At 62.1% G+C, this 51,658-nt stretch carries 41 protein-coding genes; 24 read left to right on the forward strand and 17 right to left on the reverse strand.

The window, feature by feature from the left end; translation table 11 throughout:
• Positions 1-498 precede the first annotated feature (498 nt).
• Together AC1D06_RS25210 and AC1D06_RS25215 are read right to left on the reverse strand one after the other, a co-directional pair.
• Positions 499-1,782, reverse strand: coding sequence for a hypothetical protein (locus tag AC1D06_RS25210; RefSeq protein ID WP_477988552.1), 1,284 nt, complete (start codon positions 1,780-1,782; stop codon positions 499-501).
• 168 nt (positions 1,783-1,950) lie between these two features.
• A complete protein-coding gene (locus tag AC1D06_RS25215) occupies positions 1,951-2,088 on the reverse strand; it encodes a hypothetical protein (RefSeq protein WP_477988553.1) in 138 nt (45 codons plus the stop codon).
• A gap of 547 nt (positions 2,089-2,635) precedes the next feature.
• Between AC1D06_RS25215 and AC1D06_RS25220 the strand changes: the two genes are divergently transcribed.
• The 4 genes from AC1D06_RS25220 (at position 2,636) to AC1D06_RS25235 (ending at position 7,404) form a co-directional block, all read left to right on the forward strand.
• A complete protein-coding gene (locus AC1D06_RS25220) occupies positions 2,636-3,049 on the forward strand; it encodes a RidA family protein (protein ID WP_477880573.1) in 414 nt (137 codons plus the stop codon).
• A 9-nt stretch (positions 3,050-3,058) separates the two neighbouring features.
• Positions 3,059-3,733 carry a DUF1028 domain-containing protein gene (locus AC1D06_RS25225; RefSeq protein ID WP_477988554.1) on the forward strand — a complete coding sequence of 225 codons (675 nt, stop codon included), beginning with the start codon at positions 3,059-3,061 and terminating at the stop codon, positions 3,731-3,733.
• A 20-nt stretch (positions 3,734-3,753) separates the two neighbouring features.
• A complete protein-coding gene (locus AC1D06_RS25230; RefSeq protein WP_477988556.1) occupies positions 3,754-5,259 on the forward strand; it encodes an aldehyde dehydrogenase in 1,506 nt (501 codons plus the stop codon).
• 75 nt (positions 5,260-5,334) lie between these two features.
• A complete protein-coding gene (locus AC1D06_RS25235) occupies positions 5,335-7,404 on the forward strand; it encodes an oxidoreductase (protein ID WP_477880567.1) in 2,070 nt (689 codons plus the stop codon).
• Positions 7,405-7,541: 137 nt separating this feature from the next.
• Here AC1D06_RS25235 and AC1D06_RS25240 read toward each other — a convergent pair whose 3' ends face one another.
• On the reverse strand, positions 7,542-8,609 hold the full coding sequence (locus AC1D06_RS25240) for an AraC family transcriptional regulator (RefSeq protein ID WP_477988558.1): 1,068 nt from the start codon (positions 8,607-8,609) through the stop codon (positions 7,542-7,544).
• Between the two features lie 188 nt (positions 8,610-8,797).
• On the opposite strand from AC1D06_RS25240, the gene AC1D06_RS25245 reads away from it, so the two are divergent.
• The 5 genes from AC1D06_RS25245 (at position 8,798) to AC1D06_RS25265 (ending at position 15,367) form a co-directional block, all read left to right on the forward strand.
• Positions 8,798-11,164 carry a beta-glucosidase gene (locus AC1D06_RS25245; RefSeq protein ID WP_477880563.1) on the forward strand — a complete coding sequence of 789 codons (2,367 nt, stop codon included), beginning with the start codon at positions 8,798-8,800 and terminating at the stop codon, positions 11,162-11,164.
• A gap of 71 nt (positions 11,165-11,235) precedes the next feature.
• Positions 11,236-12,471: an ABC transporter substrate-binding protein gene (locus tag AC1D06_RS25250; protein ID WP_477988560.1), complete on the forward strand. Its 1,236-nt coding sequence runs from the start codon at positions 11,236-11,238 to the stop codon at positions 12,469-12,471.
• Between the two features lie 72 nt (positions 12,472-12,543).
• Positions 12,544-13,419, forward strand: coding sequence for a carbohydrate ABC transporter permease (locus AC1D06_RS25255; protein ID WP_477880559.1), 876 nt, complete (start codon positions 12,544-12,546; stop codon positions 13,417-13,419).
• Positions 13,419-14,294, forward strand: a complete 876-nt coding sequence (locus AC1D06_RS25260; protein WP_477880558.1) for a carbohydrate ABC transporter permease — start codon at positions 13,419-13,421, stop codon at positions 14,292-14,294. The genes AC1D06_RS25255 and AC1D06_RS25260 overlap by 1 nt, the downstream gene beginning before the upstream one ends.
• 2 nt (positions 14,295-14,296) lie before the next feature.
• The gene (locus tag AC1D06_RS25265) at positions 14,297-15,367 is read left to right on the forward strand and encodes an ABC transporter ATP-binding protein (RefSeq protein ID WP_477880556.1); all 1,071 of its coding nucleotides are present in this window, start codon (positions 14,297-14,299) and stop codon (positions 15,365-15,367) included.
• 172 nt (positions 15,368-15,539) lie between these two features.
• On the opposite strand, the gene AC1D06_RS25270 is transcribed toward AC1D06_RS25265, so the two are convergent.
• The 7 genes from AC1D06_RS25270 to AC1D06_RS25300 form a co-directional block, all read right to left on the reverse strand.
• The gene (locus AC1D06_RS25270; protein WP_477988561.1) at positions 15,540-16,484 is read right to left on the reverse strand and encodes an alkaline phosphatase family protein; all 945 of its coding nucleotides are present in this window, start codon (positions 16,482-16,484) and stop codon (positions 15,540-15,542) included.
• Positions 16,485-16,587: 103 nt separating this feature from the next.
• Entirely contained in the window at positions 16,588-16,746 is a 159-nt protein-coding gene (locus AC1D06_RS25275; RefSeq protein WP_477988562.1) for a hypothetical protein, read from the reverse strand.
• A gap of 120 nt (positions 16,747-16,866) precedes the next feature.
• Positions 16,867-18,780 carry an SWIM zinc finger family protein gene (locus AC1D06_RS25280; protein ID WP_477988564.1) on the reverse strand — a complete coding sequence of 638 codons (1,914 nt, stop codon included), beginning with the start codon at positions 18,778-18,780 and terminating at the stop codon, positions 16,867-16,869.
• A gap of 2 nt (positions 18,781-18,782) precedes the next feature.
• The gene (locus AC1D06_RS25285; protein ID WP_477988565.1) at positions 18,783-19,925 is read right to left on the reverse strand and encodes a VWA domain-containing protein; all 1,143 of its coding nucleotides are present in this window, start codon (positions 19,923-19,925) and stop codon (positions 18,783-18,785) included.
• A complete protein-coding gene (locus tag AC1D06_RS25290) occupies positions 19,922-23,917 on the reverse strand; it encodes a WGR and DUF4132 domain-containing protein (RefSeq protein WP_477988566.1) in 3,996 nt (1,331 codons plus the stop codon). The genes AC1D06_RS25285 and AC1D06_RS25290 overlap by 4 nt, the downstream gene beginning before the upstream one ends.
• Before the next feature lie 39 nt (positions 23,918-23,956).
• On the reverse strand, positions 23,957-26,287 hold the full coding sequence (locus AC1D06_RS25295) for a DUF5682 family protein (RefSeq protein ID WP_477988567.1): 2,331 nt from the start codon (positions 26,285-26,287) through the stop codon (positions 23,957-23,959).
• Positions 26,259-27,350: an ATP-binding protein gene (locus tag AC1D06_RS25300; protein ID WP_477988568.1), complete on the reverse strand. Its 1,092-nt coding sequence runs from the start codon at positions 27,348-27,350 to the stop codon at positions 26,259-26,261. The genes AC1D06_RS25295 and AC1D06_RS25300 overlap by 29 nt, the downstream gene beginning before the upstream one ends.
• Before the next feature lie 439 nt (positions 27,351-27,789).
• Here AC1D06_RS25300 and AC1D06_RS25305 point away from each other — a divergent pair, with 439 nt between their 5' ends.
• Positions 27,790-28,794 carry a Gfo/Idh/MocA family oxidoreductase gene (locus AC1D06_RS25305; RefSeq protein WP_477988569.1) on the forward strand — a complete coding sequence of 335 codons (1,005 nt, stop codon included), beginning with the start codon at positions 27,790-27,792 and terminating at the stop codon, positions 28,792-28,794.
• A 135-nt stretch (positions 28,795-28,929) separates the two neighbouring features.
• Here the strand turns inward: AC1D06_RS25305 and AC1D06_RS25310 are convergent, their stop codons facing one another.
• Positions 28,930-29,538 (reverse strand): J domain-containing protein, encoded by a 609-nt coding sequence (locus tag AC1D06_RS25310; RefSeq protein ID WP_477988571.1) that lies wholly within the window; start codon positions 29,536-29,538, stop codon positions 28,930-28,932.
• A gap of 319 nt (positions 29,539-29,857) precedes the next feature.
• On the opposite strand from AC1D06_RS25310, the gene AC1D06_RS25315 reads away from it, so the two are divergent.
• The 6 genes from AC1D06_RS25315 (at position 29,858) to AC1D06_RS25340 (ending at position 38,027) form a co-directional block, all read left to right on the forward strand.
• Positions 29,858-30,226, forward strand: a complete 369-nt coding sequence (locus AC1D06_RS25315; RefSeq protein WP_477988572.1) for an SPW repeat protein — start codon at positions 29,858-29,860, stop codon at positions 30,224-30,226.
• Positions 30,227-30,354: 128 nt separating this feature from the next.
• Positions 30,355-30,786: a DUF1810 domain-containing protein gene (locus AC1D06_RS25320; RefSeq protein WP_477988574.1), complete on the forward strand. Its 432-nt coding sequence runs from the start codon at positions 30,355-30,357 to the stop codon at positions 30,784-30,786.
• A gap of 249 nt (positions 30,787-31,035) precedes the next feature.
• A complete protein-coding gene (locus AC1D06_RS25325) occupies positions 31,036-36,315 on the forward strand; it encodes a PAS domain-containing protein (protein WP_477988594.1) in 5,280 nt (1,759 codons plus the stop codon).
• On the forward strand, positions 36,312-36,953 hold the full coding sequence (locus tag AC1D06_RS25330) for a response regulator transcription factor (protein WP_477988575.1): 642 nt from the start codon (positions 36,312-36,314) through the stop codon (positions 36,951-36,953). Before AC1D06_RS25325 ends, AC1D06_RS25330 begins: the two co-directional genes overlap by 4 nt.
• Before the next feature lie 2 nt (positions 36,954-36,955).
• Complete coding sequence (locus tag AC1D06_RS25335; RefSeq protein WP_477988577.1) at positions 36,956-37,333, forward strand: response regulator; 378 nt, start codon at positions 36,956-36,958, stop codon at positions 37,331-37,333.
• 1 nt (position 37,334) lies between these two features.
• On the forward strand, positions 37,335-38,027 hold the full coding sequence (locus tag AC1D06_RS25340) for a response regulator transcription factor (protein ID WP_477988578.1): 693 nt from the start codon (positions 37,335-37,337) through the stop codon (positions 38,025-38,027).
• 88 nt (positions 38,028-38,115) lie between these two features.
• Here the strand turns inward: AC1D06_RS25340 and AC1D06_RS25345 are convergent, their stop codons facing one another.
• From AC1D06_RS25345 to AC1D06_RS25360, 4 genes are read right to left on the reverse strand one after another with little or no spacing between them, the layout of a single operon-like run.
• Positions 38,116-38,703: a glutathione binding-like protein gene (locus AC1D06_RS25345; protein WP_477988579.1), complete on the reverse strand. Its 588-nt coding sequence runs from the start codon at positions 38,701-38,703 to the stop codon at positions 38,116-38,118.
• On the reverse strand, positions 38,687-40,366 hold the full coding sequence (locus tag AC1D06_RS25350; protein ID WP_477988580.1) for an MFS transporter: 1,680 nt from the start codon (positions 40,364-40,366) through the stop codon (positions 38,687-38,689). Before AC1D06_RS25350 ends, AC1D06_RS25345 begins: the two co-directional genes overlap by 17 nt.
• The gene (locus AC1D06_RS25355; RefSeq protein WP_477988581.1) at positions 40,366-41,412 is read right to left on the reverse strand and encodes an HlyD family secretion protein; all 1,047 of its coding nucleotides are present in this window, start codon (positions 41,410-41,412) and stop codon (positions 40,366-40,368) included. Before AC1D06_RS25355 ends, AC1D06_RS25350 begins: the two co-directional genes overlap by 1 nt.
• Positions 41,409-42,383, reverse strand: a complete 975-nt coding sequence (locus AC1D06_RS25360) for a pirin family protein (RefSeq protein ID WP_477988583.1) — start codon at positions 42,381-42,383, stop codon at positions 41,409-41,411. Before AC1D06_RS25360 ends, AC1D06_RS25355 begins: the two co-directional genes overlap by 4 nt.
• Before the next feature lie 768 nt (positions 42,384-43,151).
• Here AC1D06_RS25360 and AC1D06_RS25365 point away from each other — a divergent pair.
• The gene (locus AC1D06_RS25365; protein ID WP_477988585.1) at positions 43,152-44,159 is read left to right on the forward strand and encodes an alpha/beta hydrolase; all 1,008 of its coding nucleotides are present in this window, start codon (positions 43,152-43,154) and stop codon (positions 44,157-44,159) included.
• 209 nt (positions 44,160-44,368) lie between these two features.
• On the forward strand, positions 44,369-45,154 hold the full coding sequence (locus AC1D06_RS25370; RefSeq protein ID WP_477988586.1) for a sensor histidine kinase: 786 nt from the start codon (positions 44,369-44,371) through the stop codon (positions 45,152-45,154).
• Positions 45,155-45,220: 66 nt separating this feature from the next.
• On the opposite strand, the gene AC1D06_RS25375 is transcribed toward AC1D06_RS25370, so the two are convergent.
• Positions 45,221-45,679, reverse strand: a complete 459-nt coding sequence (locus AC1D06_RS25375; protein WP_477880517.1) for a carboxymuconolactone decarboxylase family protein — start codon at positions 45,677-45,679, stop codon at positions 45,221-45,223.
• 346 nt (positions 45,680-46,025) lie between these two features.
• Here AC1D06_RS25375 and AC1D06_RS25380 point away from each other — a divergent pair, with 346 nt between their 5' ends.
• The 3 genes from AC1D06_RS25380 (at position 46,026) to AC1D06_RS25390 (ending at position 47,779) form a co-directional block, all read left to right on the forward strand.
• Positions 46,026-46,781: an SDR family oxidoreductase gene (locus AC1D06_RS25380; RefSeq protein WP_477988587.1), complete on the forward strand. Its 756-nt coding sequence runs from the start codon at positions 46,026-46,028 to the stop codon at positions 46,779-46,781.
• Positions 46,782-46,850: 69 nt separating this feature from the next.
• Positions 46,851-47,267 carry a cupin domain-containing protein gene (locus AC1D06_RS25385; RefSeq protein ID WP_477988588.1) on the forward strand — a complete coding sequence of 139 codons (417 nt, stop codon included), beginning with the start codon at positions 46,851-46,853 and terminating at the stop codon, positions 47,265-47,267.
• A 74-nt stretch (positions 47,268-47,341) separates the two neighbouring features.
• Positions 47,342-47,779: a CBS domain-containing protein gene (locus tag AC1D06_RS25390; RefSeq protein WP_477988589.1), complete on the forward strand. Its 438-nt coding sequence runs from the start codon at positions 47,342-47,344 to the stop codon at positions 47,777-47,779.
• A 156-nt stretch (positions 47,780-47,935) separates the two neighbouring features.
• Here AC1D06_RS25390 and AC1D06_RS25395 read toward each other — a convergent pair whose 3' ends face one another.
• Positions 47,936-48,412 (reverse strand): OmpA family protein, encoded by a 477-nt coding sequence (locus AC1D06_RS25395; RefSeq protein WP_477988590.1) that lies wholly within the window; start codon positions 48,410-48,412, stop codon positions 47,936-47,938.
• A gap of 331 nt (positions 48,413-48,743) precedes the next feature.
• Between AC1D06_RS25395 and AC1D06_RS25400 the strand changes: the two genes are divergently transcribed.
• From AC1D06_RS25400 to AC1D06_RS25410, 3 genes are all read left to right on the forward strand, one after another.
• Positions 48,744-49,526 carry a hypothetical protein gene (locus AC1D06_RS25400; RefSeq protein ID WP_477988591.1) on the forward strand — a complete coding sequence of 261 codons (783 nt, stop codon included), beginning with the start codon at positions 48,744-48,746 and terminating at the stop codon, positions 49,524-49,526.
• A 76-nt stretch (positions 49,527-49,602) separates the two neighbouring features.
• Positions 49,603-50,547, forward strand: coding sequence for a glycosyltransferase family 2 protein (locus AC1D06_RS25405; protein ID WP_477988592.1), 945 nt, complete (start codon positions 49,603-49,605; stop codon positions 50,545-50,547).
• Between the two features lie 4 nt (positions 50,548-50,551).
• Positions 50,552-51,658 (forward strand): glycosyltransferase (locus AC1D06_RS25410; protein WP_477988593.1); only part of this gene is annotated, 1,107 nt, incomplete at its 3' end.

Below are 51,658 nucleotides of genomic sequence, written 5' to 3' on the forward strand. Positions count from 1 at the left end.
GCCCCAGCCCGCTGTGCTCGCCTCGGCCGCCGCAAACATCCGACGACCGCGCTCATCAAGCGTGCGCCCAACCGTCTCCCAGCGATATCGGATGCTATCCTCGTCGATCATCTCATCGACATACGTCGATTTGAGCCCGACGGGAATCCCAAACCACATGAGTCAATCAGACGCACCCCAGGAAATTCGCGATTCCGTTATTGTTCGGAGAATCCTAAGTATAATTTTCAACCACTATTCCTTAATAAGACGGGCGTTGGCGCGATCTATGTTCGACGAAATAATTGAGTCTGGACTGCAGTGCTCTTGCGAAGAATTCGTTCTCGCGAAAAAATGCCGATAGCAGACCGGCATGGCCGCAAGTTCTGAGCTGGGCCAGGATCGGCAGAAAGCGCGTCGCATATTTTGGCTGCTGCCGACGCGTTTTTTCTCTTTGCGCCCCGGCAAGTCGGGGGGCTGGTCACGCAACGAAGCGATCGTTCGTATGTCCGCCTCACGTCACGTCGACATGATGTAATAAAACACCCCGCCATGCACAGCGACGATCACCGCATAAAACAACGCCATCACCAATGCCTGCCGGCCCGACATTGCCGGCAGATAGGAGTGCGAGGGCAGGTTCCTCAAGCTCATCAGGCAGAAGATGCCGACATATGTCGCCATTTCGTAGTAGCCGTAACCCAGGAGCACAATGAGGCCGGCGACTGAGAGGCCGGACAGGTGCACCAGAAGCGAGGACGGCAGGAAGGAGCGCAGGAAGCTTTCGGCCGTCTGGCCACCATCGAGCGGATAGATCGGCAAGAGGTTCAGCAGGTTCAGGATCGAGCTGAAAAGCAAGATGTGCCAGAACCACTGATCATAGTCTGGCGCCACGTCATAATACCAGAGCGCGAAACTGCCGAGGCTCAGCGGCGCGCAAAGGCCCGGACCCATGAGGGAGCAGAAGGCTTTCTCGAACTCGCTTTTGTGTGGTGCTCCCGCCACGGCAACGCCGCCGAAGAACGGCACCAGCATCAGCCGGTTGCCGGTCTTGCCCGTCAGCCTGTAGGCGACGAGATGACCAAACTCGTGCCAGAGGATGACGCCTGCCAGCACGATGGCGGACTGCCATTTGTATTGCGTCAACAGGTAGGCAAAGGCGAGCAGCGACATCGCCGCTTCCCGGCCGTAGTGGGAGGGCAGGCGGGCAGGCGTGATCCTGCGCGGCGTTTTCGCCGCAGCATTGCCGTTCGGACCGTTTTCGGCGGCAGGGGTCGGTTGCGCATCGATATCGGCTATGCGCTGGCCGGCTTCCGGCGAGGCTACGATGCCGGCCTGTTTCCAGAGTGCCCGGAGGTTCTTGATCGTGCCGGCAAGGTTTGCGCGAAAACGCGTCTCAAGGATGACACGTGAACCTGCGCCATCGGGTTCGACCCGCCAATGCTCGAAATGCTGGATATCCTTGGCCATCGCCAGACCATAGGTGCTCTCGACCGCAAAGACGATGGAATGCTGCCCGGGCGCGGGCAGCGGCCGCATGATAATCGCGTCAATTTCGGGCGAGCGGCGCGACCTGATCGTGCATGTGCCGTCCTCGGCGACAAGAACATCGCTTGGCGCGAAGGTCAGGCCGGTCTTTTCCCAGGCGTGCTGGAGATTGGCCCAGGTCGTCGCGACATCTGCAGGGGAACGGCGGCTGATCGTGACGATCGCGCGGCCGCTGCCGGCCCGGAGCAGCAGTTGCAGGCAGAGCAGGAGGAGGATGAACAGGGCGGTGTGCAGGAGGAACGGGAGAGAAATCATCAATTGTGCAAATGGTAAGAGAGCCTCAGTCAGTAAAGTACGCATAGATTGAAATGGATATCGTGTGCAAGGGGCATCGACGGCAATCGTGTGAGCGCGCGATGCCCCCGACGCAAGTGGGGCCATCCGGAGTTCAGCGGCGTTGGTTCTGCAAAGACTTCGATATGCTTACAGCACGAAGTCCGAGTCATCGAGTTGGTCGAGCGTGACATCGTCGAGCGTGAGCGTGTCCGTGCCGGACGAAATCACGACATCCGTTCCCGATCGAACGGCGTGATGCTTGATGAGTTCGGCAAAGCGCGTCACCGCGTCGGAGGCGGTAAGGTCGATCTTGTCGTGCCGTTTTCTAAGTCGCTGCTATCGACCCATGCATTGCCATTCGCTTTGCAGCCAATGTGGCTGAGGGGAATCGTGATTTGCCGCGCTTCCAGTTGTGGCATTCTGCACGGGCGGCGGCAGCGACTTCGGATTTCCTGAACTCATGACAAGGGAAATAGTATTTCGCCGGACGCTGCAGGCTCGGCCTCGGCGATAGTGGGTGAATGAAACCGGGTGCATCCGGTTTGTCCATGCTTCAAATCGCCGAATATCTTTTGCCGCAGGCGCGTTGATTAGCCTCAGCCTAAGCCGAGATGAGAAAACTGCGACTTTACCCTTCGCCGCTGCCATGGATAACGTCGGCAGATATTCGCGCCAGCGCGTGCGGCACGAGGGGAGGTTGCACATGTCAGGCTGAACGGCGCTTCTCTTCGGCTTCGGCGAGGGGAGCGAAAATAATTGTCTCCTACATCAATCAACGCCACGATCCCGCAGGCGGGGACGTTTTCCGCCGATCGTGAAATGGAAGGGCAACATGCAGCACCACAGGCATCGCACATTCAACACCAAGGACACCTATCCGGAACAGAAGCTCGACAATGACCTTTGCCAGGCTGTCGTCGCGCGCGGCACGATGATTTTCCTGAGAGGACAGTGCCCTCAGGATCTGGACACGGCCAAGAATATCGACAGCCATGACCCCGTCGAGCAGACGCACAAGGTCATGCAGAATATCAAGCAGCTGATCGAGGAGTGTGGCGGCACCATGGAGCACCTGGTCAAGGTCGTCGTCTACATCACCGACATCAGGCACCGGGAGGCTGTGTATCGCACCATGGGTGAGTATATCAAGGGTGTGTATCCCGTCTCGACGGGCCTCGTCGTCCAGGCGCTCGCCCGGCCGGAATGGCTTGTCGAGATCGACGGCACAGCGGTAATTCCGGATTAGGATGCTTCCATGACCTTTTCGATCGTCGCTCGATGCGCGGATACGGGCATGTTCGGCGTGGCGGTTTCGTCGTCATCGCCGGCAGTGGCGGCACGGTGTGCCTATGCCCAGGCCCATGTCGGCGCCGTCGCCAGCCAGAACGTTACCAATCCCATGTTGGGACCGCAGGCACTGGACCTGCTGGCGCGAGGCGCATCGGCGTCCGAGACCGTGGAGATCCTGCGGCGCGCGGAGCCCTACAGGGACTATCGGCAGCTTCTTGTCGTCGACGCGCAGGGCGCGACGGCGATCCATTCCGGTTCCAAGGCGCTGGGCATCTGGGCAGGGGCACAGGCCGGGGGCGTCGCCTGTGGCGGCAACCTTCTGGCCAATCCGTCCGTGCCGCAGGCCATGGTCGATGCCTTTCTTTCGAGCTCCGGCCATCTCGGGGATCGGCTCATATCCACCATGCGCGCCGCATTGAAAGCGGGTGGCGAGGTAGGTCCCGTCCGCTCGGCCGGGATGCGGCTGGTGCGGGACGTGCAATGGCCGGTCGCCGACCTTCGTTGCGACTGGAGCGAAAACTGCCCGATCGAGGAACTGGCGAAACTCTGGGACATCTACAAGCCGCAGCTCGACGCCTATGTCACGCGGGCGCTCAACCCTTTGGAGGCGCCGAGCTACGGCGTTGCCGGCGACGAATAGTATTGGGAGAGGACGAGGGCATGGCAGAGCTTAGCCATCGGGATTGGACTGAGAAGGCGGCGGCAATCCGCTTCCGCGACAAAGCCTTCATCGACGGCAAATTCGTCGCCGCCCGTTCGGGGCGCACATTTGCCAGCGTAAACCCGGCAACCGGTGCGACATTGGCGGAGATCGCCGCGTGCGACGAAGACGATGTTGATCTTGCTGTCGCTGCCGCGCGGCGCAGCTTCGAAAGCGGTGCCTGGTCGAGAGCTGCCCCGTCGCATCGCAAGGAGGTGTTGCTGCGTCTGGCGAACCTGCTGCGCGAAAACCTGGTCGAGCTTGCGCTGCTTGAATCTCTCGACATGGGCAAGCTGGTGCAGGATGCCGCCACCGTCGACGTGCCGGGATCCGCCGCGATATTTCAATGGTATGCGGAAGCCATAGACAAGCTTTACGGCGAAATCGCCCCCACCGCAGAAGGCGACCTGGTTCTGATCAGCCGAGAGCCGCTCGGGGTCGTCGGGGCGGTCGTGCCGTGGAATTTTCCCCTGGATATGGCGACCTGGAAATGCGCTCCGGCGCTTGCGGCGGGGAATTCGGTCGTGCTGAAACCGGCCGAGCAGTCGCCGCTTTCGGCGCTCAGGCTGGCGGAACTGGCTTTGGAAGCCGGCCTCCCGCCGGGCGTGCTGAACGTGGTGCCGGGTTATGGCGAAACAGCCGGCCAGGCGCTGGGGCGGCATATGGATGTCGACTGCCTGGCATTCACAGGCTCGACAGCCGTCGGCAAGCTCTTTCTCACCTATTCAGGCCAATCCAATATGAAGCAGGTCTGGCTCGAGACGGGTGGTAAAAGCCCCAATCTCGTCTTTGCCGATTGCAGCGATCTGGATGCCGCCGCGGATATGGCCGCCTTCGGCATATTCTTCAATCAAGGTGAGGTGTGTTCGGCCAATTCGCGTCTTCTTGTCGAGAGAAGCATCAAGGATGTGCTGGTCGACAAGCTGGTGGAGCGCGCATCTGCGATGCAGCCGGGCGATCCGCTCGACCCTGCCTCCAGGATGGGCGCCATGGTCGATGCGGGCCACGCGGCCAATGTCATGCGCTTCATCGAGGCCGGCAAGCAAACCGCCCGTCTGGTCACCGGCGGGCAGCAGGTGACGGTAAATGGCCTCGGCAGCTTCGTCGTGCCGACAATCTTCGACGAGGTCTCGCCCGACAATCAGCTCGCACGCGATGAGATTTTTGGTCCGGTGCTGGCGATCGTTGCCTTCGACAGCGAGGAAGGGGCGATCCGAATGGCCAATGACTCGGCTTACGGCCTGGCGGCGTCGGTGTGGACCAGCAATCTGTCGAGAGCCCACCGCGTCTCCAGCCGCCTGCGCGCCGGCACGGTGTCGGTCAACACCGTGGATGCGCTCAGTCCGATGACGCCGTTCGGCGGCATCAAGCAATCGGGCTTCGGCAGGGACTTATCGCTGCATTCGCTGGACAAATACACGGCACTGAAGACGACCTGGATCAAATACCAAGCGACGTTGCCTTGATGGGACCGGAGGGAGCAGCGTACGACAACGCCCTTGCGGTTCCGGCAAGTGTTAAGTCCCGTTGAGGAGAGGCGCATGCGCGATCCGCGCTACGATATCTTGTTCGAGCCGATGAAGATTGGGCCGGTCACGGCAAAGAACCGGTTCTACCAGGTTCCACACTGCAATGGCGGCGGCTATCGCGACCCGTCGGCGGCAGCGGAAATGCGCCGGATGAAATCCGAGGGCGGCTGGGGGGTGATCTTCACCGAGCAGACCGAGATGCACCATACGTCCGAGATCACGCCGTTCATCGAGCTACGGCTCTGGGACGATGCCGACATTCCGATGCTGGCGAAGATGGCGAAGGCCATGCATGAATATGGCGCCCTGGCCGGAATCCAGCTTGCCTATTCGGGCATCAACGGCCCCAATCTCTACACGAAGGAGGTTCCGCGCGGCCCCTCTGCACTGCCCATCCGGACATTCACCAATGATCCGGTACAGGCGAGGGCGATGGACAAGCAGGATATCCGCGACCTCCGTCGCTGGCACAGAAACGCCTATAAGCGGGCAAAACAGGCCGGTTTCGATCTTGTCTGCCTCTATGGTGCCCATGGCTTCGGCATCATCCAGCATTTCCTCTCGGCAGCGACAAACCAGCGAACAGATGAATATGGCGGCTCCCTCGAAAACCGCACCCGTCTGATGCGGGAGCTGATCGAGGAGGGGCGCGACGCGATCGGCGATACCTGCGGCTTGACGCTCAGGATTTCTCTCGACGAAATCATCGGCGAACTCGGCTTTTCCAACGCGGAAGTCCGCGACATGGTGGAAATGCATGCCGATCTGCCCGACCTCTGGGATCTTGCGCATGGCGCCTGGGAAGACTGTTCCGGTCCCTCGCGTTTCAAGGAGGAGGCGGCGCAAGAGGCTCTGGTGAAGGGCATCCGGGAGCTGACGACCAAGCCTGTGGTCGGCGTCGGCCGGTTCACGTCGCCGGATGTCATGGTTCGGATGATCAAGTCGGGAATACTTGATTTCATCGGCTGCGCCAGGCCTTCGATCGCGGACCCGTTCCTGCCCAGGAAGATCGAGGAGGGGCGGATTGAAGACATAAGGGAATGCATCGGCTGCAATATCTGCATTACCGGCGACATGACCATGTCGATCTCGCGCTGCACGCAAAACCCGACATTCATGGAAGAATGGCGCAAGGGCTGGCACCCGGAGCGCATGCAGGCGAAAGGGGCGAGCGAGAGCGTGCTGATTGTCGGCGCCGGTCCTGCCGGATTGGAGGCGGCTCGCGCTTTGGGCCTGAGGGGGTATCGGGTGGCGCTGGCCGAGGCCGGTACGGAACTTGGCGGCCGCGTCGCACGCGAATGTCGGCTGCCCGGTTTGTCGGCATGGGGACGCGTGCGCGACTATCGGCAATATCAATTGAGCCAGATGCCGAATGTCGACGTCTATTTCGAGAGCCGGCTGTCGGCGGAAGATATCCTGGCCTTCGGCTTTGACAATGTCGCGATCGCGACGGGTTCGAGCTGGCGGCGGGATGGCGTTGCGCGGGCGCATGTCGTGCCTATGCCGATGGATCCCGCCATGAAGGTCTATACGCCAGATGATCTCATGAATGGAGATATCCCGGCCGGCAAGGTGGTGCTGTTCGATGACGACCATTATTACATGGGTGGTGTGCTGGCCGAACTGATGGCGCGCAACGGCGCCAGCGTGACTTTGATCACACCTGCTGCCTATGTGTCGGACTGGACGCGCAATACGCTGGAGCAAGGCGCCATCCATCGCCGCCTTGCCGAACTCGGCGTCGAGATCGTGCTCAACCAGTCCGTTGCGCGGGTCACGGCGGGAGGCGTCGTCTCTTCTTGCGTCTACACCGGCAGAGCGAGGGAGATTGCGGCCGATGCGGTCGTCCTGGTGACATCGCGCCAGGAGAATGACGGCGTCTGGCGCGATCTTCAGCGGCGTCGAGGCGAGTGGGAGCAGAACGGCATCCGCTCCATCAAGGTCATTGGAGATGCGGAAGCGCCGGGTCCCATCGCCTGGGCGACATATGCCGGCCATCGGTTTGCGCGTGAACTGGATGAACCGGACATCGGTGATGCGCTGCCATTCCGGCGGGAAGTCGCGGCGCTGGCAGCGGAATAGGATGGTGCCGGCGCACGGTCGCGGCAATTGGCGATCCAGTGACCGCTCGCCGCCAGGGCATCGCCAATCGAGCACCCGACGTCCTCGGCCTGCTCCGCGTGATCAAATTTGCCAGGTGGAAAAGATCAAAAAGTGATCTATTTCTGCCTGGCAGCGGCGACGTGTTGCGGTCCAAAGCCATGCGGCGCGCTTATGATCGTCTGGCGCTTTCCCCCATGCGCCAATCCGATTGCAAGGTCGGTGGCTTTGCCAATTCCGGATGCGTGGGTCAGCAACAGGTTCTGCGCTGCCGCGGCGTCTTCGTCGGTGAGCATGCTCTCCAGCTTTTTCAATTGCCGGCCGCGCCGGTACTCGGCGGGGCTGCAGCCGAACCTGGAACGAAATTTATTATAGAAAACGGCTGGGTTGCCGAAGCTCTGTTGCTCCATGATGGTACTGATCGTCCGTTCGGTCGTGCGCAATTCCTCTGCAGCCCGGTCGAGCCTGATATTTTGGGAATAGTCTCTGTAGCCGATGCCGAGATGGCGTTTAAACAGCCGTGAGAGATGACTGAGCGTCAGTCCCTCGGCCTCGGCGATGGCGCCGAGCAGCCGGTTGTCGTCTCTCCCATCGAGCTTGTCCATGATCTTCAGGATCCGCCCGCGGCTGTCCGATCGAAGCTGCGCGTTCGAATGATCGGCATTCTCGTAGGCAATGTGTCGATAGACATAGCAGGCCAGGAGATTGGCAGACGTCAGTCGGACCATGGCCTCTTCCGGATGGTTGGTCTGGTCAAGGATCATTCTGGCCATGAAGGCCTTGATCGGCGCCACGCGGCTCATGAACGAGCGGCTGTGCAGAAAGGTGCGGCAGAGGTAGTGGCGCGTCGCAAAGCCGGGCAGCCCCATGCGCTCGAAATGGCCGACATCGAGGTGAACGCCGCAGATCAGTGCATCACGCGAAATCGATGCCGAATTGTGCGGCACGTCGGCGTTGATGATGATCAAATCCTCCTCGTTCATCTCGCATGTCTGACCATCGACGACCAATCGGAAGCTTCCCCTGAGGACGAAGAGGATCTCCATCTCCCGATGCCAATGATATGGCACATCCGCATATCCGTGGACGAAGGGACGGCAATGGACATCCGCAGACGGTTCATGCGCCTCGAAACCGCAGCTCCGTCCGTCCTGCCAGGGTTCGACCTTCAGAAAAGCGGTGTTCATTGTCGTGCTCCTCACTCAAAATCGATTAAATATCAAAAACTGTCGTAACTCCAGAGCAATTTTCGCGGCTAGATGAGGTGTGTTTCCTATGTCATCAATCCATTCATCATTGAGGCGGCTGGCAATGCCGCACCGGGAACCGGCCGGCAAAGGCCGCCACAATAGCCAAGCATTGGAATGGAATGGCAATGACGTGGGATCTCACCGATAAAGATCTAAGCCAGTTGGTCGATCAGATGACGCTGGAGGAAAAGGTGGCGATGGTCAGCGGCAGTGGCCTCTGGCGCACCGCCGCCAACTATCGCCTGAATATCCCCGAAGTGCTGATGACCGACGGAACATATGGGGTTCGCTATTCGGTCGAACAGATCGACGGCCCGCAGGATCACGACAGCCAGCTCGCATCGTTCCTGAGCGTCGTCAACGCGGATGCGGCCGAAGGGGTCGAGACTGCCTTCGGAACGACGCGTCCGGCGACGTGCTTTCCGAACGGCTCGTCATTTGCCTGTTCCTGGGATGTCGATCTGGCGCATGAACTGGGCGTGGCGCTCGCCCTCGAATGCCAGGCCTTCGGCGTAAACATATTGCTTGGACCCGGCATCAACATCCGCCGCACACCGCTTGCCGGACGGAGCTACGAATATTATTCGGAAGATCCGGTTCTGACGGGCGAGATCGCCGCCGCAGTGATCAATGGCTTGCAGAAGAACGGTGTCGGTGCGGCGCTCAAGCATTTCGCCTGCAACAATTCCGAAGTCCAGCGCACGACGATGAGCTCGGTGGTCGAGGAACGGGCGCTGCGCGAAATCTATCTCGCCGGCTTCGAGCGGGCCATCCGCAAAAGCAATCCGTGGACCGTCATGAGCTCCTACAACAGGCTGAACGACGTGCAGGCGGCGGAGAACCACTGGCTGCTTACGGACGTCCTGCGCGACGAATGGGGCTATGATGGTGTGGTCGTCTCCGACTGGCATGGCATCAAGGACAGGCCGGCGTCGCTGAATGCCGGCAATGATCTCGATATGCCGGAGAGCGGCGCCCGCAAGCAGGAGCTGCTGGAAGCAGTCGAGGCTGGACGCGTGCCGGTCGAGGTCCTCGATCGCTCCTGCCTGCGCCTGCTCAAACTGGTTCGCACGGCCCGCAACAGCATCCAGCCGAATGCCGCGGCAGATTTAAAAGCGCATCACGCGCTTTCACGGCGCATGGCGGCTGAATCGATCGTTCTCCTGAAGAACGAGGGCAACCTGCTGCCGCTCGATGGTAACAAGCTCCGCAAGATTGCCATCGTCGGTGCAGCCGCCAGCGAGCCGGTCATCCAGGGCTCGGGTTGCGCGACGACGCGCCCCACCGAGGTCGATATTCCGCTCAATGAAATCCTCCTTATGGCGCCGGGCGCCGCTGTGAGCTTCCATGCAATTGCCGATTTCGAAGCCGGCAGCGCCATGGAGCGGGCCGCCCTTGCCGATATCGATGCCGCTGACATTGTCCTCTTCTTCGGCAATACCGAAGTCGGTTACGACGGTGAGGGCTCCGACCGCACGCATCTCAATCTGCACGACGGCCAGGATGCGCTCATCGAGCGCTTGTCACGCCGCAACGGCAAGTTCGCAGTGATCCTGGCGACGCCGGATGCGGTCGTCATGCCCTGGATCGACCAGACAGCGGCGGTGCTTGCCGCCTTCTTCGGCGGACAGGGGGCGGGGCATGCCGTTGCCGAAGTGCTGTTCGGCAAGCAGAATCCCTGCGGCAAGCTGACCGTCACTTTCCCGATGCAGCTCGAAGATACGCCCGGCTTCCTCACCTATCCGGGCGAGAACAACCGGCACATCTATAGCGAAGGTATCCATGTCGGCTACCGCTCCTATGACAAGCGCCGGCTCGCGCCGCTCTTTCCTTTCGGTTTCGGCATGAGCTACACGTCGTTCGACTATGCGAACGTCACGGTCGACACCGACAGGATCGGCGCCTCAAGCACGTTCACGGTCTCCTTTGACGTGACGAATACCGGCGGCGTTTCCGGCAAGGAAATTGCCCAGCTCTATGCACGGCCCCATAATCCGCGCCTGATCCGTCCGATCCGCGAGCTCAAGGGCTTCGCCAAGGTGTCGCTGCAGCCGGGTGAAACCAAAAGGGTGGAGATCCAGATCGCGGCGCGCGACCTGCGCTATTACGATCCGGCTTATCGCCAATGGTTGTTGGACGCAGGCAAGCTGGCGATCGAAGTCGGTGCCTCCTCACGCGACATACGCCTCGAAACGGTGCTCGAGGTCCAGGCCGCTGCCTTGCCGTCGAGCCTCCTCGATGTCGAGAGCCAGCCCTTCCTGCTGCTCGAGCAGGAATTTGCCCGCAACCGCTTCGGCGCGTTTCTGCAGGAGCAGCTCGACCTCGACGATGAGGAAAGCGAGAAGATGCTGGACTATTGCGGCGGCTCGTTCCTCGGCATTTACAACACGGTCGCCTGGGTTGCCGGCGACAAGATCTCCAAATCCGACATGGCGGCATTTCTCGACAGCCTTAACAAGGAAATGGGGGGAGCCGTCGGCAGGGCGGCGTGACATCGAGGCGCTCCGGTTAAACCGTCGCGCCCATTCAAATCAAAATGGGAACTCCAAAGGAGGAAATTGACATGAAATTCAAGCGAGTCTCTTCAACTGTCGCGTTTCTGGGGCTGCTCACAGCCTCGACCTCGGCCTTTGCCCAAACCGTCGACGTGTTGCAATACTGGACCAGCGCCAGCGAATCCAAGGCGATGAATGCCATTGCCGATGCCTACAAGGCGCGTGGCGGCAAATGGATCGACAGTCCGGCTGCCGATTTCGATGCGGCGATTGCCGCGGCGACCAGCCGCATTGCCGGCGGGGAGCCGCCCTCCGCTCTGTTGATGACGCCGAACGCCGCGATGAAAGACCTCGCCACGGCGGGCCAGCTTCGCAATTTCGACGATATTGCCTCCACTGGCGCCTGGCAGAAGGTCATGCCGCCGCTCATCTGGGACAAGCTGGTCGTCAACGGCCATCTCGTCGGCCTGCCGGTGGGCATTCATGCCTCGAACTGGGTCTGGTATTCCAAGTCGGCGTTCGACAAGCTGAAGATTGAGGAACCAAAGACCCTCGACGAGATGTTCGCCGCCGCCGACAAGCTCAAGGCGGCTGGATATACCGCCTTTGCCGTGGGCGGAGAGCCCTGGCAGGAAATGTCGGTCTTCACCAACATGGTCATCGCCCTCGGTGGTCCCGACTATTGGAACCAGCTGTTCGTCAAGCGTGACCCCGAGGCCATGAAGTCGCCCATCCTCCCCAAGGCCTTCGACCTGTTCCGCAAGGTTTCGACCTATGCCGACCCTGCCAGCCCGGGCCGCTCGTGGAACGACACGACCAATATGGTGATCACCGGCAAGGCCGGAATGCAGTTCATGGGTGACTGGGCACGCGGCGAGTTTCTCGCGGCGGGCCAGGTCGCAGGCAAGGATTTCGGCTGCTTCCTCGCGCCAAGCGAAAAGCCCGCCTATGCCGTGCTGGTCGATATCTTCGCCTTCCCGGTGAACAAGGATGAGGATCGCATCAAGGGGCAGACTCTGCTGGCGCAAACCATCATGGACCCGGCAGTGGAAGCCAAGATCGCCGCGGTCAAGGGCTCGATTCCGTCGCGGTCCGATGTCGATACCAGTATGCTCGACATCTGCGCGACGAAGGGGGTAAAACTGCTTGCCCAGCCGGGCGCCGTCGTTCCGGCTTCCTATGACGCACTCGCGGGGGATCTGAACGGCCAAGTGACCGATCTTGCGACGCAGTTCTGGACCGATCCGTCGATGACATCGGCAGCCGCCGTCGAAAGCCTGAGCAAAATCCTCCGGAGCGAATGACGAGGGGATGTCGGGGCGGACGGTCTTCTGTCCCGGCGCTCACCTTCCGTGGACCAGGAGGAGGATGGTAAAATGACGACGTGGCTCAATCGTCAGGCCTTCAGACCAGACATGACAGTCGCGGTGTTCTTTGCGATCATTGCGCTGTTCTTCTACGGATCGATCGCCTGGACGTTCTACATGTCGCTGACGCGTTCGACATTGATGCCGACCTATCAGATCGTCGGTTTCGATCAGTACCTGAAGCTGTTCGCAAACCATCGCTGGCTCGTTTCCTGCCTCAACATGGCAATCTTCGGCGTGCTCTACATCCTCGGCACCCTGGCCTTCGGCATGTTGCTCGCGGTGTTCGCCGATCGGCAGATCAAGGCGGAGTCGCTGTTCCGCACTATTTTCCTCTATCCGCTTGCCGTGTCGCTGATCGTCACCGGTCTTTCCTGGCGCTGGCTCCTCGATCCCGTCAACGGATTGCAGGCCTTGGTGCGCGCAAGCGGCTGGGACAGCTTCACCTTCGACTGGCTGATGCGGCCCGACCGCGCCATCTATACGCTGGTCATCGCCGGCATCTGGCATTCGGCAGGTCTGATCATGGTCATCATACTTGCAGGCCTGCGCGGCATCGACAACGATCTCTGGAAGGCGATCCGCATGGAGGGCATTCCGATCTGGCGCGCCTATCTCCAGGTGATCTTTCCCGGCATGCGGCCGGTGATCGCCTCATGCGTCGTGCTGCTGATGTCGGACGTCATTCGCGGTTATGACCTGATCATCTCCATGACAAAGGGCGGTCCTGGCATTTCGACCGAAATGCCAGCCAAGTTCGCAGTCGATTTCTATTTCGCGCGCATCAATCTCGGCCTTGCCTCGGCGGCGTCGATCATGATGCTGGTGCTATCGCTGCTGATGCTGACGCCGTATTTTCTCAGCGAATTCCGGAAGCGGACCTGATGACTGTTGCTCAGAAATCCATATTCGGTCCGCACGTGGCGCGTCTCGGTCTCTACGCCTTCCTCACCGTGTCGGCGATCTTTTTCCTGCTGCCGCTGCTGCTCGTGATCATCAACTCGCTGAAGCCGATGGAGGAAATCAGGCAGGGCAACCTGCTCGCTCTGCCGATCCATCCGAATTTCGATTCCTGGATAGCGGCGTGGAAAACGGCATGTACCGGTCTTGAATGCGAAGGGGTTCGTCCAGGCTTGTGGAACTCGATCAAGATCACCGTTCCGGCTGTGGCGATATCGACTTTGGCCGGGGCGCTCAACGGCTATGCGCTGGCGCAGTGGAGGTCGCGCCATGCCAATGCCATAATGTTCCTGGTCACTGTCGGCCTCTTCATTCCCTACCAGGCCATGCTCTATCCGACGGTCAAGATTCTCAGTAATGTCGGGCTGTTCCGCACCTATGCCGGCATCGTCTCGATACACGTCATCTATGGTCTTCCTTACACGACGCTGCTGTTCCGAAATTTCTATGTCGGCGTGCCTGAAGAAATAAGCCGCGCGGCGCGGATGGAAGGAGCGAGCTTCCTGCGCACCTTCTGGTCGATCATCCTGCCGATCTCGATCAACATCCTGGTCGTCGTGGCGATCCTGCAGTTCACCGGTATCTGGAATGATTACCTCCTGGGTTTCATCTTCGCCGGCAACGACAATCTGCCGATGACGGTGCAGTTGACCAACATCGTCAACAATACGAGAGGTGCGGCCAATCCGAACATCAACATGGCCGCGGCCCTGATCACCGCCATTCCCACGCTTATCGTCTATTTCCTCTCCGGCCGCTATTTCGTCCGCGGCATCGCCGCCGGCGCCGTCAAAGGTTGACCATGTCCAGTATTTCTCTCCGCCAGATCAAGAAATCCTTCGCTGAATCGGTCATTCTGCAGTCGGTCGACATGGAAATCGAAAAGGGTGAGTTCATCGTCATCCTGGGGCCGTCAGGATGCGGCAAGTCGACCTTGCTCAATGTCATCGCCGGGTTGGACGACTGCGATGCCGGCCAGATCATCATCGACGGCCGCGACGTGAGCGGCCTCGAGCCGAGCCAGCGCGGCCTGGCCATGGTGTTCCAGTCCTATGCGCTTTTTCCGGCCATGACGGTGCGCCGCAATCTCTCCTTTGGGATGGAAATTGCCGGAACGCCGAAGCAGACCATCGCCGACAAGGTCGCCTGGGTGGCGAAACTGTTGCAGATCGGGCCTCTGCTCGAACGCAAGCCGGGCCAGCTTTCGGGCGGCCAGCGCCAGCGCGTTGCCATCGGCCGCGCACTCGTGCGTTCATCGAGCATCTGCCTGTTCGACGAACCGCTCTCCAATCTCGACGCCAAGCTGCGCGCGGAAACCCGCGTCGAGTTGAAGCAACTGCACGAGACGCTGAAATCGACGATGATCTATGTGACGCACGATCAGATCGAGGCGATGACCATGGCGGACCGAGTTGCGGTGATGCACAAGGGCAGGGTCGAGCAGTTCGCCCATCCGCAGTCGATCTATGAGAAGCCGGCCAGCCTCTTCGTCGCGGGTTTCGTCGGCTCTCCCACGATGAATTTCCTTGACGGCAAACTTGACGGGGCAGGCCAATTCGTGACGGGTGATGTGTCGATCGACGTCTCGGCCTACGCATTCGAAAAGCAACGAGCACCCGGAGAGGCGGTGCTGGGTGTCCGATGTGAAGATGTTTCCGTCGTCGAGCCTGGGTCAGCCGACAGCATCGCCGCCACATTTGCCCTTTCAGAGCTTCTCGGCGCCGATGCCTTGGGCTGGTTCGACTGCCTCGGCAAACGTTTCAGCGTGCGATTGAGCGTGGACGAGGCGCGGTCGATGCGAAAGGACGTGGGCTTGCGCTTCAACATGGCCAAGGCATCGATTTTCTCTCGGGAAACCGAGCATCGTCTTTGATGCGCTGCCATGACTGCCGCCTTACCCGCCCATGCCAGAGGGGCAAACCCATCGAGATCTGGTCCCAGGAGTGAGGCGGACGAACAAACGATCCCGAAAATCCGTTGCCCGCCAAACGCGGCGCAAAAGATGCGCCCTCCGCTTGCGCTCGAACGCTGTTCTTCCAACGCGGTTATGGAAAGTATCCGGCCTCGAAAAGGTCGCTCAAGTCATTTTTGTGCGCGACGGTCGGCAGCGCTTTCAACCCGAAAATTCGCTCTATACTCAATAGCATCGAGCCGTGGTCATAACGCACCGCGCCGGCATAGTGCGGCTTGACATGCTCGCCGATGGCCAGGAACGGCAGCTTGCCGGTTGCCGAGCCTTCGTCCCATGTAATGAAAATCACCCCTTTATTGGCCTTGGCCCAGGCGATGAGACGCGGCATTTCTGCCTTCAGCCACAGGTTCCCCCCAGTGTTTCGGCCAACATTGTTACAGGTGTTGTGCATGTCGTGACAGAGGTCAGGCGTGATGAACACATAATCCGGCATGTCGTTCCTGGCGAGATCAGCCGCGAATGCGAAATAGGGCCTTATGTGCTGCTCGCAAATGCGGGTGGACTTCTGTGGCGGGGTGCCGGAGACATCCTGGAAAAAAATGAAAGGGTTGTGTTTGGGTGCGTAATCTCCAAGCGAGCGGATCAGGCATGATCCTGCTTGCCTGGTCATCTGCACCTCCTGGTATGTGCGCCAGGAGAGACCGTTCCTGGTCATCTGGGTGACGAGATGGTCCGTGCTTTTGGTGCTGTTGGTCGCCGAAGGCGAACTGTCGCTGGTGAAGGTGTGATCGGGGAAAACATTGGTCCCCGCCTCCATGTAAATGTAATGCGGCTCGCTGGGTACATCGAGGCCATGCACCTTGTCTTCCAATTCGTCGACGAAATTGTCCGCATGGGCGTAGGTCGCGATGAGGTCGGCCAGATAGTCCTTGCCTTGAACGCCCTTATAGACGACGGGGGCGTCGGTGTTTTCCATGGCAATGACGAAGACATGCTTGATTTTTGCAGCCGAGGCGGTCGTCGCCTGAACACACAAAGCCGCCAAACCGACTGCCACGAAGAGAGAAAAACGCATCATCTCTGGTCCTCTTGGGGAATGTGGATGGCGGTGAGATGAGCCTCGGGCATCGAAACGTTCGCCTCATCCGGATAGGTGACATGCAAACTCACCTGGTGGACGGCTATTCTGCCGGGGTGAAGTTTTCAAAGAATTCCACATCGGTGGAGGTTTGTGCCCACAGCAGGACTTCGTCTTCCAGACCTGATCGAACAATGCACAGAAATCTCGAATATGCAACCAGTTGCTGTGTGTTGAACGGATTCCACTGGGTGAGGAACATGATGCATTCCATGGCTCGGGCGATCTTCGCGGCGATCTGCAAGCTCACCCGCTATCGGCGCCGCCTGCACGACTTTGAAGCGCATATCGCAATCCCGTATTGACGTGGCAGCCTCTATTCCTACGTGCCGCGGCTTTCCTTCAGGACCAACAGCCAGACGGCTGCACTACCGAGCGCCGAGACGTCGTTCGCCTCGGCCGGCAGCAGTTGGGACAGGCGCTCGGCCATGGTGCGATATCCAACTGTTTCCAGCCGCGCTACCAGCGATTTGCCCAGGGCGGAGAGCGTGCTGCGGGCGCGGCGACCGCTGTGGAGGAGGCCGCTTAGCATGCGTTCGACCTCGTCGAAGGCATCTAACCTGCCTGAGGCGGCGAGGGGGGATCCGATATCACCCGTGATGTCCGATGTGTCGACGTCGGGGACGATGAAGCGGTCGGCGGAGAGCGACCAGGGTTCGCAGACCAGCACGGCGCCATCGCGTTTGACGGTGCCGGCGATCTGGCGGATCTGGCCCCATTTCCCGTCCATGGCTGCGGTCAGCACGGTGATGGCCGAAGGGGCGCCGGCGTCGTAGCTGCGTTCGACATGCAGCATGCCGCCATCGCCCTTGAGTTTCACCGCGGCTTGCCAGAACTGGTCGCCCGGCGACCAGGATTGGCCGGCGACGTCTTCGACGTCGAAGACATGCACGTCCTCGACCTGCTTTCGCGGCCGGATGAGCGAGATCGGTCGCTCAGCGAAAGCCTGTTTGAGCGCGTCGACGTTCACCGCTGCCAATGGCGGGCGGAAGGCGAAGAGGGCGTCGCGCGGCATGATCTGCGTCCGTCCGCCCGCGCCGCTGCCGAGCGCAAGCAGGCCGTCGGCGCGGCGGCGGGCGACGCTGGTCAACAATTGGCCGCGACCGATGCCGGTGAGCGCGATGGCCGGCGCCATCTGGCGGCGGAGCACGGATGTGTGGAAGGCTTCCTTGTCGTTGGGCTGCGGCGAGAACAGTTTTTCCATCAGCATGGTCGCGCCAGTATCGGTGTCGGCCAATAGGACCGCGGCGCGGATATCCGTCCCCTCCTGTCTGAGCCGCGCGCCGAGCGAGATCAACCGCGCCTTGGCCATCGCCGTTTCGAACGGCTCGCCCAGGCCGAGTGTGGCGGACGCGTCGGCCGCGCGGGTGCGGGCGAAAAGTTCTGCCGCGAGGCGCAGCACGGCGCGTTCGTCATAGCGGGCGCTGCGGGCCTCGTAGGCGTGGATCTGTTCGGCAAGCGCGTCGAGGGTGAGCAGCGCCTGGGCCGCGCCGAGCGCTTCGGCTTGCTTCCGGGCGCGGTCGATGAAGGCGACATGCGCCGAGGGACCGGCGGTCACGCCGACCTCGGCCAGATGGGCGACGAGCGCGTCGCAGGCATTGCGCAGTGTGTCGAGGCCGGCTGCGGCTTCGATCGGGGCAGTGTCGCCGACCACAGCTTCCGCCGCGCCATCGGCGGCTCGGAAGGCTCGGATCGCCAGCGCCACATGGGCGCAGGCGCGTCCCGTGGCGCAATCGCATCTGGCATAGCCGATATCGCCGGGCACCAGGAAGCGGACGGAGGCCATGGCGAGCCGTGCCGATGGCGTCTGGCCGTAATCGAGACGGACGGTCTGGCGGGCAGCGAGCAGGCGCGTGAGCGTGGTCTTTTCGGATGGGGACAGGGCGGCCTCGAAGGCTTCGAGGTCGAGCGTCGCCGGGTTCCACGCCTCCGGTTCAGCGGCTTCAGCCGAGGTTTGCCCAGCCTTTTCCTCGCGATAGGCCATGGCCAGCATGACGCGGTGGCGGCAGACTCCGGAGGAGGGGCAGGTGCAGGTGGCGAGGGCGATTTCGCGGCCGGCGGCCAGCCGCGTCAGCGTGCCGTCGGCAAAGCGGGCCTCGATCGCGCCGTCGTCGAGTTCGGTCAGCGTTGGGCCGGTGCCGGCGGCCAGTTCGCGCTGGGCGCGTTTGACCAGCCCGGCATTGGAGAGCTGGGTCAGTCCGTCATCGGTGAGTGCGAGGAGATCGGCTCTGGGCATGTCTACCGTCCGATCTTCTCGGCCAGCCAGCCGGCGAGTTCGCCGGGTGTCATCGCCCCGATCTCGGCGCCGGCGGCGACCAGTTTGCGGGCCATTTCGCGGTCATAGGCCGGTTCGGCAGCGGAATCGAGCGCGGCGAGGCCGAGCACGAGGGTGCGTTGCGACCTGAGCTCCGCCACCCGCTGCACCAGCATGGCCTGGCTGGCGCCCTCGTAGAAATCGGAAATCAGCACGACCACGGCGCGCTCCGGCGCCTCGATCAGGCTTGCGGCATAGGCGACCGCTTTCTGGATGTCGGTGCCGCCGCCGAGCTGCACCTTCATCAACAGTTCGGCGGGATCGTCGACGTCGCGGGTCAGGTCGACGATATTGGTGTCGAAGGCGACGAGATGCGTCTTGACCCCCGGCAGGCCCCAGAGGCAGGCGGCGGTGACGGCCGAGTGGATCACCGAATCCAGCATCGAGCCGCTCTGGTCGACCAGAAGGATGACCTGCCAGGTCTTCATCTGCCGCTTGTTGCGGGCGAAGAAATGCAGGTGCTCCACCGTCAGCCGGCGGGTTTCGGGGTCGTAGTGTTTGAGATTGTCGCGCAGCACGCGGCGGAAATCGAGGTCGCTGGCGATGCGGAAGCGGCTGTGGCGGCGGCGGTCGACAATGCCGGAAAAGGCCAGCGCCAGGTCGCGCGACAGCTTTTCCATCAATTGCCGCACCACGTCCTGCACCAGCTTGCGGGCCATGATGAGCACGTCGGGCGACATCAGGTGCTTGGTGCGCAGCACGGCCTTCAGCAGCGTCTCGTTGGGCTCGGCGCGCGACAGCACATCCGGATTGGTCACCACGTCGTCGATGGCATAGTGCTCGATCGCATCGCGCTCCAGCCGCTCGATCGTCTCTTTCGGGAAGAGCCGATGGATGTCGTTGATCCATTGCGGCGTGGTCAGCGCCGAGCCTTCGCGCCCGCCCTGGCGGCTGATATTGCGGGCGCCGTCCTCGCCGTCGCGGCCATAGAGCCAGTCGAGCGCCGCATCCATGGCGATCGCGTTGGCCGACAGGCTGCCGCCCGCCGCCCGGCAGGCGCCATCCGCCGCCTCGCCGAGCACGAGGCGCCAGCGCGTCAACTCGTCCAGACCATCGGGCACGGTCATCGCACCGCCGTTTCGGCGAGCAGGGCCAGGCCACGCAGCATTTCACTGGCGGTCACCGGATCGAGTTCGCCGAACTTGCGGCCATTGCCGGCACTGCGGCTATAGGGCTCTTCCAGCGACAGCTTGCCGAGCGTTTGCAGCTTGTCCTCCCAGTCGCCGCCGCCGGTGAAAATGCCGTCTCCGAAATAGAACATGGCATTGCGCATCGAACCATCGAGGAAACGCACCTGCCGCTCCAGCCACCAGATGGCGCCGCCGTCCTGCGGTGAGCCGAGGCTCCAGCCGCGCGAGCCCATGCCGCGCAGGCGCGGCGACTCCACCTTGAGGCCGTCGAAACGGCTGATTTCCCACGTGTCCTTCTCGGCCGCGGTGAGTTCGTGGATTTCGCGGCCGAGCTGCGGGAAGGGCTGGGCGATCTCATAATCGCCGAACAGCGCGCCCCAGGCATCGAGCCCACCGGGCGGCAGGTGCAGCGGATGCACCAGCCCGATCAGGCCGGAGGCATCGGCGGAGAAATCGAGGTCGAGCGTGTCGTCATTGGCATCGGTGACGGAGAGATCGTCGGCGACGCGGAAGATGGTTTTCGGCGGCGTGCGCGGGTCGCTGTCGTCGTAGACGCCCCAGACCAGGCGCTGGGTCAGGTGGCGGATCAGCGGATGGCTGGCGAAGAAGGTCCAGAAGACGTCGGGTGCGGCACGGCGTGAGGTCGAAAGCATGTTTTCCAGCCGGGTGATCTGCAGGCTGGCGACGGCGCGGGCATCCTTCTTTAGCGCCGCCCATTGCTTGACCGCCTCGGCGGACAGTTCGGCATCGTCGGATTTGTTGGGCTTGGGCAGGTCCTTCAGCGGGTTGCCCGTCGCATCCTTCACCCAGGGCTTGAGGAATTCGTCGAAGCCGGCGCGGAAACGCCGTTCGCCGAAGACGAGATCGAGGCCGCCGCGCTCGTCGAGATCGAGGTCGGGGGCGAGCCGGTCGGCCAGTTCTTCCGGGGTGAGGTCGCGGGCCTCGGCAAGGGCTGCGATCTTCTCTCGCGCCTTTTCCTGCAGGCCCTTGAATTTCAGCTTCTCGGCAATGCCGTTGAGGTTCATCAGCGCCACGTCCGTGCCGATATCGGCCAGCACGTCGAGGCCGGTGACGGCGCGGGCATGCGCCGCTTCGCCGGGCCATTTGCGGATCAGGCGGGTCAGGCGGCGGGCACTCTCGTCATCGCCGATCCAGCCGAGCGCACGCATCGCCCAGCCATCCTTGGAGGGCGCCCCTTCCGCCAGCCAGGCGGAGAACAGGTCCCAGGCGAAACCGGCGAGACTGTCCGGTGTCGTCTCCTGCTTGATGATGTCGACGCCGGCATAGATCGCCTCCGGCGTGCTGAAGGAGAGCATTTCGGCCAGCGCCGCCATGGCCGCATCCGAGAGCGCGCCGCCCTGTTTCAGCACAGGCCGGGTCAGGCTCGCCGGCCTGAACCAATCCGGCAGCTTGGCGATGCGCGCCGGATAGCGGTCGAGCGGATTACGGTCGAGAACTTCGGTGACGGCTGTCTCTGCAGTTGGATCCTGCGCGGAATATTGCCTGGCGATGGCTTCGATCGCTGTGCGCCCGTCTTCCTTGGCATTGGCCAGCCAGCGCAGGGCATGTTCGGCAGTGTCGCGTGTCGCACCCTTCTTGCCCACGGCATCCGGGATCAGCCCGGTTATCGCTGTGGTGCGATGCTTGCGCAGCCAGCGCATGGCCGGTGCCCGCGCCTTCTTGAGCTTCAGCAGGGCACGGGCGGCATGCGGTGCGATCTCGGCGGCGTCGACATCGTTGGCATGATCGAGCATGGTGATGGGGTCGGCTTCGATCTGCCGGAGCAGACCCGGCAAAGCCCGTTCGCCGAAACGGGCCATCATCCCGGCATAGATGTTGCCCATGAAATAGGTCTGGATCGGCCCCGGGCAATTCCACAGCGTCAGCGCCAGCGCGTCCGGCTGGCGCTCGACGGCGGCGAACAGGGCATGCCAGCCGCTGTAAGTCACGCCATAGGAGCGAGCGCGATAAATCTCCATCGCGCGGTCAGTGACGAAGTTCAGGACCTTCCTCTCGCTGTCGCCGATTTGAGGCAATGGCTGAGATGCGGGCGGAACCTTGAGCCAGGACGGCAGCTGTTTTGCCTCGAATTCGGCGATCGCCGCCACCAGGTCGTCGGTGCTGGTGATGATGCGGGCTCGGGAAAGCCGCCACCGGTTTTCGTCGGGCGCCGGCCCGGTCGGTTCATAGCGGAAGGGCGTGGCGATCGGTGTCAGCGCGATGACCATGTCCTCGCTCTTCTTCGCCTTCTTGCGCCAGGGTGGATCACGCAACACTAGAGGCAGGCTGTCTTCGGCGGCGAGTGTCACGTTCTGGGTTTCGAGTAGGCGGTCGAGATAGGTGAGGCTGCGGGCGTCGCCGTCAGCCCATTGACGGAGCGTGGCGGCCGGATATTGCTTGAGCATGTCCATGACGCGGGCGCGCAGGATGGGCTCGCTGCGGCCGGCGGCAAGCGCTGCCAGGCATTGGCGGAAGCTGAGCGCCGGATCGGCTTGGCCCATAGTGTCGAGGGCGGCGCGTATCCACTTTTCGTGCAGGCTGGGCAGAAGCGCGGTCACCGCGCCATCCTCGCCGGTGGCCAGCATGATGCTGGCAATCAGCGTGCGGTTTTCCTCGTAGGCGTAATGCAGCATCCAGTCGAGCGCGGCGAGCGGCGACTCGCCATAGCGGCGCGCCGTGGCGATCAGCGTCGCCATGATGACCTTTGGCTCGATGCCGAAATAGCTGAAATAGATGAAATAGGAGCGTTTCGTGCGCCAGCGGTTGCCGGCGGACGGGGGAGCCTCGGCGATCAGCGGCACGAAGGAGACCGAGGCGCCGATATCCTCGCCGGCGGCTTCGGCGGCGGAGAGGACGGCGAGCGGCTTGAGATCATGCTCCGTCGCCCGGTCGTCGGCGAGGATGAAGGCGTAGGAGGCGCGTGTCTGCCACGGTGTCTGGGCATCGCATGCTTTGGTCAGCATGCCAAGGGCGGCCTCGTATTCGTCCTCGGGCGCCCTGACCAGTGCGATGCGCAGGCCAAGGTCGATCGGCGCGCTCCAGGAGGAATTGGTATAGCTGCCTCTCCTGCGGGATTCGGTGCCGATCAGCGGCAGCGCCGCCTCGATGGCGAAGGGGGCACCGGCGCTCGCCACCAGCCAGTGCAGGAAGGCCATCATGCAGATCGTGTCGCCGGTGACCTTGCCGCCGCCGACGAGCGGGCCGCTGATCTGGGTATTGTCCATCGCCGCCAGGATATGCCTGATCCACTCGCGCGCTTCCTCGAGGCCGATGGAAGAAGCCGGCTTGCCGCCGAGCTTCGATTTCAGCCAGCCGACCGCGCCGCCGTCGCCGGATTTCGGGCCGCTGTCGCCGAGATGCTGCATGAGCCAGGTCAGCGATTGCCCCTGCGTCTCGTTGAAATCGGTAAATTCGATCCTCAGCAGCGCGACCAGGAAGGACCAGGCAGCGGCGGCGTCGAGTACGCCTTGCGGCTGGGTGCGGGTGGGCAGCGGCTGACCCAGCAGTTTTTCGAGCTGTTCGGAGGGGCCGCGCGGTGCTGCCGGGGCGGAGATGACGGCCGGTTCTTCTGCGACGGCTGCGGCGGCCACGGGCTCGGCTACAGTGGCTGCGGGCGCAGCAGCGGCCTGTGCTGCCGGTTCCGGTGCGGGTGCCGTTTCCTTCGCCTTCTCTGCGGCGGCCGGCTTGGGCTTAGGGGCGGGGGATGCCGAAGGCGTCGTGCCGGCGCCGGCGAGCACATAGCCCTTGCCGGTCTTTTCCTTGATCAGCTTGTCCTTTTCCTTGGTGGCGGCCTCGGCACTGTCAAAATCCTTGTCCTTGGTCTGGCCGGCAGTGCCGATCCGGCCGTAGGTGACCGTCAGCGTCTTGCCCTCTACCGAGACTTCCCAGAATTTCGATGACGTGCCCTCGACGAGTTCATAGCGTTGCATCCGTCTCTCCTCAGCTTTGTTCGTCACATCCGTTGTTCGTCACATCAGTCCAGCACGCATGAGCCGCTCAGCCACCACCGCTTCCAGCGCGATCGCCGCAGCCTGGTTGGTGATGTCGGCGTGCTGGCGCATCCATTGCAGCGCCTCGATCTCGGCGCGCGCCTCGCTCCGGCCATGGGCGCGCAGGAGGGTGCGCGCCAGCCTCTCCCGCTCGCGCGGAGGGAAGAAGACGAAGGCCTGGCGCAGAGCGGGGAGCGCGCGTAAAAATTCGTCGTCGACCCAGCCGGTGACCAATAGCCTGACGGCCTCGATCAGCTTTTCCTCCGTGGCAATCTCCTCCCGCGCCAGCGCGAACAGGCCGGCGAGGAAATCGCCCAACTGGTCGGGCCGGCTGAACTGGCGCATGCGGCCGGCAATGCCCGATGTGTCGTTTTCGCCGCAGGCGACCAGCGTGCCAAGGGCTGCGCCGGCCAGTGCGGGCGCGGACTGGCGATCGGCCGCCGCGCGGGCGAGGGCCGCGATCAGTGCGGCGCGATCGATAATGAGATCGGGGCAATCGCGGATCATGTCGCGGCAGGCGATCAGTGCGTTGATGCTGCGCAGGCCTTCCTGCTGGTTATGGATGGCTTCGATCAGCCAGAGCACGCGGGCAAACAGGGTTTCGCAGAGCCGACCGAGGCCATCGCGGGTCTGGTCGCCGAACACGTAGCCGAAGCGGTGCAGCCTGACCGAATCCAGCCCCACCGCGCCAATGGCGCCGATCTCGTGCGATTGGGCGATGCCGGCGGCGATCCTGGCCGTCAATTCGCCCTCGACATCGAGCAGGCCGGCGAACAGGCAATCCGCCAGGCAGGCCGAAAGACGGGCGAGATCTCCGCCCGCCTGCGCCACGCGATCGGCAAGCAGGGCGGAGGCCGCCATCGGCAGCGTGCCGCCCCAGCGCGACGCCTCGATCAGCATGCCCTCGGCATTGCGGTGGCGCACGAGGCGAAAAACTTCCTTCGGCGCCCTGGTCTGCGGGCGGGTCGGGCCTTCGATCCGTTCGAGGCCGGGCAGGCCGAGCAAGCGCAGTCCATTGAGCATCTGGGCGCGGGCGCGGCTCTCAGGGTCGCTCCAGTCGAGAGCGATCTGCCGCGGCGTGTGGGTAGGCGTCAGATCGGCATCCGCCAGCCGGGTTTCGACATCGGCGATCAGCGGCGGCCGGCGCGTACCCACGGCCAATTGCCCGGCGCGGTCGCCGGTCAAGGCGCGCAGCATGGCGACGAGGGCAGGGTGGGTGCCGGTGCGGACCGCGCCGGCCTCGGTCCAGGCGGCGGGGGCATCGAGGCCATCCTTCACCAGTGTCGCCAGGGCGGCGTCGAGCAGGTCGGCGCGCAGGATGGCATGGTGGCCGCGCGCCATCGACAGGGCCTGCGCATGCGCCCGCCAGGCGATGCGGTCGGCGGTGGAGACGACTTGTCCGGCGGCGCGGAGTGCCTGGGATATGGCCATCTCCGCCCAATCGGCGGCAGGGCCGAGGCCTTTTGCCCGTACCTGCTCATAATAGGCCGGCGAGGGCATGCCGGAGGCGTAGCCGGTGAAGCGATCGAGCCGCTGGTAATCATAGGGTGCGACATAGCTGCCGACGCGCTCGCCCTCAGATGGCTGAGGGATTTCCGGCCGCGTGCCATCCGCCGCAAGTGTGAGTCGCCGGATCGCCTCGGCATGCCAGCCGCCGCAGACCAGCACGACCTTGCCATTGCCGGCCTCGCGCAATGCCGAGGCCGCATGCGCCGCCATATGGGTTTCGCGCGCCCATTCCCGCGGGTCTTCCACGCCTTCGGGCCGCAGCAGGTCGAAATAGCGGTCGAGCCGTTCGGCAAGTTTGGCAGGTGCCGCTTGCTCGGCCAGCGCATCCCAGACGGCATCGCGTCCATCCTCGCCCAGCGCCTTGCCGAGCGCCGTCTCGGCTGCGGCGGCGCGCGCCGTGTGCGGGTCGGCATAGCGGTTGGCGCGGTCGCCGAAATCGCGGTGCCAGGCCGGCAGGTCGCAGAACAGCGGCGTGGCGCCAATCGCCCAAGCCGCCTTGAGCGCTTCCCATTCGGGGGAATAGTCGCAGAACGGCGTATAGGAAGCGAAGGTGCGTGCGGGTGTCGCATGATAGCTGAAGATCGCCACCGGCAGCTGTTGTTGCAGCCGGAGATCGCCGATATGCGGATTGAAATCCGCCGGCCCCTCGATCAGCACGAAAGCCGGCCTCAGCCGCGCGATGGTGTCGGAGACCATGCGGGCGCAGGCCGGCGAATGATGGCGCACGCCCAGAACTATGAGCCTGCCGTCGCCCTCTCGCGCTTTATCCCCGTCAGGGCGTGAGAAGATGCCGAGCCGCATAGAGCGCCTTCCATGCTTCGCCGGTGCGTTTTGCCGCCTTCTGCTCCAGATAGCGCCTGAGCTTGGTGAGGTCCTCGGCATTGTCTTTGGCGGCGGTGCCGGCCAGGCATTCGACGATATCCTCCGGCCGGCCGCGGTCGCCGCGCAGGAAATGGCCACGCACGCCCACGGCATGGGCCACACTGACCGCTTCGGCCGTGCTCATCACCGAGCTCAGTTTTTCCATGCCGCCCTCGATCGACAGGCCGTCGCGCAGTTCGCGGAAGCAGGTGACCAGCACTTCCAGCACGTCGTCATCCGGCACCGAGGGCACGCCGGAGCGGGCGAGCAGCTTGCCGGCCTCGCGCTTGACCAGGTCGAGTTCCTCCTGCGGGTCGCGGATCGGGAACACGGTCTCGAAATTGAACCGCCGCTTCAGCGCCGCCGACATTTCATTGACGCCGCGGTCGCGGGTATTGGCCGTGGCGATGATGTTGAAGCCTTCGCGGGCAAACACCATGCCATCCTCGCCCGACAATTCGGGCACGGCGAGCACCCGGTCTGACAGCACCGAGAGCAGGCTGTCCTGCACTTCGAGCGGGCAGCGGGTGATCTCCTCGAACCGCACGATCCGGCCGTTCGACATGCCCTGATGCAGCGGCGCCGGCACCAGCGCCCGCCGCGACGGACCCTCGCTGACCAGCAGCGCATAATTCCAACCATATTTGATCTGGTCCTCGGTCAGCGATGCGCCACCCTGGATCGTCAGTGTCGACTCGCCGCTGACGGCAGCCGCCAGAAGTTCGGAGAGCAGGCTCTTGGCGGTGCCGGGCTCGCCGATCAGGAGCAGCGCCCGTGATGTCGCCAGCGTCACCATCGCCCGCTCGACCAGCGAGGGCGAGGCGACCAATTTGGCCGTGGCGCCATTGCCGCCGAGAATGAAGGCTTTCACCGCCTTGAGCGACAGGTTCCAGCCAGGTGGCCGCGGCCCGCTATCGGTGCGCTGGAGGGCGGCAAGTTCATCTTCATAGGCGATTTCTGCGGGCGGGCGTTGGATGGAGGCAGTGCCGGATGGGCCGAGCATGGGGCGTTCGATCCTGACTTTTGCGATTCATAAATTGGGCGTTTTGAATGTGCGGGCGCAGATTACACGCTTGAAAAGAGACGCATATGGGGATGGATTTATTTCCGCCGATTGTGCTTTCCGGATGACAATCTTGTCGCAGCCTGCGCAGGGCAAATCCTGTCCGGCCAGCCCTGCATGGACGCCGGAATGATGAATGCGCCATCGCCGGCGGTGAACCCTTGGCCGATCTCGAAGCGTCGATTGAAAGTCATGTCTTGACCGCATGAGGACATGCACCGCAAATGGCGTCACCAAGTCCTCTTCCCGAGGCTGCCGCGTGGACGGCGGACCAGGGCAGCGGCCCGGAATTTCTCCTCTGGGCCGAGGTGATCACAAAACCAGTGGGCCGTCCGGTCGCATCCGGTCAATCCAACGACAAGGTATCAGGCAGGACGAAATGACAGTGCGAATGGCAATCATCGGCGCGGGGCTCATGGGAGCCGACCATGCCAGGATCGTGGCGGAAGAGCTTCCCGGTGCCCGGCTTCAGGTCGTGTGCGACAGGGACGACGTGCGTGCGCGGCAGGTGGCCGATGCCCATGGTGCCGAGGATGTGGCAACCGATCCCGGCGTGGTGATCGCCCGCGCCGATGTCGACGCGGTGATCGTCGCCAGCCCCGATTTCACCCATGCGCCTCTGTCGATGGCCTGCATCGAGGCGGGCAAGAAAGTGCTTTGCGAAAAGCCGCTATCGCAATCGCCGACGGAATGCCTGGATGTGATGCGGGCGGAGCAGGCGGCCGGCGCAAGGTTCGTCCAACTCGGCTTCATGCGCCGGTTCGACCGCTCTTATTCGGAAATGAAGCAGGCGCTGGCGGATGGCACGCTGGGCCGGGCGCTGATGATGCACAATTTCCACCGCAACGTGGCAACGCCGGCGGCGGATTTCACCGGCGCCATGGCGATCACCAATTCGGCGCCGCATGAATTCGACGTGGTGCGTTTCGTGCTCGGCTGCGACTATGTCTCGATTTCCGCCTTCCAGCCCAGGCGCTCCGACGCGCTGGTCGCGCCCGTGTTCATGGTCCTGGAAACCGCGGATGGGCAGTTGGTCAATATCGAGGTCAACAACAACGCCGCCTATGGCTATGACGTGCGTGCCGAACTGGTCGCGGAAAAGGCTTCCATCGCCATCAACCCGGTCGCCTTTACCAGGCTCGATCGCGAACTCGGGCAGAGCACCGGCTATGACACCGATTGGCGCGGCCGCCATGCCGACGCCTATCGGCGCCAAAACCGGGCGTTCCTGCGCTTCGTCGAGACGGGCGTGTTTCCCGATACCGCCTCGACCAGTTGGGACGGATATTGCGCTGCCGTCGTCGCCGAAGCCGGCGTCAGGGCGCTGAAGGAAGGCCGGAAGATGCCGGTCGAAATGATTGCCAAACCGGAGTTCTACGCATGAAACCGGGTTTTGTCTCGGATAGCCTCGGCGGCCTGCCGTTCGAAGAGATGGGGCAAAATTGCCCCATGTCGTGGCCGAAGTCGTGCCATACGCCGCACTGGGTTCCCCGTCCCAGGGACCTGCCGAGGGAAATTCTCAGCAAAATCCGTTGAGTTTGAGGATCTTATACGCCTCGATCGCCGCGCGAAGCTCGCCCTCGGAGGCTCGCATGCCCTGGTTTGCATCGGGATGATGCATTTTCAGCTTTTCCTTATAGCGGCTCTTAATTTGCTGCGGGGTCGCATCTTGCTGAATACCGAGCGTCTCAAAAGCCTTGGCTTCGAGCACTTTGAGCTTTCGCTTGTGCAAATCGGCGCCATGCGCCTTGCGATCCGATGCGCCTCTTCGGGCATTCAAGGCCTTGGCGGGGCCGGAGCGGGCAGTGGACGGAATAGGTATCTCGGTTGACTGGCTGACAGTGGTTCCCCAGGTCGGCCGGCTGCCGGCTGCCGCTTCCCTCTGGTAGCGGGCGACCTCAGGTGCCGAGAGATCTGGCGAGAAATTGTATCCTCTGTTGTATTCCTTGATGTGTTCGGAACAGAACAACAGGAATAGGCCCTCGGCATCCCGGCCGACAGGGGCGCGGTGCGTCCCGGACTTCGCGCAGCCATCCCACTGGCATTTCGGACCGGTGGGTTGGTTTTCGGGGGATGATTTTTTGCGGGTGGATCTAAGGCCCACGAAAATTTTCGAATCAGACGTCATGGCTTGTGTATGACGGCAGTGCGCCGCCGAGGCAAGAATTGAGGGTTTATTTTTCAGCCGGTGCGGCCGAATTCGCGATGCTGCACCTCAATCCCCCCAAAGCACACAGCTTGCCACGCCAGGTAGGAGTGACCCGGGTCCTCTTGCTATCCCGCGGTCGTCCAAGTGCGCAATGGCTGTAGCCTTTCGTATGATCCAACAGACGCTCACGCAGAATAGTTTCGTGGGCCGGCCTCTCCCATTCTCCTTGCACCGACCGTCCGGAACCCGATCAGGGACGGAGGTACGGTAGATCAACGGATTGCAAAAGGAGATGAAGATGAGAAGCGAAGTGCCAAGCAAGGGATTGGAATGGACCAACCTCATTCTGGGTGCAGGCCTGGCCTGCGCCGCGTTTCTGTTCGTAGGCGCGCCGGCCGCCGCCTGGGATGCCGGTATCGTCGGCACGCTGATTGTGTGCTGTTCTGCCGTGGCTCTCTATCGCTATTCCGCTTGGGCGGAATGGTCCAACCTGACCTTGGGCTGCTGGGCGGTGGTAGCACCTTTCCTGCTCGGATTCGGAGCACCGGGGAACCCGATGTGGACGCATGTCCTGCTCGGGCTTTGCGTCGCGACGATCGCTGCCGTGCAGCTTTACGGCGACCGCACCGAGCATGCGCCTTCGAGCCGCAAATCGAGCGACCTTTGACAATGCGCAGCGGCCGCGACGATCCAGGCTGAACGCGACCGTCGGCGCAGTGCAGTTCCACAAAACGAGGCCCAGGCCGCCCATAGGCCTGGGTCGTGATTGTTGGCTGAAAAGTGATCGAGGATCCTATGAACAACGACTATGACCTGCAGCGGTTCATCGACGGACAAGATCCGGTCTATGACGATGCGCTGTCCATTCTCCGGCGCGGCGGGATGTGCAGCCCGTATATGGATTTCATCTTCCCGCGGCTCGGCGGCAACAGCATCGATCTCACATCGAAACCCTTTGCCATCACTTCGCTCGACGAGGCACGCGCCTATCTGGCGGTTCCGGTGCTGGGTGGCCGATATCGGGAATGCATCGGCGCACTTCAGCATCTGCCGCAACTGAGCGCCCACACCGTTTTCGGTGACGTCGACGCCAAGAAATTGCATGCGTCGATGACGTTGTTTTCCGAAGCGGCCGACGACGAGTTTCTGCTGGAAACCATGCTTGACGTCTGGTTCGACAATTTGCTCGACCCGGACACCATGCGCGACCTCGCAAGAGGGTACTGAGATCCTGCTCATGCCGTATGATGAGGGACGCCGCCAGCCGGCTGCAGCCCATTTTTGCTTTGCTTCCGCCCATTCCAGCCCGCCCCGAAAACTCCGCAACGGCAACGTCTCCTTGCAATGCATGGATTTCCATGAGTTGCGGCTGAAGCGCCGCAGGATTACGCTTGGGACATGAGCTCGCCAGTCCCAACGCCGAAAACACGCAACGCTGACGGTCTTCTGGCTTTCCTTGTCCGGCAGGAGCAGCTGATCATGCGCGTCTGGTCGCACCGCCCCCACGTCCTGCATCTCGGTCTTTTCACCATAGCCTATGTCCTGGGCTGCGGATTTGCCCAGTTGCTGGCCATCGTGCCGGGAACGGGCATTTCCATCTGGCCGCCGAGCGGGCTTTTCATCGCCACGCTTGTGCTCGCTCCACGTCGAAGCTGGCCATGGTGGGTGCTGGCCGGCTGCGTGGCTGAATTGTTCGCCAATGCGCTGTGGTTCCACAGTCCCCTGCCTGCAGCCTTCCTGATTAATGTCGGCAATGCGCTTGAAGCGATGACCGGCGCGTGGCTCGTGGGCCGGACGCTCAAATCACCGGTTCGGCTGGAGACCCTGCCGGAAGTCCTGGCCTTTGTGGTTCTGGGGGCCGGAATTGCGCCGCTGGTCAGCGCGACCGTGGGAAGTGCGACTTTGGCGTGGTTCGGCATCCTGTCGCAAACCTTCACTGCGGCCTGGCCGCTGTGGTGGATCGGGGACGCCACCGGGGTCCTTATCGTGGCGCCGCTGGCGCTGGTCACGTTGCACAGCTGGCGTGGCAAGGCTGAGCTTTCGGCTGCGCAATGGATGGAAGCCGGTGTCCTGGGGCTGATCCTGCTTGGTGTCGCGGCACTTTCGCTGAGCGGTTCTCTGCCATTTGCCTATATCATCATGCCGCCGCTGCTTTGGGCCGCGGTTCGTTTCGAGTTCAAGGGCGCCGCCGTCACCTTGGCTCTGCTAGCGCTGATCACGGCCATTTTCTCCATATCCGGCATCGGCCAGTTTGCCGGCGATCCCGAGTTCCAGAAACACAAGCAGATCATGCTGCAGCTTTTTCTGGCGATCTCGGCCTTTTCGGCCTTGATCGTCGCAGCAATATCCCGGCAGCACCAGCTGGCCTTGCTGACATTGCGCCAAAGCGTAGAAGCTTTGCGTGATCGGGAGCGGGAACTCTCGCAGCTCGTGGACATGGTTCCGATCCCCATCTGGCGTCTGGCATCCGACGGCAAGCCGACATTTTTCAACAAGCGCCTGATCGACTTTCTCGGCCTGGGCGTGGCGGATTACGACAAGCCGGGCATGACGCCACTGGCGGCCGCCATCGCGGCGGTCATTCATCCCGACGATGCAGCCAGAATGGGAGAAGCGCTCAATCACTCCCTTGTCACCGGCGAAGGTTTTTTGCTGAAATATCGCCTGCGTCGTGCGGACGGCGTCTATCGCTGGGTGGAGGGCCGCGCGGAACCGATGCGCGATGAGGACGGACGCATCGTCCAATGGTACGGCCTCGCCAACGACATCGACGACCAGCTGCGGGCCGAAGAGGTGCTGCGGCAAAGCGAGCGGCGGCTTCAGGAACTGATAGACGCCGTGCCGGCCATGATCTGGAGCGTGACGGACGAAGGAAAGCCCGACTACGTCAGCAAGCAGTTCACGGATATGGTGGGCGCCACGCTTGCCGATATGAGAGCGCCCGATGGCGTGGCGTCACTGAATCTGATCCATCCTGACGATAAGCAAAGGGCGGCACAGGCACTGGCCGATTCGCTTGTCAGCAGACAACCCTACAGCCTGAGGCTTCGGCAAATTCGGCACGATGGCGTCTATCGCTGGGTCGAGGCGCGGGTTGCGCCTCTGCATGATGAATCCGGTGCCATCCTGCGATGGTACGGCGTCAACGTCGATGTCGACGACGAGGTCCGCGCACAGCAATTGTTGCGCGACCGTGAGCGGGAGATGTCACAGCTCGTGGACATGGTTCCCAGCCACGTCTGGCGTTTGACCCCCGACGGCGAGCCGACGTTCTTCAACAAGCGCATGGTCGATTTCCTCGGTCTCGACGTGGCGGACATGGACAGGCCGGGCATGAGCCGGCTGGCGGCGATGATCGAGGCCGGCGTGCATCAGGACGATGCCACGGCATTTGGCGATGCGCTTCGCCACAGCCTGGCGACCGGAGAGAGCTTCGCGCTGCGATATCGCATGCGCCGCGCCGATGGAGCCTATCGTTGGATGTCGAGCCGTGCCGAACCGATGCGTGACCAAGCCGGAAGCATCACGCAATGGTATGGGATCTGTCACGATATCGATGACCAGATGCGGGCCGAGAAAGCGCTGCTGCAGCGAGAGCGGCAGCTGCAGCAGATGATCGATGCCGTGCCGGTGCGCATCTGGAGTGCCGTGCCCTCGGGTGGGTCGATCTACTTCAACAAGCGATACCAGGACCATTTCCGGGGCGTGGGCGCCGACGTCGATACTGTCGCGCGACCGCGCATCGAAAGCCTGCTGCAGGAATTGATCCATCCCGAAGATGCCGAGCAGGTGCAAGGCACGTTACGGACCTGTTTCGAAACCGGCGCTGGCTCCACGATGCGGTTTCGCTGGCGCGAGAAGGCCGACAGTTACAGCTGGGCGGAGTGCAGGATCGAGCCTCGGCGTGGGGAAGACGGGTCGATTGCCGAATGGTATGGCGTTTCCCTCGATGTCGACGAGGAAGTGCGCGCGCAGGAGGCGTTGCGTGAGCGGGAGCGGGAGCTGTCGCTGCTTGTCGACATGGTTCCGGTTCACATCGGCCGTATGTCGCCCGACGGCGAGCCGACCTTCTTCAGCAAGCGTACCCTGCAATCCATCGGCATCGACCATGTCGCGGCCTGGGACAAGCCGGAGATGAGCCGCCTGGCGGCCCTGATCGGCGCGACCGTGCATCCCGAGGACGGGCCGCGCATGCGGGAGGTGCTCAATCATGCGCTGGCCACCGGTGAACCTTATTCCATACGCTATCGCCGGCGCCGCGCCGATGGCGTCTATCGCTGGATGGAGGGCCGCGCCGAGCCGTTGCGGGATGAGAAGGGTGTGATCGTGCAGTGGTATGCGGCGGCCCTCGACATCGACGATGAGGTGCGTGCGCAGCAGGCGCTGCGTGATCAAGAGCGGGAACTGCAGCAATTGATCGATGCGGTGCCGGCTCTGATCTGGGCCACGACACCGGAAGGAACGCCTGTTTATGTCAACAAGCGCTTCAGGGATGTGACGGGCGCGACGGTCGAGGATATCACCGCGCCCGATGGTTCGCCGTCGCTCAGCGTCATTCATCCTGATGATCGGGAGACGGCCCGGCTGGACATCAACCAATCGTTCAAGACCGGCGTGCCCTATATTCAGAGATATCGCCAGCTTCGCGCCGATGGCAGCTATCGTTGGACCGAGACCCGCGCGGAACCCTTGCGCAACGATACCGGCGCCATCGTCCACTGGTACGGCGTCAGCGTCGACATCCACGATCTCGTGACCGTGCAGGACGCCTTGCGGCAAAATGAGCGCCGCTACCGCGATCTCTTCCACTACATGCCGATCGGCCTCACACAGGTGGATGCCAGCAAGCTCATCCCCCTGTTCAAGGAGTTGCGGGCGCTAGGGGTCACGGAACTCAGAACCTATATCGACGAGCACCCGGAATTCCTGCCGCGCGCGGTGCAGGCTCTGGAGGTCGAGGAGGTCAACCGGCATATCGTCGAGATGTTCGGCGCAGAGGATGCCGATGAGATGCTCGGGCCGATCAGCCGTTACTGGCAGCCGAGCATCGCCACCATACGGCGCTCCATCGAGGCGCGGTATCGCGGCGAGGAGGTGTTTCAGGAAGAGACCAGGGTGGCGCGGATGGACGGCACCGTCATGGACGTGCTTTTCACCACCGCCCGGCCCGGTGCCGTTGCCGACAAGAGCCTGGTGGGCTTCATCGACATCACCGAGCGCAAGAGGGCCGAGGAGGCATTGCGCAGCCGCGAACGGGAATTCTCGCAACTGGTCGACATGGTGCCGAGCCTGCTCTGGCGGTTGAACCCGGCGGGCGAGCCGGTTTTCTTCAGCAGGCGCATGGTCGAGTTCCTTGGTCTGGATGTCGCCGATTACGATGATCTGGAAACGATCGGGTTGCCCGCAACTATCACGACACTCGTCCATCCCGAGGATGCAGCCCGGCTGACAGAAGCGCTTGACCACTCCTTCGCCACTGGCGAAACCTTCTCCCTGAATTTCCGGCTGCGGCGTGCCGATGGGGTTTATCGCTGGATGTCCAGCCGCGCCGAGCCGTTGCGGGACGAGAGCGGACAAATCGTCCAATGGTACGGCCTGTCGCATGACATCGAGGATCAACTGCGTATCGAGGAGGCCATACGCGAAAGAGAACGTTCGCTCTGGCAACTGGTCGAAACGCTGCCCGCGATGATCGATTGCGCCGCGCCGGATGGCGAGCCTGTCTATCGCAATCCCCAGCTCCGCGACTTCCTCGGCTACAAGCTCGAAGCACTGGATGGAACGGGAAAATCCCGGCTGGAAGGCACGCTCGATGCCGGCGTTCATCCCGACGACGTCGCTGGCGTCAAGGAGGATTATGCCCATTCGCTGGCCACCGGCGAGCCCTATGCACGGAGGCATCGTCTGCGGCGCTTCGATGGCGAATATCGTTGGGTCGAAACACGCGCTGCGCCGATGCGCAACGCAGAAGGCACGATCGTGCAGTGGAATGTCATGTGCCTGGACGTCGATGGCGAGGTCAGGGCAGAGGCAAAGTTGCGTCTGGCGCAGGAGAGCCTGGCGCGCGCCAGCCAGGTCGCGAGCCTTTCCGAGCTTTCCGCTTCCATCGCCCACGAGGTGAACCAGCCCTTGGCGGCCGTCGTGGCAAACTCGCATGCCTGCCAGCGCTGGCTGCTCGCCACGCCACCGAATATGGAGCGGGCGCAGAAGACGGTGGAGCGCATCATCCGCGATGCAAACTCGGCAGCGGATGTGGTCAGCCGCATCCGCGCCCTGTTCAGGCAATCGATCGATACGCGGGCCTGTATGGCGATTTCGCTCGTCGTCAGCGAAGCGCGCAACCTCATGGCCGACGAGGCGGCGCGGCGGCGCGTGCGGATGGATGTGAAAATCCAGGCCGATCTTCCGCTGATTGCCGTGGATCGGGTGCAGATTCAGCAGGTCCTTGTCAACCTGATGCGCAACGGCATGGAGGCGATGGACGCAAGCGATGGCGACAAGGTGCTCGGCATCCGCGTGCGCCACAGGGAGGATGCCATCGAGACCGAGATCAGCGATCGCGGCCCGGGCGTGGAGTTCCCCGAGAGGATGTTCGAGCCGTTCTTCACGACGAAAGAGGACGGCATGGGCATGGGGCTGGCGATCTGCCGCTCGATCGTCGAGTCGCATGGCGGACGGTTGTGGGCGGAGCAGAACGATCCGCATGGTGCGAAGTTCATCTTCACCCTGCCGGTCGAAGACAAGGCGGCGCCATGACCAGCGACGATCACATTGCCTATATCGTCGATGACGATGAACGCATCCGGGAGGCGCTCAGCGAGCTCCTGGATTCGCACGGCATGCGCGCCATCGCCTTCGGATCGGCCGGCGATTATGTGAATGCGGACAAGCCGGATGTCCCCGCCTGCCTCATCCTCGATATCGAATTGCCCGATATCAACGGCCTCGATCTGCAGAGCCAGATCGCCGAAGGCGATCATCCGCCGATCATCTTCATCACCGGGCATGGGGATATTCCATCCTCCGTGCGCGCCATCAAGCATGGCGCCGTGGATTTTCTCACCAAGCCGTTCAGCGATGCCGACCTCATGGGAGCAATCCACGCCGCGATCGCGCAGGATCGGCAGAAGCGGGCGGAACGCGCCGAACTCGGCACTCTGCGGCAACGCTATCTCGATCTGACGCCGCGGGAGCGCGAGGTGCTGCCGCTCGTCATCAGCGGTCTTCTCAACAAACAGGCGGCGGCCGAATTGGGGATCAGCGAAGTCACGCTGCAAATCCACAGGCGAAACGTGATGCAGAAAATGGCGGCGGCATCGCTGGCCGATCTCGTCCGTATCGCCGAGAAACTGGACATACCGATTACCCACTCGCGACGGGTGGGAGGGAATTGATCATGAATGAGACAAGACATGTCGTGGCCATTGTCGACGACGATCCAAGGCTGCTTGAATCGGTGGGCGACCTGTTGGAGTCGGCGGGCTATGTGGCCCGCAGTTTCCCGTCGGCGACATCGCTGCTCGTCAACGGGCTGTCGGACCTGGACCTGCTGATCACCGATATCGGCATGCCCAGCATGGACGGCTTCGAACTGCGCGACCTGGTGAAGAGGTTGCGTCCGGAGCTGCCGGTCTTCTTGATCACGGGCCGGCATGAAATCGCCGATCAGAGCCGTGCCCAGGGCATCAGCGGTTTCTTCCGCAAGCCCTTCGACGCGCAGGCCCTGCTCGCGGCCATCGCCAATGCCTTGAACACATCGAAAAATGGAGCGTGACATGAGAGTAGACCAGCCGTTCCAGCGGAAGTCGGCACCGCCATCACCGCAGCGGAGACGTGAACGGGATCAGCCGCTTGTCATTGTCGTCGACGATGACGCATCGGTGCGCGAGGCCCTGTCCGAGTTGATATCGTCGGCCGGTTTCGAGCCTGTCAGTTTCGCCTCGACCCGCGAATTGCTYGACGCCGATGTTCTGGACAGTCCCGGCTGCCTGATCCTCGATGTGCGCATGCCGGGTGTCAGCGGTCTGCATCTGCAGCAGCATCTGGCCGAGAACGGCAATCCCAAGCCGATCATCTTCCTGACCGGCCATGGCGATATCCCCATGACCGTGCAGGCGATGAAGGCCGGAGCCGTGGATTTTCTCACCAAGCCGGTGCGCGACCAGACGCTGCTTGACGCCGTGACCGCGGGCATTGCCATGGATGCCGAACGGCGGGTGCAGGCGGCGGTCGCCCGGCGTAATATCGAACGGCTGGAGACCCTGACACAGCGCGAGCGCGAGGTTCTTCACGAGGTGGCGCATGGGCGCCTCAACAAACAGATCGCCTTCGATCTCGGCATCAGCGAAGTGACGGTCAAATTGCATCGCAGCAATGTCATGCACAAGATGGAAGCCGGCTCGATCGGCGAACTRATCCGGGCATGGGAGACGCTGCCGGCCCATATGCGTCAGGCCGGAGCGCGCTAAAACGCAAACCGCCCTGCCGGAGATGTCTTCCGGCAGGGTGGTTTGTTTTCAACTGAATATGCGACAGGTCGAATGCCGCATTCGGCGGTTATGCGGCCAACCCTTCCTGTTGCATCGCCATCTGCACTGCGGGCCTGGTCTTCAAGCGCGCCCGCAAGTCCGCCAGTTGCGGCGAAACCTCGACACCGAATCGTTCGGCCCAGAGCAGCATGACGAACAGATAGAAATCGGCGACGGTCGGCTCGTCGCCGAACAGGTATTCCGTCGTCAGCCTGTCGGAAAGCAGCTTGAACCGGGCGGCAAGATCGGCTTTCGCTTTGGCCCTTTCGGCCTCCGTGCTGGCATGCCACATCGGCTTGAAGCCGCCATGCAATTCCGTCGAGATATAGGTCAGCGCTTCCAGGACGCGGGTTCGTCCGAGCGGTCCGGCGCTGCCGAGTTTGGGGAAGCGGCCCGCCAGCCAGTCGAGGATGGCGATGTTTTCGGTCAATGTCTCGCCATTGTCGAGCACCAGCGCCGGGACATATCCCTTGGGCGTGATGTTGTTGAAATCGCCGCCGGAGATGATCCGCTTGGTTTTCAGGTCGACCTGCTCGCGCTCATAGTGCGCGCCTGATTCCTGAAGCGCGATGTGATCGGCGAGGCTGCATGCCATGGGGCTATAGTAGAGTTTCATGATTGGCTTCCTTTGAAGAGTAGAGCGTGGTTTTCGAAGGCAGATTTTCCAGGTCCGGCGGCCCTCTGGAATGCCTGGAAAGCCTGCCAAGCATGATCTTGTAGGCAACCAGGAGCGGCGCCGCGGCGACGAACAGCAGGGCAATGGCAAGGAAGGCGGTTTCAAACGAGATGACCGTGGCTTGTGTCGCGACCTGGCGGCCGAGCAGGTTGATCGCGGCTTTGGTGACGGATCCGGGTTCCACACCTTTTGCCGCCAGCAGACTGCCAATCTGGGCAAGGCGATCGATCACGGCCGTACGGCCGTTGGTGAGATTGGCGCCGAGGACGGCAAGGTTGCGTGCGGTCTGATGGTCGATCAGCGTCTGCAGGCTGGCTATGCCGATCTGGCCGCCGGCCAGCCGCCCGATATTGAACAGAGCGACACCGTAGACGAGGGTAGAGCGCGGCAGGTTGGTGAGCGCGATCAGCGTCAGCGACAGGAACAAGAGGCCCAGGCCAATGCCGCGAAGCTGGATCGCCAGCGACATGTCGGGCGCACCGCTTTCGCCATTCGATCGCGAAAGCATCCACATCGCGGTCATGAATATCAGGATGCCGAAGGGCACTGTTGCGATCGGGGGGAGGCTCCGGAGGCTGATCAGCCATGCGACCAGCAGCAAGGACGCGATGAACAGAAAGCCGCTGGGCAGCAGCAGCCAACCGGCCTGTGTCGCGGTCATCCCGAGCACGGAGACGGCAAAGGCGGGAATGACATAGGCGCTGCCGCTCAGGGCAAAGCCGGCGACGAAGCTGATGGGAAAGGCGAAGGCAAAGTCCGGGTCACGGAACACTGAAAGCGCGATCAGCTTGTCCTCGTGACGGCCGAACAGCGAAAGGACAAACAACACCAGCGCCACGACGCCAACGCACGTGAGCACGGCAATGCGGCCGTCGTCGAACCAGTTCCATCGGCTGCCCTGGCTGAGCACGTAGGTCAGTGCGACCGCCGATGCGGCGAAAAGGGTGAGGCCGGGCCAGTCGAGCCCGCCGCTCGATGCTACCACGCCTCGCAATTCGCCGCCGGCGATCACCAGTGCCAGCGCCAGGAGTGCAGTCGCAAACGCGGTCAGGAAAACCCAGTTCCATGACCAGTTGTCGATCATCCACCCTGATATCAGCGGCACGAAGGTCGCGGGCGCGACCACCGCTCCGATGGCAAACAGTGACTGGATGAGCGGCTGTTTGCGCTGATGAAAGAGCTGGAGCAGGGCGGTCTGACCCGAGACGATCAGCACGCCGCCGGTGAAGCCCTGCAGGAGCCTGAGTGCTGTGAGCAGGTTCGCATCAACAGTCGATGCGGCCAGTCCGCAGCCGAGGGCAAGGAGACCCGTGGCGGCACGAACCGCGACGGTGCCGGACAGGGCGCTGATCAGCCAGGGGGTTATTGCAAATGCGATGAGTTTTGCAGCCGTGTAGCCGATATCGAGCCATGCCAGTTCGTCGGGGGTCGCGTGGATATCGCCGATCATGTCCAGCCGGCCGGTGGAGACGGCTGTGCCGGCGATGGCTTCAGCCAGGGCCGCAACGCTGATCCCGGCGATCAATATCCATCCACGCAAGCCCATGCCGGCTTGCTGCAGCGACTGTTCACCATTTGCGGCGGCTGCCGGCATCGTTGCCATCACTTGTCTCCCGCCAGCGCATCGACCCGCACGGCAACCTTGGCGGAGAGGCCCGGAACCAGCCGGCCGGGCAGCGGATTGCTGGAAAGGCGGATCTTCACCGGCACTCGCTGCACGACACGGATGAAATTGCCGGTCGCATTGTCGGCCGGCAGAAGGCTGAAAGCGGAGCCGCTGCCGGGTGCGAAACTGGCGACCACGCCCTCGATCGCGACATCGCTGAAGCCGTCGACGCTGATGCGGACGGGCTGGCCGATCTTGATATGCTCGAGCTGGGTTTCCTTGAAATTGGCAATGATCCAGACATCGGCAACCGGCACGATATCGATCAGCGCCTGGCCGGGCGTGACGTAGCGCCCCAGCCTGACCTGGCGATTGCCGATCACGCCATCGATCGGCGCGCGCACCTCGGTATTCCTGAGATCGATGCGCACGAGGTCGCGGGCGGCGGTCGCCTGGGCGATAGCGGCTTCAGCGGCCTGTTTTTGGGCTGCGATCACATCGAGCTTGCGGCGTTGCGCGGCAAGTGCGGCTTCGGCGGCGACAACGGCGGAATTTGCCTGGTCGCGCTGGGCCTGCATCACGTCGACCTGCGCCTGGCTGGTTGCCTGGGTGCGGACGAGATTGAGAACGCGGGAGAGATTGCGTTCCGCCAGCAATTGCGAAGCCACTGTGGCCTGGCGTTGGGCATCGGCCTGGGCGATGATTGCCTGCTGCAGCTCATATTCGGCCCGATTGTTGGCCAGCGTCGCACGCGCGGCGGCAAGATTGGCCTCCGTCTGGGCGAGACGAGCGCGATAATCCCGGTCGTCAATGGTGAAGAGCACCTTGCCGGCCTTGACCGCCGCATTGTCCTCGACATCGATCTTGGTGACATAGCCGGCGACGCGCGGCGCAAGCGAGGTGATGTCGCCGCGGATATAGGCATCGTCGGTCGTCTCCTCGAAACGGCCGGTCTGCCAGTATTGGAGACCCCAGGTGCCGGCAAAACCCATCAGCAGGCCGGCGATACTGACAAGAATGGCAATCTTCAGAATCCGTCTCATGGCGCTGCCTCGTATCGATCGTGGTTGGACACATCCGGGGTGGAATCGGCTTCACCGGGGATCTCGGGGAAGCGCCGCTCGCGCCAATCCGCCTTGGCCTGTTCGATCCGTTCCGGCGACGACGAGACGAAGTTCCAATCCATGTATCGCGGTTCGGGGAAGGGCTCGCCGCCCAAGAGCAGCAGCCGTGCGGCATGGAAGGCGGGTGCCTTGAGGATGACTTCGGCGCCGGGTTTCAGCAGCACCAGGTCGCCTTCCGCGAACATGCCGGCCTGGCCGACGATCTCCAGTTCGCCGGCTATGACATAGACCGCACGCTCGACATGCTCGGGCCGCGCCTGATAGCGCGCGCCGCTGGTCAGCACGATTTCCGCATAAACCAGGTCCGAGAGGGTCTTGACCGGCGCGACGAGGCCGTCGGACTCTCCGGCAATCAAGGTGAATTCGACGCCGTCGGCATAGGTTCGCGGCACGTCCTGCGCCGGATGGTATGCGAGATTGGCGTCGATCTCCTCGAACCGGGAGGGCAGCGCGACCCAGGCCTGGATGCCGAGGAAATCGCTGCCTGATATCCTGTCTTCCAGGGGCGTACGTTCGGAATGCACGATGCCGGAGCCCGCGGTCAGCCAATTGACGTCACCGGGACGAATGGTCTGCACGCCGCCGAGGCTATCGCGATGAACGATCTCGCCATCGATCAGATAGGTCACCGCCGCAAGCCCGAGATGCGGATGCGGCTGCATGTCAAACCCCTGGCCTGCCTCGAACAGCGTCGGTCCGAATTGCTCCAGGAATACGAAGGGTCCGACCATGCGCTGATGCGCTTCGGGCAGGACCCGCGTAGAATACGCCCCACCGGACCGGGCGTCACGAATACTCGGACGGGCGTCACGAGTCATCGGACGGGCGTCACGCGCTGTTGGAACCCGGATGGCGCTTGCACCGGAAAAGTCGCTTGCAAACAGTGACATTGGCTCGATCTCCTCGCGGCCGGCATTTGCTGAGGCGGCAATTGGCTGCAGTAGCCTGCCGGTCGCAGCGAACTGCTTTCGGGCCTGAGGTTAGCGAGGGGTGATGCGGGCGGGTATTATCACGAGGTATCGAAGCGACTACGCGATCGTATCGGAACGGTAGGCAGGAAGGCGGCGCTCGTCTGCCGGTTTACGCAGGAGCCAGGCGCAGATCGATGCTATGATGGGCCGCGTCTCGCTCTTTTCTCGCCAAATGATCAGCCAGTCTAGGCCTTGGTTTGCCCCGCCCAGTGCCGCGGTATGGATGGGCGAAGGCGATGCATTGTGGAAGTTTCAAGATGCGAGCCGTGTTAACCGAACGCGACAGAGATGATGAACACAGGGGTTTTTTCGGTTTCTCCCTGTGGCCAACGAATTGGCAGGCGTGCATTCAACCTGTCCGGCTCCACTTTTCATTCCCTCCGCCGGGAATGCATTGGACAAATGGCCTCGCCCGGAAGGGCGGGGCCGTTTTGGCGACAATGGCCGTGCCGACAGGCTGGTCGATGCGCCTGCACCGCCAGATAGCCGGTGCAATCCCAAGGTCGGGGATGGCTAGACCCTGCGGCATAGCCTCGCTGAAGAAGAATGAAGTGCGGCATGCTTCGGCACTGGAAAATCAGCCATCCGTGTCAATAGCCCTTGGAGGATGGACATGGCCACATGGCTGTGGAGCGGCGCAGCTGCACTCGCTCACCCTCACGAGCCCTCTTTCAAAGGACGATGCCCATGTCATCCAATCTCAGCTATTCACCCGCTGCCCCATCGGCCACGTGGGCGATCGACCGGCCGCAGCTTGAGCCAGCCACCCAGGCCTTCGCCGACGACATGAAGGGTGAGGCTCCGCTTTATCTGCTCACGCCCCATTCCGCACGCGGAGCGCTGCTGGGCATGCAGAAATCGGTCCAGGTGCATCTGCCCGATGTCTCGATCGAGGATCGCTACATCGATGTCGGCCCGACCGGGCAGACCGATATCCGCGTCGTCCGGCCGGCCGATGCAACCGGCAGACTGCCGGTCGTCGTCTATATCCATGGCGGCGGCTGGGTCGTGTGCGACAAGGAGACACATGACCGCCTTGTCCGCGAACTTGCCGTCGGCGTCGGCGCGGTCGTGGTGTTTGTCGATTATGATCGCTGTCCGGAAAGCCGTTATCCGACGGCGGTCGAGCAGGCCTATGCGGTGACCAAATATGTCGCCGAACATGCCGCGGAGTTTGGCGCCGATGCCAAGCGCCTGGCGATCGCCGGCGACAGCGTCGGCGGCAATATGGCTGCTGTCGTCGCGCTTTTGGCCAAGGAGCGCAAGGGGCCGGAAATCCTGGCGCAATTGCTGTTCTATCCCGTCACCGACGCATCGATGTCGACAGGCTCCTACGAGGAATTCGCCAACGGCCCGTGGCTGACGAAGAAGGGGATGGTCTGGTTCTGGAACCAGTATGTGCCGGAGGTCGCCAAGCGCAGCGACATCTACGCCTCGCCGTTGAATGCGTTGGTCGAGCAGTTGCGCGGCCTGCCGCCGACATTGCTGATCGTCGCCGAGAACGACGTGCTTCGCGACGAAGGCGAAGCCTATGGCCGCAAGCTGGCCAATGCCGGCGTGCCGGTCCTGTCGCTGAGATATAACGGCACGATCCATGACTTCATGATGTTGAACCCGATCGCCCATACGCCGGCCGTGCGCACGGCGGTGGCCCAGGTGACGGGTTATCTGCGCAAGGTCTTCGCGACGCACTGAGACGAGCGGATATCTGCCGGCGGGTTTGTCCCGCCGGCATGGCACGACAGCTTGTCGGCAGCAACACTGCTGCAATCCGACATCCTATCCATACGGCAGTATTGCCCGGCCTCGCCTTTGAACCAATCGACGACAGCCCCGCACGCATCATAGCCTCCATCCAGCTCGGGAACGACACTCCTGTCGCTGGAGCTGATGAGGAGCAGAACATGTCACAGGCAGATATGGAAATACGGGGGAGTGGCGCGTTCATCCCCTATGCCAAGCCGGAACCCTATTCTCTGAACACCAATCCGGCAGACGCGATCTTCGGTGTCGTCCACGATCTCGGCAACCTGATCCAGGTGGCCACCTCGGCGCTGAACCTGATTTCGCGCAGCGCCGACACCGAGCTGGGCTCGAGCCTCGTGCCGGTCGTCGCCAGCGCCAGGGTCTCGTTGCAGCGCGCCGGTGCGCTGGTCCAACAGACGCTGAGGGTTGCGCATGGCGGCAATGGCGCGGCCGAGCCGGTGGACGTCTCGGCCTGCCTGATGGAAATCGAGGCGCTGGTCAGGGCCACCTGGGATCGCAATATCCAATTCGAACTCTACGCCAGCCAGTCGCTGCCGGTGGCCAGGTGCAGCCGCGTCGGGCTGCAGAGCGCCGTCATGAACCTGTTGCTCAACGCGCGCGATGCCCTGCCGGATGGCGGGGTGATTTCCATCGTCGCCACCGCCATCTACGACGAACATGCGGCGACCGAGATCGAGTTGCGGGTTGCCGACAACGGTTTCGGTATGACGAAGGATGTGCTGCAGCGGGCGAGCGACCCCTACTTCACCACCAAGGTATCGGGCCTCGGCGGCCTTGGATTGCCGATGGTCGAACGCTTTGCCCGGGAAGCAGGAGGCCATCTCCACCTGGAAAGCGAGCCTCGTCGAGGCACGGTCGTGACGCTGCGGTTGCCGGTCGAGCGCGGCGAATATCAGGCGATCCAGGCAAATCTCGACGCATGACGGCCGGCTTCCTGCTGCCGCCGGGCGATCTCCTTCGCCCGGCCGGCGTGTTGTGCGGCCTTGTCCTCAAGCGGCAGCGCGCATGTGATCGGCGGGATGCTGAATCCTGAAGCCGATCGCCAGCCTGTTCCAGGCATTGATCATCGCCACGCCGATCGAAAGCGCCACGAGTTCGTCATCGGAGAAGGTGCTGTGCGCTTCCTCGTAGACCGCGTCCGGTGCGCGGCTCCCGGCGATATCGGTGAGAGACTCCGCCCAGGCGAGTGCCGCCCGTTCGCGCGGGGTGAAGAGTTGCGACTCGTGCCAGGCGCTGAGCAGCAGCAGCCGGTCATCCGTTTCACCCATCTTCAACGCATCCTGACGGTGCATGTGCAGGCAGTTTGCGCAGCCATTGATCTGCGAAACGCGCACTTTGACGAGTTCGAGCAGCTTGGGGTCGAAGCTCTTGGCAAGCCAGGCCTCGGCCGCGACCAGGGCTTCCATGCCGCCGTTTTTCTTGGCCATGATATTCAGACGCTTGATCATTTTGGTCTCCATGATGAGAGGATCGATGCTGCGAGCGCTCAAGGCTCGCAGTCGCAGTGATTATCCCTTGGATCCCGAACAGCCATCTGCACCGACGGCGCATTCGCCTGATGCCTGGTGACGCCGTTTCCGGCAAATCGATCAGGTTTTTCGACCACCTGAGACAGCTGCACTTATGCCTTGGCATAGGGCAACAGCGACCCCGGTAGAATAGTCCGGCATCGCGATCCGGCGCATTCTCCAGCCCATCGGTCACTCCCCGACCGCATTGGAGAAAACATGCTGACCATCGTCAGCTGGCCGATCCGTGAAAACCTGACAATCAAATTCATCAAGGAGATCGATCATGAAAATCGTCGTTATCGGTGGCACCGGGCTCATCGGGTCGAAGACCGTGGAGCGCCTGCGCAAGAAGGGCCATGAAGTATTGGCGGCGTCGCCGAATTCGGGCGTCGACACGATCACCGGCAAGGGCTTGCCGGAAGCGCTGGCTGGTGCGAGTGTGGTGATCGACCTCGCCAACTCGCCCTCGTTCGAGGACAAGGCGGTGATGGAATTCTTCCAGACGGCCGGACGCAATCTGCTCGCGGCCGGCATCGCCGCCGGCGTGGAACATCACATCGCGCTTTCCATCGTTGGCGTCGACCGGCTGCCGGGCAGCGGTTACATGCGCGCCAAGATGGCCCAGGAAGAACTGATCAAGAATTCGGGCATTCCCTACACGATCGTGCATTCGACGCAGTTCGACGAATTCATACCGGGTATCGCCCAGTCGGGCACGGTCGGCCAGTCCGTGCATCTGTCGCCGGCCTATATTCAACCGATCGCGTCCGACGACGTCGCCGATGTGATGGCCGAGATCGCACTCAGCGTGCCGCTGAACGGCACGATCGAGATTGCCGGTCCGGAAAGGGTGCGCATGAGCGAAATCGTGGCGCGCTTCCTGAAAGCGACCAACGATCCCCGCCAGGTGGTTGCCGATCCCCATGCGCTCTATTTCGGCACCGAGCTGCTCGACGGCTCGCTCGTGCCGATCGGCAATGCCCGGCATGGTCATATCAGCTTCGACGATTGGCTGAGCGGTTACCAGCCGCGCGCGTAAGCGCTTGAGACATCCGGCGCCCGTCGGATCGGGCGCCCCCATCATCGACATTCACGACAGGAGAACCACATGTTCCGGACCTTTATCTCTACAGCCGTCTTCGCCGCCGCCATCGCCGGCGCTGGCGCCGCCAGCGCTGCTTCCACCGAGCAGGCCAAGGTGGCGATCGTCTATGACCATGCACTGCCCAACGTCCCCGGCAAGAGCCTCAAGGCGGTGCTGGTCGAGTATGACCCGGGCGGCACCTCGCCGGGCCACACCCACCCGAAATCGGCCTTCATCTATGCTACGGTCCTCGAAGGCGCGATCCGGAGCCAGGTCAATGACGGGCCGGTCAAGGTCTATCACGCCGGCGAAAGCTTCGCCGAGTTTCCCGGCGACCACCACAATGTCAGTGAGAATGCCAGCAAGACCAAGCCGGCAAAACTGATTGCGGTATTCGTCGTCGACACCGACGAGAAAAACCTGACGAATTACCAGAAATAATCTCTGCGTTTGCCGGTGTCCGGCGCATTGCCGGGCATCGGGTTCAGCAGAAACGAACCTGTCTGGAGATGGCAATGCAGATCGAACAACTCACGCCAATAACCCTGGACCGCCTGGTGGTGATCGACGTCGACGCCACGCTGCAGGTGGCGGCTCTCGCCCTTTCCAACCCCGGAAAAGGATTGACCATCGTCTCCGATCTTTCCGGACAGGCGGTGGGGGTGTTGAGCAAATCCGATATCATCCGGCATCTCGCGCAAAGAGAAGCAGCCGACGCATCCATCGCGGCGCTGATGAGCCGGGACATCGTGTCCTGCCATCCCGATGATGAGGTGCAGGCCGTCTGGACGACGATGTCCGCACGCGGCCTTCAAAATATCCCAGTGCTGAGCACGGACGCCGAACCGCTCGGCATCCTCGCCATCGGCGACGTGATGAAGGTTTTGTTCGAGCAGGAAGAATTGGAAGAGCACATGCTTGCGAACTATGTCGCGGGCATTGGATACCGCTAAGCGGACTTTCGTTGGAAAGCCAGTGATTTATCCGCTTAGACCTTGTTTGTTGCAAGTTCTTGTCGGAAACCATGGGACACTTTTCCTGAACCTGCTGAGACAATCGGGATCGCAAGAAGCGATGCGAGCATGAACCACCCCAAGACAAGGCGCAGTTCAATTCACCTTGAGTTTCAGTTCGACCCGGCGATTTTTCGAGGAATAGGGGTCCTTGTCGCGCGGTGAATTCTCCCCAAGACCCACGGCCGTCATCCGCGACGTCTTGATGTCGTTGTCCGCAAGAAATTGTTCGACTGCTCTGGCGCGATCTTCGGATAGTTTTATGTTATACTTCTCGGTGCCGAGGGCGTCGGTGAAACCCTCGATGCGGAAGCTATCTCTGTTGAGCGCCGCGCTTCGAAGGGCCGCCGCCACCTGAAGGAGATTTCGCTTGGATTCCGGCCGCAGATTGGCGGAATTGATGTCAAAGTTGATGACCATGTCAAAGCCGGAGGTTTTCGGCTGGCTTGCGGCGCATTCGCTTTCCGAACCAATACAAACAGAGCGTCCTTGAACAAGTGCCTTCTGCGCCATCATGAATTTAACAACGTCATCTGAGGTATATGACTTTTTGACATCGCCTGCCGATGCCATGCCGGCACAAACTGCGCTGACCAGAACGAAAGCCAGGCAAACTCTAGTTCGCATTGCTTTACTCCCCCAAGTTTTACGATATCGAAATGCTACACGCGATCAGCGCCCCGTACAACATTTTTAACCTTTATTCCCAGCCCCGGGCGGCGATTTGCGGGATCGGATCGAAGGGGGCCGCACTTGTCAGAAAGCTTAGCGGCCGAAAAGGAAAGCTAACCTATTGGGCGCCGGAGATTCAAAAAGGAAAAGTATTGGTGATCTCAAAGACCGGTAGAATTTCAGCAACATTCTGTTATTTTGACTTGCAACCAATTGCTGTGGGGGCGCAATAATGAATCCATCTTACGCGATCAGAATATTGGCGGCATGTGGGGTGGCTTTGGCCGGGCCTATTACGCCCGACGCGTTTGCCTTTGCAAGAGCCGTCGACATCGGCAGCCGCAAAGCTCTTCTCTTGTTTGCGCAGGAAAATCCGCAGAGCATTCTTGCCGAGAAGGCGCGTGAGCTCTCGGAGGACAGTGCCGCTCTTCCGGTCCAAAATGCGGCCTATGTCCCAGTCTTCCCGGACGCCTGGCTGAAAAAAAATCAAAACAAGATGATGAAGCTCGTGCGGGGAGACCATACCCCCGATGGCCATTCGTCGTCTCCCGGGCGCGGCGACGCCTCCCCCAATGCTTCTGCCAAACCTGCCAAGCAGCAGAAGGTTGCCCTGCAGCAGCAGGTTGTTTCGCAGATCAATACCAGTCTCAAGCAGTTCGAGCGCGACACCGATCGCTGCCGGGGAAAGAACTTCGATACCACACAGAATTGCGTGGCCGATGCGCTGGAAAAATTTTCGCGCGGCCTCGGGTCCGTTACTCGCGCGCCAGGCAGTGTCACTCCCATCGCCATTCCGACGCTTCGCGAAGCGGCAAAGAAGATTCGCAAGGCCAGAAACAAGCGTGAGGCGCGCGCTGCAATTGCGGCGGCCGTGCCTGTCATCCGGAAATCGATCAACCTCATCATGGCAGGTGACGAAGACACAACCTACCGTCTGCAGGTGCGCCAGCGGTCACTCGTCATCAAGTCACTGTCGGTTGCCGACGATGTCCTGGTGAAGGCGACCGGGATCTGAGCCCGATGGCCGCAGGCGATGCGTATTCCCCGTCGGTGAGTTTGTGAAGAGGCGTGATATTTTGCTGCAGCCACGCGTGTCGGTCATCGTAGCTCACTACAATTACGCGCATTTTGTCGCTTCCGCGCTCCTATCGGTGGTCGAGCAATCGATCGACGATTGGGAGTTGATCGTCGTCGACGATTGTTCGTCGGAAGCCGATTTCGATCGTCTAAAGCAGATCGTGTCCGGCCTCGACGATGCAAGGATCGTCTTGATCCGCAATGAAGAAAATCTCGGGCAGATCGGATCCGCATTCGAAGGCCTACGGATCGCTGTCGGAGATTTTGTTGCCCTGCTCGATCCCGACGATATCTATGAGCCGGCATTTCTCGAAAACATGCTGGCGGCATTGCTCAACCCTGTCTGCCCTGCAGGGGTCGCGGCGTGCGAGATGGGTGTGTTCAACCCGTCGACTGGAATTCTCGCGCGTCATACGACTGGTTTTCGAATGAAGTCGGTCCGCGACGGGCGCTATGATGAACATGCCGCAAATCTGCTTCTCAACGGATATTCGGACTATTTCCCGCCTTGGAAAACCGGGTGGATCTGGGCCGCGACATCAGGGATGATGTTCCGCAAGCCTATGCTGGAGGCGATCAGGCCGCACCGCGCCGTCACGTTTACGCGGTTCGAGGCCGACAGTTACTGCGCAGTCGGCTGCCACATGATCGCCGGCACCGTATTCATCGACCAGATGCTATCATGGCGCGGGGTGCATGATCACAATACAACCATGAATCCTTTGGTGATCTTCAACGACCAGAGCGGGCTGAAGCAGGAGTTCGTCGATACTTTGTGGCAGGTCAAGTTGTTCGTCTGCGAAGTCATCCTTGCCCATCCTGACCTGATGAGGATGTCGGGGATGGCGCTTGCTTCCACTGTCATTGCCCATATTGGCAATGAAGGCGCGATGGTGGTGGCGGACCGGAATGCCACGGCAAAGCAGATGCTGTTTCGATACTCCCTGGGTGGAGCTTAACCCGATGCGCATCCTGCTCGTCAGCGATCATGACTATCTGCCCGACCGGGTTGGCGGCCGCGAAAGCAGCATTGACGAACTCGCCAACCTGCTGATGAAGCGCGGCCATGACGTTGCTGTGCTGGCCCGGGCAAAGACAACCAATGCCAGGCGACCGGCGGGCAAAATCCATTGGCCTGTTCTCTATGAGATCGAGCGTGTCGCCAATGTGTTTGGCGCCGCCGAACGCCATCTTGCATCGAGCCAGTATGATTTTGCCATCTATAGCGTGAAGCGGTTCCCAGAGAACATCTCCGCGGTCGAGGATGTCCGCCGGCGCCAGGTTCTTTACGTTCGCGATGCGGTCGAGGTCGACAATTGGACCGCCGACACTTTCCCGCAGGCACAGGTTATCATCGCCAATTCCAATTTCATTGCCGACCGTGTTCTGGAACGGACCGGAATTTCCGCCCATGTGGTGCCGCCGGTCGTGGATTTCTCCAAATACCGGGTGGACAAGACCGGCAGCAAGATCACCTTCATCAATCCCGTCGATGAGAAGGGGGCGTCGCTCGCCTTTGCGATTGCGCAGCACAATCCCGAAATGCCGTTTCAGTTTGTCTTGTGCTGGGATCTCGACAGCCAGGACATCAAACGCTCGGAAAAACGGGCCAAGGCGCTCGGCAATATAACCATCGTCGAAGCCCAGTTGGACGTGCGGCAGATTTATGCTTCCACGCACATCCTTTTGATGCCAAGCCGCTGGGTGGAGGGGTTCGGCCGTGTCGTTCTGGAGGCGCAATGCAACGGCTTGCCCGTGATCGCAAGCGCGCGTGGAGGGCTTCCGCAAGCCATCGGCGACGGCGGCGTTCTGCTCGACGGCGACGCCGATCTGGAGGCGTGGTCGGATGCGTTGGCGGCTCTGTGGAATGATCAGCGTCACTGGCGCGAAATCTCGAACAAGGCGCGCGCGCGCGCCCAGGCGTTCGAGACAGAGACGGAGGAGAATGTCGTCCGTCTCGAGACAGTTCTGCAGCAGATTTCGCACAGAGTGACCAATCTGCGGCATCCGATCTGCAAATGCGCCGCCATCCTGCTGCCGTCCAGCGACGGCACACAGACCGCATTGCAG

This window comes from Rhizobium sp. P2_G2, assembly GCF_056403555.1.

Excerpts from the sequence above, each read along its gene's own strand:
- AC1D06_RS25385 (WP_477988588.1), top strand. The coding sequence starts at position 46,851 with ATGTTCCGGACCTTTATCTCTACAGCCGTCTTCGCCGCCGCCATCGCC.
- AC1D06_RS25360 (WP_477988583.1), bottom strand. The coding sequence starts at position 42,383 with ATGTCACTGTTTGCAAGCGACTTTTCCGGTGCAAGCGCCATCCGGGTT.
- AC1D06_RS25375 (WP_477880517.1), bottom strand. The coding sequence starts at position 45,679 with ATGATCAAGCGTCTGAATATCATGGCCAAGAAAAACGGCGGCATGGAA.
- AC1D06_RS25320 (WP_477988574.1), top strand. The coding sequence starts at position 30,355 with ATGAACAACGACTATGACCTGCAGCGGTTCATCGACGGACAAGATCCG.
- AC1D06_RS25300 (WP_477988568.1), bottom strand. The coding sequence starts at position 27,350 with ATGCTCGGCCCATCCGGCACTGCCTCCATCCAACGCCCGCCCGCAGAA.
- AC1D06_RS25355 (WP_477988581.1), bottom strand. The coding sequence starts at position 41,412 with ATGAGACGGATTCTGAAGATTGCCATTCTTGTCAGTATCGCCGGCCTG.
- AC1D06_RS25315 (WP_477988572.1), top strand. The coding sequence starts at position 29,858 with ATGAGAAGCGAAGTGCCAAGCAAGGGATTGGAATGGACCAACCTCATT.
- AC1D06_RS25370 (WP_477988586.1), top strand. The coding sequence starts at position 44,369 with ATGTCACAGGCAGATATGGAAATACGGGGGAGTGGCGCGTTCATCCCC.
- AC1D06_RS25305 (WP_477988569.1), top strand. The coding sequence starts at position 27,790 with ATGACAGTGCGAATGGCAATCATCGGCGCGGGGCTCATGGGAGCCGAC.
- AC1D06_RS25220 (WP_477880573.1), top strand. The coding sequence starts at position 2,636 with ATGCAGCACCACAGGCATCGCACATTCAACACCAAGGACACCTATCCG.
- AC1D06_RS25365 (WP_477988585.1), top strand. The coding sequence starts at position 43,152 with ATGTCATCCAATCTCAGCTATTCACCCGCTGCCCCATCGGCCACGTGG.
- AC1D06_RS25260 (WP_477880558.1), top strand. The coding sequence starts at position 13,419 with ATGACTGTTGCTCAGAAATCCATATTCGGTCCGCACGTGGCGCGTCTC.
- AC1D06_RS25390 (WP_477988589.1), top strand. The coding sequence starts at position 47,342 with ATGCAGATCGAACAACTCACGCCAATAACCCTGGACCGCCTGGTGGTG.
- AC1D06_RS25230 (WP_477988556.1), top strand. The coding sequence starts at position 3,754 with ATGGCAGAGCTTAGCCATCGGGATTGGACTGAGAAGGCGGCGGCAATC.
- AC1D06_RS25210 (WP_477988552.1), bottom strand. The coding sequence starts at position 1,782 with ATGATTTCTCTCCCGTTCCTCCTGCACACCGCCCTGTTCATCCTCCTC.
- AC1D06_RS25380 (WP_477988587.1), top strand. The coding sequence starts at position 46,026 with ATGAAAATCGTCGTTATCGGTGGCACCGGGCTCATCGGGTCGAAGACC.
- AC1D06_RS25240 (WP_477988558.1), bottom strand. The coding sequence starts at position 8,609 with ATGAACACCGCTTTTCTGAAGGTCGAACCCTGGCAGGACGGACGGAGC.
- AC1D06_RS25400 (WP_477988591.1), top strand. The coding sequence starts at position 48,744 with ATGAATCCATCTTACGCGATCAGAATATTGGCGGCATGTGGGGTGGCT.
- AC1D06_RS25250 (WP_477988560.1), top strand. The coding sequence starts at position 11,236 with ATGAAATTCAAGCGAGTCTCTTCAACTGTCGCGTTTCTGGGGCTGCTC.
- AC1D06_RS25225 (WP_477988554.1), top strand. The coding sequence starts at position 3,059 with ATGACCTTTTCGATCGTCGCTCGATGCGCGGATACGGGCATGTTCGGC.
- AC1D06_RS25255 (WP_477880559.1), top strand. The coding sequence starts at position 12,544 with ATGACGACGTGGCTCAATCGTCAGGCCTTCAGACCAGACATGACAGTC.
- AC1D06_RS25395 (WP_477988590.1), bottom strand. The coding sequence starts at position 48,412 with ATGGCATCGGCAGGCGATGTCAAAAAGTCATATACCTCAGATGACGTT.
- AC1D06_RS25235 (WP_477880567.1), top strand. The coding sequence starts at position 5,335 with ATGCGCGATCCGCGCTACGATATCTTGTTCGAGCCGATGAAGATTGGG.
- AC1D06_RS25285 (WP_477988565.1), bottom strand. The coding sequence starts at position 19,925 with ATGACCGTGCCCGATGGTCTGGACGAGTTGACGCGCTGGCGCCTCGTG.
- AC1D06_RS25265 (WP_477880556.1), top strand. The coding sequence starts at position 14,297 with ATGTCCAGTATTTCTCTCCGCCAGATCAAGAAATCCTTCGCTGAATCG.
- AC1D06_RS25270 (WP_477988561.1), bottom strand. The coding sequence starts at position 16,484 with ATGATGCGTTTTTCTCTCTTCGTGGCAGTCGGTTTGGCGGCTTTGTGT.
- AC1D06_RS25350 (WP_477988580.1), bottom strand. The coding sequence starts at position 40,366 with ATGGCAACGATGCCGGCAGCCGCCGCAAATGGTGAACAGTCGCTGCAG.
- AC1D06_RS25280 (WP_477988564.1), bottom strand. The coding sequence starts at position 18,780 with ATGCCCAGAGCCGATCTCCTCGCACTCACCGATGACGGACTGACCCAG.
- AC1D06_RS25245 (WP_477880563.1), top strand. The coding sequence starts at position 8,798 with ATGACGTGGGATCTCACCGATAAAGATCTAAGCCAGTTGGTCGATCAG.
- AC1D06_RS25335 (WP_477988577.1), top strand. The coding sequence starts at position 36,956 with ATGAATGAGACAAGACATGTCGTGGCCATTGTCGACGACGATCCAAGG.
- AC1D06_RS25345 (WP_477988579.1), bottom strand. The coding sequence starts at position 38,703 with ATGAAACTCTACTATAGCCCCATGGCATGCAGCCTCGCCGATCACATC.
- AC1D06_RS25330 (WP_477988575.1), top strand. The coding sequence starts at position 36,312 with ATGACCAGCGACGATCACATTGCCTATATCGTCGATGACGATGAACGC.
- AC1D06_RS25290 (WP_477988566.1), bottom strand. The coding sequence starts at position 23,917 with ATGCAACGCTATGAACTCGTCGAGGGCACGTCATCGAAATTCTGGGAA.
- AC1D06_RS25275 (WP_477988562.1), bottom strand. The coding sequence starts at position 16,746 with ATGTTCCTCACCCAGTGGAATCCGTTCAACACACAGCAACTGGTTGCA.
- AC1D06_RS25310 (WP_477988571.1), bottom strand. The coding sequence starts at position 29,538 with ATGACGTCTGATTCGAAAATTTTCGTGGGCCTTAGATCCACCCGCAAA.
- AC1D06_RS25295 (WP_477988567.1), bottom strand. The coding sequence starts at position 26,287 with ATGCGGCTCGGCATCTTCTCACGCCCTGACGGGGATAAAGCGCGAGAG.